Here is a 51,325-nt window from a genome sequence, read left to right on the forward strand (position 1 = left end):
GCTGGTCCGCAAGGCCCGCAAGCGCGAACTGGGCCTGCTCGACCCGGTCGACGCGCTGTCCGTCGCCCTCACCGGCACCGCCGAGGTGGACGGCGAGACCGTCGAGGCCGTCCCCGTCGGCGCGCTGGCCGCCCTCCGCGACCGGCTCACCGCCGGCCTGCGCCCCGCCACCGCACCCCGCGGCCTCGACGCCACCCTGCGCGACTACCAACTGCGCGGGCTGGCCTGGCTCGACCTGATGACCTCCCTCGGCCTCGGCGGCTGCCTCGCCGACGACATGGGCCTCGGCAAGACCGTCACCCTCATCGCCCTGCACCTGAAGCGGGCCCGCACCGAACCCACCCTCGTCGTCTGCCCGGCGTCCCTCCTCGGCAACTGGCAGCGGGAGATCACCCGCTTCGCGCCCGGCGTCCCGGTCCGCCGCTTCCACGGCCAGGACCGCACCCTGGACGGCGTCGAGGGCGGCTTCGTCCTCACCACGTACGGCACCATGCGGTCGGCGGCCCCGCACCTCGCCGGACGCACCTGGGGCATGGTCGTCGCCGACGAGGCACAGCACGTGAAGAACCCGTACTCGGCCACCGCCAAGGCACTGCGCACCATCCCCGCGCCCGCGCGCGTGGCGCTCACCGGCACCCCGGTGGAGAACAACCTCTCCGAACTGTGGGCCCTGCTCGACTGGACCACCCCCGGCCTCCTCGGCCCGCTGAAGTCCTTCCGCGCCCGGCACGCCCGCGCGGTGGAGAGCGGCGAGGACACGGAGGCGGCCGAGCGCCTGTCCCGGCTGGTCCGCCCCTTCCTGCTGCGCCGCAAGAAGTCCGACCCGGGCATCGTCCCGGAGCTGCCGCCCAAGACCGAGACGGACCACCCGGTGCCGCTCACCCGGGAGCAGGCCGCGCTGTACGAGGCGGTGGTGCGCGAATCGATGCTGGCCATCGAGACGGCCGAGGGCATCGCACGGCGGGGTCTGGTGCTGAAGCTGCTCGGCGCGCTGAAGCAGATCTGCGACCACCCGGCGCTGTACCTGAAGGAACAGCCCGACCCGGAGCGGCTGGCCGCCCGCTCCGGCAAGCTCGCCCTGCTCGACGAACTGCTGGACACCCTGCTCGCCGAGGACGGCTCGGCCCTCGTCTTCACCCAGTACGTCGGCATGGCCCGGCTGCTCACCGCCCATCTGTCCGCCCGCGCGATCCCGGTCGACCTGCTGCACGGCGGCACGCCGGTACCGGAGCGCGAGCGCATGGTCGACCGCTTCCAGAACGGCGAGACCCCGGTCCTCGTGCTGTCGCTGAAGGCCGCCGGAACCGGCCTGAACCTCACCCGCGCGGGCCATGTCGTCCACTTCGACCGCTGGTGGAACCCGGCGGTCGAGGAGCAGGCCACCGACCGCGCCTACCGCATCGGCCAGACCCAGCCCGTCCAGGTCCACCGCCTGGTCACCGAGGGCACGGTGGAGGACCGCATCGCCGAGATGCTCGCCGCCAAGCGCGCCCTGGCCGACGCCATCCTCGGCTCCGGCGAGGCGGCCCTCACCGAACTGACGGACCGCGAGCTGTCCGACCTCGTCTCCCTCCGGAGGACGCCATGACGCCCCCCGACCACACCCACCCCGCCGACGAGGCCCGCCGGGCCCTGAGGGAGGCACGCCGACGGACACCCGCGGAACACGAACACACGGCGACGGGTGCGGCAGCGGGGGAGCGTACGGTGCCGGGTCCGGCCGAGGGGGAGTGCGTGGCGCCGGGCACGGCCGACGGGGAGCGTGCGGTGGCGGGCCCCGCCGAGGGGGAGTGCCCGGAGCCGGGTGCGGGAGCGAGGCCCGCCGATGTGGCGAGGGCGGCCCTCAGGGCGGCGGCGGCCCGCCGCACCGCCGACGCGCACCCGGGGGCCGTCGAGCGGCACGCCCGGGAGGCGACCGAGGGCGCGGCGGACCCCGTACACGAGGGGCTGGAGGGCGCCGGTCCCGCGTCGGGTGACGGTGCGGGGGGTGCCGGTCCCGCGCCCGGAAGCGGTGGGGCGGGCGTCGGTCCTGCGGGGGGAGCCGACCCCGATGGCGCCGGTGCCGCGGCGGATGCTGGTCCGGGAGGTGCCGGTCCCCGGCGGGGAGCGGCTGGGCCGGATCCGGGCGGTGCCGCGGCGGAAGCCCGTTCGCACGGTGCCGGTTCCCGGCGGGGAGCCGAGGCGGAGGGTACCGGGCCCCTGCCCGAAGCCGTTCCGGACGGTCCCCGCTCCGTGCGGACGGACGAGCCGGACGGCGCCGGTCCCGGGGGCGGAGCCGGACCGGATGACACCACCCCCGCGCGGGGGGACGAGCCGGATGGCGCCACCCCTGGGCCGGGGGGCGAGCCGGGCGGTGGCCGTGTGCGTGGGCGTACCGGTGGCGCTGCCGGCCGGCGTCCCGGCGATGTCGCCCGGCAGGCGCTGCGGGCGGCGCGTGCGGAGGCGGCGCGCGCGGAGACCGAGGCGGCCGCCGGGGCGGGACACGGGCGGCGCGGGGCCGGACCGGATCGCTCCGCCGGGCCGCGCACCCCGCCCCCGCCCGGAGGGGAGACCCCGCCCGCCCGGGCCAGGACCGTGCGGGACATGCGGCACTACCTGGCGACCGCGTTCCGCATGCCCTCGTGGACGGAGACCGCCGACGGCGAGCCGGAGGACCCCGCCCACGCCACCACGACCCCGCCCGCCGAACCGGCGGCGAGCGACCCCGAGCCGGGCGCGGCGGCGCAGCCGCACTTCGGGGCCGGGTCCATGGGCACCCCCCACCGCGACGGTGAACTCCGCCGCACGTTCCCGGCGTTCCCCGCCCGGGCGGGCGGTGGCACCGGCGAGGCGTTCGCCGGGACCTGGTGGGGCAACGCCTGGGTCGGTGCGCTGGAGCGGGGCGCGCTGGACCCCGAGCGGCTGGCGCGCGGCCGGGGTTACGCCGACCAGGGACAGGTGGACGCCATCACCGTCACACCGGGGCTGGTGCTGGCGTACGTCCGGGGAAGCCGGCCCCGGCCGTACCGGGTGCAGATGCGGGTACGCACCCTGGACGACGCGGACTGGGAACGGTTCCTGGACGCCGCGGCCGACCGGCCGGGCCACATCGCGGCGCTGCTCGACAAGGAGCTGCCGCAGTCGCTCGCCGACTGCGGTGTCCCCCTGCTGCCCGGGCCCGGCGACCTCTCCCCGCGGTGCAGCTGCCCCGACTCCGGCCACCCCTGCAAGCACGCCGCCGCCCTGTGCTACCAGACGGCCCGACTGCTCGACGCCGACCCCTTCGTCCTCCTCCTGCTCCGCGGCCGGGGCGAGAGGGAACTGCTGGACGCGCTGTCCCGGCGCAGTGCCGCCCGCGCGGCCCGCGACGCGCGCGAACGGGAACCGCGGACCCTGCCCGGCGTCCGGGCCGCCGACGCCCTGGCGGACCGTCGGCTTCCGCCGCTGCCCCCGCCGTTGCCGGTGCCCCCCCATGCCGGACAGCCCCCCGTCTACCCCTCGGCGCCCGGCGGCCCGGACCCCTTCGCGCTGGACCAGCTCGCGACGGACGCCGCCGCCCGCGCCCACGCGCTGCTCACCACCGGACGCGACCCGGTCGGCGGCCTCACCCTGTGGCAGGACGCGGTGCGCCTCGCCGCGGCCCGCCCGGGTTCCGGACTGACCGCGGCCACGCGCACGCTGTACGCGGGGCTCGCCGAAGCGACCGGCCGCGGTCCGGCCGACCTCGCGCGCGCCGTGGCGGCCTGGCGGCAGGGCGGGGAGGCCGGGCTGGCCGTCCTGGAGGAGCCGTGGGATCCGCCGGCCGGCCGCTTCGACCGGGCCCGCCCGCTGCTGCTCGCCGCCGACCTGCCGGCTTTCCGCCCCTGGCGCAACCGCCTCACCCACCCGCGCGGCCACGTCCAGCTCCGGCTGGGCCGCGACGGGCTGTGGTACGCCTACGAGTCGGAGCCCGGCCAGGACGACTGGTGGCCCCGCGGCACCCCGGACTCCGACCCGGTAGGCGCCCTGACAGGGCTCGGCATAACCGATCCTCTCTGACCCCTCTGACCCCCACCGCCCACCGACCACCGTCCGTCCGGAACCCCCCCCGCCGCTCCCGGCCCGGCTCACCGGTCGGCTCCGGCCCCGGCTCCATGGGCGCCGCCGCGACGGAGTTCCGCCGGAGGCGGGCGGTGTCAGACCGTGGCCGTCGGGTGTGTGGTCACCGTGCACGCGAAGACGGGCGCGTCCCGCTGCTCGACGGTCACGCGGACGCGGCCGTCGGCGAGGGATTCGGCCGCGACCCAGGCCGGGGCGTCCAGCTCCGCGTACCGGTGGAACGCCGCGTCCAGCCCCGTGACGAGGACCGGCGCCGGACCCAGATGGTGCTGGGCCGCCTGGCGGGCCGCCTCCAGGAGCAGCATGCCGGGCACGTGGTCGTTCGGGTGGTCGAAGATGATCGGGTGCAGGGTGTGCACCCGCAGCTGCCAGCGGCCGTCGCCCGCGCGGGGCGAGAGCACCACGTCGTGCGGGCGGTCCCGCCCGACGAGTTCGGGCTGGAGCGGCAGCGGCATCTCGACGGCCGCCGCCATCGCCCGCTCGGCGTCGGCGTAGGCCCCGCGCAGCCGTGGGTACAGCGCCGCGCTGTGCGAACTGAACGAGGTCGACGCCGTCCCCAGGTACTGCCCGTCGCGGGTGGCGGTCACCTCCATCCGCATCGCGCGCAGCACGCCGGCCCGCCGTTCGACGTCCGCGCAGTGGATGCGCAGCTCCACGTCGGCCGGGGTGAGTCCGGCGCGCAGCGCCGCCGGATCCAGGGCGACGTGCAGGTCACGCCATATCTGCTTGTGGTTCATGGGTGCGCCGTAGACCGTGTGGGACAGCAGCGGCACCGACTGCCGCAGCGTCTCGCTGAACAGCAGCGGGTCGTGGAAGCCGTTCGAGGGTCCGTAGAAGGTGTGGGCCCGCGGCCACTGTGCCGTGACCGTGCAGGTGTCCACGTCCGTCTGTCGCCAGCCGGTGAGGAACACCTCGGTGACCGCCGCGCGGTGGACGTACTCCTTGGGAACGGTCGTCGTGAAGGCGCGCGGTCCGGCGGGTGTGGTGGTGGGCAGAGCCGCCCGGAAGTCAGTGATCATGCTGTCGATGGACGCAGACGTGGTCATGTGCCTCTCCCCCAGGGCAGTCGTGGACGAAGTGCTGCCGTAACACAGGCCAAGCCGAACGGGCTTGGGTGGAGCGCGGATGAAGCGGTGTGCGACGGGCGTCACTTTACGGACTGACCGGTTTTTTTTCCAGCGTCTCCCGTCCCTCTCGGTCAAGGACCGCCGGGCGGGCGCGGCGGCGGGCGTGAAGGGTGGACCGGTGCCCCGCGGACGGGGGCGAGCGCGCTGCCGCGCACGTGCCGCCCCGACGCCGACATCACAGGTCCCCTTCGGAATTGAGCCTGATTCCGGGCGTCCTAGCACGGTCGTCCGGCCCGCTCCGCACGCCCGCGCCGGCGCGTGGAGGCAGGTCCCGCCAGCCTACTCGGGGGCCGGTCGCGACGACCCCCCGGTGTGACGCGCGGGACACCGTTCGTGGACATCGCGTTCCGGCGAGCGAGACGCCCGAACATGATCCATGGACTATCGGCCACGCCCGTGTGAGGATCTGAACCGATCGTCAGGTTTAGCCGGCCCGCCGCCCGCTCGAAGCACAGGCGGGTCACGGGGGGAGGGGAGAGGGATCCATGACCGGGCAACTCGGCAGACTCCGCATGGCCGCGCTCAACATCGACGGAGTGCTGCTGAACGACACGTTCAGTCCCGTGATCCACCACTTCGTCACCAGCCGGGGCGGTACCTACTCCGCGGACCTGGAGCGCCGCATCTTCTCCCAGCCGCGGGAGGTCGCGGGCAGGATCCTCGCGGACGCGTGCGCCATGCCGACCACCCCGGAAGAGACGATCGCCGTCTACTTCGAGGAGCGGGAGCGCTACCTCGCGGACCACCCGGTCCGCGTCCTCGACGGCGCGGTGGACCTGCTGCGCGGGCTCCGTGCCCTGGGCCTCAGGACCGTCTGCTACGGCGGGCTCGACGCCGCCCACTTCGAGCGCCACCTGGGGCACCTGGCCGACCTGTTCGACCCTCCCCGGTACGTGTGCACCGACGGCATCCGCCCCGGCCTGTACGAGATCGCCGTCGACGTCGCCGGCCTCGCCTGCGACGAGGTGGTGTTCATCGACGACGTGGCCCGGGTCGCCGAGGCGGCCCGCGAGCTGGGCGCCCCGTTCATCGGGCACCCCAGCGACTTCGCGCACGGCTTCCAGCGGCAGCTGATGAGCGAGGCCGGGGCGCGTCACGTCGTCGGTTCGCTGGCCGAGATCGACGACCGGCTGCTGCGCACGGTCGACGCCGAGGCGCGGGCCGGTACGCTCTGGGACGGCGTGCCCGGAAGGGCGGTCGCGTGATCGAGGAGGGCGAACTGCTGGCGGGCAAGGTCCTGTTGGTCACGGGGGCGAGCAGCGGCATCGGCGCGGCGGCGGCCCGGGTGGGCGCCCGCAACGGCGCCAGACTGGTGCTGATGGCCCGCCGGCTGTCCCGGCTGGAGGAGCTGGCGGCCGAGTTGCGGGGCGAGGGCGCCGAAGTCGCCTGCGCCGGGGGCGATGTCACCAGCGCACAGGACGTGGAGCGGGCGGTGGGGCTCGCCGTCGACCGGTACGGCGGGCTCGACGCCGCGTTCAACAACGCCGGTACGACGACCGGGCCGGCCCTGCTGCACGAGACCGACGACGCCGACTACGACACGGTGCTCGACGTGAACCTCCGGGGCGTCTGGCTCTGCATGAAGCACCAGATCAAGGCCATGCTCGCCGGGGGTGCGGGCGGCGCGATCGTCAACAACAGCAGCATCGCGGGGGTCCGCGCCACCTCGCAGGGCGCGCCCTATGTGGCCGCCAAGCACGCCGTGCTCGGTCTGACCAAGTCGGCCGCGGCACAGTACGCGGGGCACGGCATCCGGGTGAACGCGCTGGCCACCGGTCTGACCAGGACGGAGATGTCGGAGGGCGTCTTCGCCCGGGACCCGGCGGCCGAGGAGCGCATGCGCCGCCGCAATCCGCAGGGGAGGGTGGCCGATCCGGAAGAGGTGGCCCGGGTCGCGGTGTGGCTCTGCAGCGACCAGGCCGGCTTCGTCACCGGTGCCACCATGGCGGTGGACGGCGGTGCCGGGGCCTGGTGAGCCGGGGCGTTCTCGCCACCGACGGCCTTGAGGGGCACATTGGTAAAGTACCAGTCATCTGGTTTCTTTTGTCACCCGGGCCGCGGTCGCGGCCCGGGATCAGGCATTCGCGTCAGCTCGGAGGGGTGGCGGGGCGCGGACGAGAGGACGAACACATGGCACAGCAGTTGCGCGCGATCCGAACCCGTTGCACGATCCTGAACGCGGCGGCGGAAGTCTTCGCGCAGCACGGATACCACGGTGCCAGCATCGCGCAGATCCTTGAGAAGGCCCAGGTCACGCGAGGGGCCCTGTACTTCCACTTCGCTTCGAAGGAGCAGTTGGTCCAGGGCATCTTCGCCGAGCAGGTGACGGAGCAGGGATATCCGCCCCCGCGCACCTACAAGCTCCAGGAACTGGTCGACGAGGCCATGACGCTGGCGTGCCGGCTGCCGCGGGAGATCATGCTCCAGGCGGGCGCCAAGCTGGCCATGGAGCGGCACCTCCAGGAACTGGCGGACGGCGGCCCCTGGGAGGCGTGGGCGGCGCGGTTCGCCTCCGTGGTGGCCACCGCCAAGGAGCGCGGCGAGGTCTACCCGCACGTGGTGCCCGAGGAACTCGGCCGCTTCCTGGTCAGCTCCTGGATCGGCGCCCAGGTCGTGTCGGAGGTGAGGTCCCAGTGGACGGATCTGGAGCAGCGGATCTCGTCCCTCTTCGCCTACATGCTGCCCAGCGTCACGATGCCCGCCGTCTTCCCGCAGCTGGACTTCGCACCGGACCGCGGGACCCGGGTGCTGGCCGAGATGCGGGCGGAGGGCCGGGCCCTGGTGGCGGAACCGGCGGGCTGACGCGGTGACCGCACAGCAGCGGCCGCGCGCCCAGGGCCGGCGCCGGCGAGGCCGGTTACGGGCTCCGGCGAGCCGGGCGAGGAGCGGCTCGCGGGCCCCGGAGCGGGCCGGGCGGGCAGCGGCGCGCGTGCGCCGCGGCGGGCGCGCCGGCTCCGGGCGGCTCGCCCGTCCGGGGCGGACCGACGCCCGGGCCGGCTTCGGGCCGGACGCCGTCGGCGCGGGGGCCCGCCCGATGGCGACCGGCCGTCCTTTCACCCTCCGGGCCGAGGGGAGCGTGTCCCCCGGTTCAGGAACGCGCGGACGTGAGCGTGCCGGAGAAGGCGGGCGAGACGAGCGCGGGGAGCAGCAACTCCCAGGCGTCGGTCAGCCATGTGCTCTGGTCACGATCCGCGGGGACCGCCTCCTGGTGGAGCGCGAGGGCCAGCGCGAGGTCCACGACGGACTCCACCCCGGCGTCGGACCGCAGGCTCTGCTCCTCCTGCGCGCGCAGCACCGCCTGCCGGAACACCGCGCGCCAGACGAGTCGGCAGTCCAGGCCCGGCCCCCGGGAGGGACCGCGTTCCCGGGCCAGCCGGAGGCCGGCCCGGGTCGGCGGGTCGCCCGCCAGCCGGTCCGCCAGCCCGCGCACCATGTCGCCGAGCGCCCGCAGGGCCGGCACCCCGGGATCGTCCAGGGCCTTCAGTTCGGTGCGCGAGCGCTCGCAGGACAGGTACTGCACGGCGTCCGCGAGCGCCGACTTACTGCTGAAGTGGAACGAGAGCGCCCCCTTGCTCACCGCGGCGCGGTCGCTGATCATCGCCAGCGTGGTGCCCTCGTAGCCGTCGCGGTCGAAAATCTGGGCGGCGGCCAGAAGGAGGGCGTTCCGGGTCTCTTCGGCCCTCACTTGCCTCATGCGGCGGACTCTTTTCGCAGCATATCCACCATGACTCCGTTCGGTGATCTCCTGGTGACGACAGTTGTAAAGGGATGCGTGTCCTGTTTGGCGACCATCCTGGCATGCCCATGTTGTTGTGCGACGGTGGCGTGCCGGCCATCGTCTGATCTGTCCTTTCTTGAGAAAAGTCCAGGTCAGACGGGTATCTATGATGCGCGCGGCGCCCCGGAGCCCTGATTGTCCAACGATGCGTCCCGTGTTGTAAACCGAACCCCCGGTTTGTATTGTGGCCAAAGTTTGCGCTTCTGGCGCGCTCATTTGGCTGGGTCCATCTGATGCGGGGGGTTGTCATGCGGTTCCGGATGCTGGGTCCCTTGGAGGTCGTCTCGGACGGCCGGGTCGTCGACCTGGGGGGCAGCAAACAGCGCGCGACCCTCGGGTTCCTGCTGTTGCAACCGGGCCAGGTCGTCCCGATCAGCAGGCTGTTGACGGCGCTGTGGAGCGAGGGAGAGGCCCCGGTCACGGCCCGCAAGATCGTGCAGAACGCCGTCTGGGGGCTGCGCCGCAGGCTGTCGCAGGACGGTACCGATGCCGTCCTGCGCACCCAGTCACCCGGCTACGCGCTGGAGGTCGACCCCGAACACGTCGACCTGCACCGGTTCCGCCGGATGGTGGAGGAGGGGCGGGCCCTGCACGCGGCGGGCCGGCCCGACGAGGCGGCCCGCCGACTGCGCGAGGCGCTGCGCCTGTGGCGCGGCGACGCCCTGTCCGACCTGGTCGAACTCGGGGTGGGCTGGCCCGAGTTGACCGCGCTGCAGCACGTGCGGCTGGACGTGCTGGAGGACTGCTTCGAGGCCGAACTCGCGTGCGGCCGGCACCACGCGGTGCTCTCCGAGATCGAGACGGTCGTCGAGAGCGAGCCGCTGCGCGAGCGCTCCTGTGCCCAGCTGATGCGCGCGATGTACCGCTGCGGCCGGCAGGCCGACGCGCTCGGCGTCTACAGCCGGCTGCGCGCGGCCCTCGTGGCGGAACTGGGCCTGGAGCCCGGCCGCGAGCTGCGACTGCTCCAGCAGGCCATCCTCACCCACGACCCGGCGCTCGAATGCGTCCCGTCCGCCCCGGCCACCGTCCTGACCGCACCGGTGGCCGGTGCCGGCCGGGTCCCCCCGGAGACCCCGCCCGGACGGGAACCGGAGACCAGAGCGCCGACGCGGGCGACGGCGGCCCCGCCGCACCCCTTCGCGACCACCGGCGGCCACCGCCACGGGCCCCCCGCCGACGACGGCACCGCCCCCTGGTCCGTCCCGCCCCCCGGCACCGCTCCCGCCTCCGCGCCCGCCCCGGCCCCCGGCCGGCGGGAGGTCAGCGCCCTGCTGCTGCGGGTCGGCGTCACCCTCCGGGCGGGCCGGCCGGACGACACCGACACCGTGTTCGACCGGGTGTACGGCGGCGTCCGGGAGGAGATCGAGAGCCGGGGCGGAACCGTCGTCGCCACACTGGGCACCGACATCCTCGGCGTGTTCCCCACCCGGCCGGACGCCGCCGGCCACGCGCGGGGCGCGGTGTGCGCGGCCACCGCCGTACGGTCCGCCTGGGCCCGGGCGGACGGCCGGGCGGACGTGGTGATCAAGGCCGCCGTGGTGACCGGCGAGGCCCTGCTGCGCCGGCACCCCCAGGACGGCGCGGCCCCGTCGGCCGGCCGCGCGCTGCTCCAGGCGGGCCAGGCGATGCTGCCGCTCGTACCGGACGGCGAGATCCACGTCTGCCCGGTGACCCGGCGGGCCACCGAGCCCGCCTGCTCCTACGGACCGGCCCGCGGCGAGCCGGCCCGCTGGCAGTTGCTGGACGACCCCGGCGCCCGCGTCGGCGGGGGCGGCGTCCTCGCCGTCGGCACCGTGTGAGCCCACGGCCGGGTGCGCCCCGCGCACCCGGCCCGGGCGCCCTACGCGTAGCGCTCCACCAGGCGGCGCTTGAGCACCTTGCCGCTGTGTCCGGTGGGCAGCGCCTCCACGAACTCCACCCGGCGCGGACACTTGTAGCCCGCCAGCCGGTCCCGGGCCAAGGCGACCAGGTCGGCGGCCAGCGCGGCACCGGGTGCGAACCCGGGGCGGGGCACCACCACCGCGCACACCTCCTCGCCCAGCCGCTCGTCCGGAAGGCCGATCACCGCGGCCTGCTCGACGGCGGGATGGCGCAGCAGCACCTCCTCGACCTCCCGGGGATAGACGTTGTAGCCGCCGCGCAGCACGACGTCCTTCTTCCGGTCGACCAGCCGCAGCAGGCCGTCCTCCTCCAGCACGCCCAGGTCCCCCGAGCGGAACCAGCCGTCCACGAGCACGGCCGCCGTCTCCTCGGGCCGCCCCAGGTATCCGGCCATCACGTTGTGCCCGCGGATCACGACCTCGCCCACGGTGCCCGCGGGCAGCAGCTCGATGCGGCCCTCCAGCCCGGCGCGGGCGATGCCGACCTCCACCCCGGCGATCGGCGTGCCGACCGTGCCCGGCCGGGTGGCCGAGCCCGGCTGGTTGTAGGCGACGCACGGGGAGGTCTCGGTCAGCCCGTACCCCTCGTACACCCGGCAGCCGAAGACCTCCTCGACGCGCTCCAGCACCGGCACCGCCAGCGCCGAGCCCCCGCTGTAGACCCGGCGCAGCCGCGGGGCCGGGGCACCGTCGGCCACCGCCTCCAGCAGGGCGTGGTACATCGTCGGCACCCCCATGAACACCGTGCAGCCGTGCCGGGCCATCAGCTCCAGCGCGGCGCCCGCGTCGAACCGGGGCATCAGCACGACCGTCGCCCCGGTGTGGAACGCCACACCCATCACACAGGTCTGGCCGAAGGTGTGGGACAGCGGAAGGGCGCACAGCAGGACGTCGTCGGACCGGGCGGCGAACGGGGAGACGGCCGTCACCTCGATGTTGGTCACGACGTTGCGGTGCGTGAGCATGGCCCCCTTGGGCCGGCCGGTGGTCCCCGAGGTGTACAGGATCGCCGCGATGCCGTCCGGCGCCACCGGCACATGGCCCGCGAGGGGCGGAGCGGGGTCGGGCGGGTCCAGCCGCACCCCGTCGGCGAAGCCGGCGCCGAACGTGAACAGCGTGGCACCGGTGACCGCCGCCGCCTTCGCGCCCTCCTCCACCGTCGTCTCCGCGCAGATCAGCCCCCGCGCGCCACTGTCGGCGAGCACGAACTCGATCTCCCCGGCCCGGAAGCGGGCGTTCAGCGGGACCACGGTGGCACCCAGCGCGAGCACGCCGTAGTAGGCCACCGGGAACCGCGGGCCGTCGGGCAGCAGCAGCGCGACCCGGTCGCCCGGGCCGATCCCGTGCCGGCGCAGCTCGGCCGCACAGCCGCGGGCCCGTTCCCACAGCGTCCCGTAGCCGACGGTGGTGGACCCGAAGACCAGCGCCGGCGCGTCCGGCCGCCGTGCCGCGGTGTCGGCGAGCACGGCGGCCAGCGGTCGGGTCACACCGGTTCCTTCACGTCCGCGGACTCCTTCGTCCGCACCGAGGCGGACGGGATGGACAGTTCCAGCCAGATGCCCGCGAGTGCCTCCGCGAACTTCTTCACGTCGGTCGTCGTGTGCGTCGCCGACGGCGCGATCCGCAGCAGCTCGTCACCCTCGCGCACACTGGGGGCGTTGATCGCCTGCACATAGATGCGGTGCCGGTCGAGCAGCAGCGCGGACGCCTGCTTGCACAGCGCGTCGTCGCCGACGAGCGCCGAGACGATGTGCGAGTCGGAGGACTTGTACGGGATGTCGGCCTCGTCCAGCAGCCGGTGCAGCAGACGGGCGTTCTCCGCGAGCCGCCGCCGCTCCTCCTCGGACCCGCGCAGGTGCCGCACCGCGGCGAGCGCGCCCGCCGCCGTGGCCGGCGGCAGCGAGGTGGTGAAGACGAACGCCCGGGAGACGGCCCGGACGTAGTCGATCAGCGCGTTCGGGCCGGCGATGTAACCGCCCACCGTGCCGATGCCCTTGGCCAGTGTCCCCATGATGACGTCGAACCGGTCGGCGATGCCCTCGCGCGCCGCGACCCCGGCGCCCTCGGGACCGTACATGCCGATCGCGTGCACCTCGTCCAGGAACGTCGTGGCCCCGTACCGCTCGGCCAGGTCCGCCACCTCGGCCAGCGGGGCGACGTCACCCGACATCGAGTAGATCGACTCCAGCACGATCAGCTTCGGCAGCGCGGGGTCGGTCTCGGCGAGCAGCCGTTCGAGATGACCGACGTCGTTGTGCCGGAAGATCCGCTTCGTGGCGCCGCTGTGCCGCAGCCCGTCGATGATCGAGGCGTGGTTCAACTCGTCGGAGAACACCACCGTGTCCGACGGCGTGCCGGCGAGTACGGTCAGCGCGCCGTCGTTGGCGGTATACCCGGAGGTGAACAGCAGCGCCGCGTCCTTGCCGTGCCAGTCGGCGAGTTCCCGCTCCAGCTCGACGTGGCAGTGGTTGGTCCCGCCGATGTTGCGCGAACCGCCCGACCCCGCGCCGAACCTGTCCACGGCGTCGTGCACGGCGGCCAGCACCAGCGGATGCTGCCCCATGCCGAGGTAGTCGTTGCTGCACCACACGCTCACCTCGGTGTCCCCGTCGGGGACCCGTGCCACGGCGCTCGGGAAGTGCCCGGCGCGCCTGCCGATCTCGAGGAACGTGCGCGTCCGCGTCTGCTCCGGAGGGACCTCGGTGCTGAAATATTCCAGATGGCTGGGCATGATGCTCCGAATCGTCGGTGAGGATCGGTGTCCTGCCTGCTGTCAGGCGTGCGACGCGTGTTCCAGTCGCAGGCGTGGTTTGTCGGGCTTGCCGGCCGCGTTCAGGGGGATCTCGTCCAGGACGAGCACCCGTTCGGGGACGTGTGCCGGCGAGAGGATGTTGCCGAGGTGGTCGCGCACCGCGTCGACACCCACACAGGCGCCCGGGCGCAGGGTGATCGCCGCGTGCAGGTGCTCGAAGCCGTCCTCGCCGAGGAAGCCGTACACGACCGACTGCGCGATCCCCGGGATCGTCAGCATCGCGCGCTCGACCACCGTGGGGTACACCTTGACCCCGTCGATCTTGACCATGTCGGCGACCCGGTCCAGCAGCCGCAGATAGCCGCGCCCGTCGCGGTAGCCGATGTCGCCGGTGTGGTACCAGCCGTCCCGGAGCACCTGCTTGGTCAGCGCCTCGTCCAGGTAGCCGTCCATGACGTGCGGGGAGCGCACCCGCACCTCACCGACCTGCCCGTCGTCGAGCGCGGCGCCCGTCTCCAGGTCGCTGAAGCCGATCTCCACCCCGGGGAACGGACGCCCCACCGTCGCCAGCAGCTCCGGATCGGTGTGGTCCTCCCCGGAAAGACAGGTGATCCGGGCGCTCTCGGAGGTGCCGTACTGCTGGAACAGCCCGGCGCCGAACAGCTTCACGGCCTCGGCGAGCCGGGCCGGAGCCGCCGGGCTGCCCGCGTAGTCGATGCGGCGCAGGCTCGCCAGTCCGGCGGCCTCCGTGTCCCGCAGCCCCAGCTCCTCCAGGCGGTCCAGCAGCCGGTACAGGTGGCTGGTGGCCATGAAGGTCCGCGTCCCCGCGTGCTCCCGCACCGCGCCGAGGAAGGCGTCCGGGGTGAACTCCTCCAGCAGCACCAGCCGGCCCCGGTCGATCAGCGCGGCATCGGCGAGCTGCCCGACCGTCTGGCCCAGCGGGGTCACCACCACCGCCGTGATCTCCTCGGCCTCCCGGCCCAGGGCGATCGTGCCGTACGCCACGCTGTCCCAGGACCGCCGCGACTTCCTGATGCCCTTCGGCCGCCCGGTGCTGCCGCTGGTGAACGCGATGGCCGCCAGGTCCTCCGGCGACCACGGCACGACCTTCGCCGGTCCCGGATCGTCCCCCGGTACGACGTGCCGGGCACCGGGCACCCGGGGTCCGATCAGCGGTACGCCGGCCAGCTCTGCCAGCTCGGCCGCGCGCCCGGCGCTGTCCGCGTCGGCGTACAGCACGGCCGCGCCGGTCGAGCGCAGGATCTCCAGCTGGTCGTCGACCGACAGCATCGCCGTGCTCGACCCCGGGTTGGTCGACCTGAGGTGCGCGACCGCGGCCCGGTGCAGATGTGCCGCGTGCCGCACCCCGAGGATCTCCGGGCTGTTCGACGAGGTCAGCACCCCGACGACCGTGCCGTGGCCCACGCCGGCCTCGTGCAGCGCCCGGTAGATCCCGGTCACGGAGCTGATGTGCGCGCCCCCGGTCACCCAGGAACCGCGGTAGTGCAGGACCGGCCTGTCCGGTTCCATCGCGAGAACGGTGAGCAGTTCGGCCACGTAGCCGCCCGCCGCCGCCCACCATTCCCCGCTGTCGGTCGCCATAGCGATCTCTCCCTTCGACCCGGAATCCTTAGCTGACAGGGGGAGTCCTCGCGGGTGGACCCGAGGGGGTACGGACGGGGCCCCCGCGTCAGGTGTGGGCGCTCAGCCGCCCACGTACTCGGCGCGCACCAGCCAGCTGCGCGAGGGACCCTTGCGGTCCCGGGGCTGCACCTGGAACGGCCAGTCGTCGTGCGCGGTGCTCGGCTCGCCGGGCTCCTTCACGTCGCGCGCCTTCCAGCCGAGGCCGGCCAGGTACTCCTCGGGCTCGTCGGTGCCGAACAGCCACGGCGTGCCGTCCTCCTCCAGCTTGCGCCGGAAGTCCCGGGAGAACGGGCTGCGCAGCAGCGCCTCGCTGACGAAGTCCACGCCCAGCCAGCTGCCCGGCGCCGACGCCGAGCCCAGCGCCCGCAGCAGGCCGGTCGCCTGCTCCTCGGTGAGGAAGAACAGCAGCCCCTCGACGATCCACAGGGTGGCGCTGTCCCGGTCGAACCCGGCCCGTTCGAGGTCCGGCAGCCAGTCCTTGCGCAGGTCGACCGCCACCTCGCGGCGGGTCACCCGCGGCCGGGCGTCCAGCGCGGCCAGCCGGCGGCGCTTCTCCTCGAGCAGTGCCGGGAAGTCGACCTCGTACACGATCGCCTCGTCCGGCCAGTCGAGCCGGAAGGGGCGGGTGTCCATGCCGGCGGCGACGAACACGATCTGCCGGATGTCGTTGTCCGCCAGGATCTGCGCGATGCTCTCGTCCAGATAACGGGTGCGGATGGCGATGAACGTGGCCAGTCCACTGCCCTGGTTCTTCTCCAGCAGCTCGAATCCGCGGGGCGCGGCCAGCGCGCGGGCGAAGGGGTCGCGCAAGGTCGCCCGGTCGCCGCGTTCGGTCTCCAGCGCGCGCGCCGCGGCCGTCCATTGGGCGGTGTACGAGACGGCTTCCATCAGTTGCCTCTCTCCTGGTGCCGGTCAGGCCGCGACGAAGAACGCCTTCTCGATGGCGGCCAGGGTCTGGAAGTCCTGGATGTCGATGTTGTCGAAGTCGATCTCCACGCCGGTCGCGTTCTCGATGACGTAGACCAGCTCCACGAAGGTCAGTGAGTCGACCAGACGGGTCTGGATCAGGTTCTCCTCGGCGTCGATGGTCTGCCGCTCCGGATGGCGTTTGAGGATCCAGTTGCGGACCTCGTCAATGCCTGTCGCTGCCATCTCCACTCCTGTTCTCTGGGTTGCAGGCCGTGAACGCCACGGCCACGGCACAGGGTTCGTCGTGGCTGATGCTCACCGAGATGTCCTCGATGCCCGCCTCGCGGGCCAGTTCGGCGGCCCGGCCGGCCAGCCGCACCACCGGATGGCCGCCGTCGGCGGTGAGGATCTCGATGCCGCGCCACGGCAGGGTCTGGCCGGCCGCGTGGAAGAGCTTGAACACCGCCTCCTTGGCGGCCAGCCGGCCCGCGATGCCCGGGATGTCCGGCCCGGTGTCGCGGTGGGTCAGCCGGATCTCCTCGGGGGAGAGCATCCGGGTCAGCAGGGACGCGTCGCGCACCAGGTCCCGTACGCGGCCGAACGGAACCATGTCGATGCCGACCCGGCCGGTCACCGTCACCGGTCCCGCGCGGCGGCGTCCCGGACGGCCGCCAGGGCCTTCGGCGCGGAGCCGTGGGCGTCCAGCAGCACGGCCAGCCAGCGCTCCAGCCCGAACGCCACACAGCTGGTGTAGGCGTAGCCGGACTCACCGGCGAGGCGGATGCGACAGCGTTCGCCGAAGAAGTTGCGGTGGGTGTTGACCGACGCGATGGCCAGGTCACCGGCCTGGAACTCGTACTTCACCGGGCTGAGCCGGGACAGCAGCGCCCGCGCGCCGTCGTTCTCGAAGAACGGGTCGCTCGCGGCCACCCGGTCCAGCTCCACGCCCACCGCCGCGCCGAACGCGGTGATCCGGTCGGTGAACTCGGCGAGGACGCGCTGGGTGTGCTCGAAGGAGCCGAGCGCCACGATCTCCCGCATCTGGAAGCTGGCCAGCCGGCGCAGCGGGACGTAGTGGTCCTCGTTGCGGAAACACCGGTTCACCAGGGTCACCAGGGTGTCCCGGTCGAGTTCCCTCTCCTCGTAGAAGAGATAGGCGCCGAAGCAGGTCGCGTGCGGCAGGCCGAGCCGGGCCTCGTGGAGTGCCGCCGGGGCGAAGGCGCCGTCCTCGGGGGCGGCCGGGCCGTCCGCCAGGTCCAGCGGGGCGGCGACCAGGGCGAGGTGCGGGAAGTTGGTGTACACGTCGAACTTCTGCAGGTCCGCCACCGGATACAGCGGCGGGGGCAGGATCTCCCGGGCGCCGGCGGCCCGGCCCCAGCCGGTGAACACACCGTCCAGCTCGCGCAGCAGATCGGTCTGGTCGGGGTCGAGAATGGCCGGAGCGTCGGCGCGGGCGGCGACCGATGCGGCATCCGCGGTCATGAAATGATCCCGATCTTCTCGAGGAACCTTGAGGTCTTGCGGAAGATGCCCTGCTCGAAATCCGCCCGCCCGGGCGACTCGAGCAGTTGCCGGCGCACGTCCAGCGGGTCGGCGAGACCGGCGTCCCGGTAGACGTGCGGGTTGAACAGCGACTCGAAGCTGTACGTCAGGTACCGGCGCAGATAGCCGGAGATCTCGCCCAGTTCGTGCTCGGTGGAGGTGCGCTTCACCTGGGCGTACAGCGCGGTCACCAGCTCGCGGCCGAAGGCGATGTGCCGCGACTCGTCCTGGTGGTGGATCCGGTTGATGGCCCGGATGGTCTCGTGCAGCCGGTCGTCCACCGCCATCCGGGAGTTGAAGTGGTCCACCAGCTCCTCGAAGATCAGGATGCGGGCGAAGACCAGCAGGCTCTCCACGTCCGACTTCGGGATCTCCACGTTCGCCCCGGCCGGCTGGCGGTAGATCTTCCCGCCGTAGCGCAGGCAGAACTCGGCGAAGAACCACATGTGTTCGTTCTCCTCACCGATGAAATGGTGGAAGAACTCCGACGGCGTCTCGAATCCCCTGGTGTGGATCCGCCGGGTCACCTCGATGAGAAGTTCCCGGATACCGTGCACATTCAGGCTGTAGAAGTTGATGCTCTCGTACTTCGAGAGCGCGAACAACTGCTCCTCGGTCAGGGTCTTGCCGAGCGGGCTGCCGTGGGTGGTGGTCAGTTCGGGACTCATCCACCACATGGAATCCGGCAGGCTGTCCGGCCATGCGAAGAGCCGATAGGGATTGTAGTAGTCCTCGATGGATTTGTTGGTCAGCCGGTCGAGGATCTGCAGGAAACGGTCGTCGGAATTGATCAGCTCACTGACCATGGTGCGCCTCTCCCTTTGCGTCTGGCTGTGGTCGGACCCGGAGGGGAGCCCCATGCCTCACGGCGCCACGGGGTCACTCGGCCTCGACCGGCTGCCCGATCCGCCGGATCCGCAGCTTCGGCTCCAGTTCGAGGTACAGCCCGCCCACGGCCTTCTCCGGCGAGGCCGGCATCGAGTTCATCGCCTCGTTGTGACCGGCCAGGATGCCGCCCTCGGTGTCCAGGTCGCCCTGGTCGCGGATGCGTTCGGCGACCTTGTCCAGCGCGCTGGTGCCGTCCTGGGTGTCGTCCAGGTCCTCCACGCCGGTCACGATGTGCAGGAACGATTCGTACAGGTTGAGCATGTGCCGTTCGCGCCGGGTCAGCTTGTCCGCCTCGAAGAACTGGGACTGGCGGTTGTAGCTCTTGTAGAAGAAGGACACCACCACCAGCAGCCGCTCGTACGCCTGCCGGTACGCCCGGCCGAAGAAGGAGGTCGCCTCCTCCTCCGACAGGTCGCCCTCCACCACGGCGGAGATGGCCGCGGCGGCCAGCAGCGCGCTGAAGGTGGCCAGGTGCACGCCGGTGGACAGCAGAGGGTCCAGGAAACAGGCCGCGTCGCCGATCAGCAGGTAGCCCGGCCCGGTGAACTGCTTGGAGCTGTAGGAGTAGTCCTGCTCGACCTTCAGCTCGGGCAGCCGTGTCGCGCCGTCCGTCATCCCGAGGATGCGCGGGGCCTGGGCGAGCGCGTCGAAGTACACCTGCTCGATGCCCCCGAGCCGCTCCCGTTCGGCGTCGAACACCGTCTTCTTGGCGACCAGGCCGATCGAGTGGGTGCCGTCGTGCAGCGGGATCGACCAGAACCACCCGTACGGCACCGAGCACACCGCGATCGCGCCGGCCGGACCGCGGTCCAGCGGCTTGACGTCGCGCCAGTACGACCACACCGCGATGTTCTTGAAGGCCTCCTGGTAGTGACGGTTCTTCAGGTACTTGGTCGCCATCACGCCGGCCCGCCCGGAGGCGTCCACCAGGAAGTCGAAGGAGATCTCACCGGTGACCGACCGGTCGCCGGTGGCGGCCCAGCGGGCCTTGACCGGGCGGCCCTCGCTGAACTCGATGTCGGTGACCTTCACCCCCTGCTGCACGTCCACGCCGAGGTCGGCGGCGTTGTCCAGCAGGATGTGGTCGAACTCCGAGCGCACCACCTGGTAGCTGTACCGGCCGGAGCCGGTGAGGTGGTCGAAGTTCAGGTCCCAGTTCTCCGGGCCCCATTCGAAGTAGGCGCCGTCCTTGCGCACGAAGCCGTGCTTGTCGACCTTCTCGCGGACCCCGAGCAGGTCGAGTATCGGAAGCACCGACGGCAGGATCGACTCGCCGATGTGGTACCGCGGGAAGGTCGCGCTCTCCAACAGGGTCACCCGGATGCCCTGCCGTGCCAGCAGTCCGGCGGCCGTACTCCCCGCCGGCCCGCCGCCGATCACCAGTACCTGGGTACTTTCCCCCATCAGCGATTCCTCGTCTCGGTAGGCACCGACATTCGGACGCACGAGACGCTAGATATCCGGAGTGGAAAACCGCAACAACCTAAAGAGGCTGGCCACATGCGGCCAGCACGGCCCGGCGACCGCCCCAGTGGCCGTGTCCGGCCAGCCACTTCCGGCAATTGCTATCGCCGATGCGCCGTCCTTAGGGTTTGCGCAGCGACGCCCCGGTGCCGGGAGACCGTTTCTGGAAAGGACCAGCTTTGACCGCACAGGAGAACGCGAAAAAACCGGCTCTGGCGACCACGACCTCGGGGATCGTCGCGGGCCGGGTCCACGAGGGCGTCATCTCCTTCAAGGGAATCCCGTACGCGGCCGAGCCCTACGGCGAAAACCGGTTCCAGCCGCCGAAACCGCCACGGCCGTGGGACGGGGTGCGGGAGGCGTTCGAGTTCGGCGTGTGCGCGCCGCAGCCCCACACCTACTCGCTCACGGACGCCACACCCCTGTATCCGTGGGGAACCGACTGCCTCACCCTCAACGTCTACACCCCCGAGCTGGGGGCGGCGGCCCGGCTGCCGGTCATGGTGTGGGTGCACGCCGGCGGCTACATCTCCGGCAGCGCCGCGACCCCCTGGGCGGACGGGTCGGTCTTCGCGCGCGAGGGCGTCGTCATGGTGGCGATGAACTACCGCCTGGGCGCCGACGGTTTCCTCAACGTGCCCGGCGGCACCACCAACGCGGGCATGCGCGACGTCGTCGCCGCCCTGCGCTGGGTGCGGGAGAACATCGAGGCGTTCGGCGGCGACCCGGACGCCGTCACCCTCTTCGGCAACTCCTCCGGCAGCGCCATCATCTCGGCCATCGCCAAGACCGTGGCGGGCGAGGGGCTCATGCACCGGGCCATCCTGCAGAGCCCGTGCCTGTCGGTGATCGCGGAGGCCGAGGAGGGGCACGCGCTCGCCAAACGCGTCCTCGCCGATCTCAAGGCCGACACCGGCCTCGCCGACATCCCGCTCCCGGAACTCCTCGGCCGCCGCCAGCGCCGCCTGGACGTGCGCTTCCGCGACGCGAGCGTCTGGCACCCGTACACCTACTGGTTCAGCCCCTACATGCCGGTCGTGGACGACACGCTGTTCACGGACTCGGCGCTGACCGAACGCATCCCACCCTCCGTCGACCTGCTGATCGGCACCAATCGCGACGAATCGCGCTACTTCCTGATGCGCAACGGGCAGTTCAACACCGCCACCGAACAGGACCTGCGCGACGCCCAGAACGCCTACGACCTGCCCGAGGCCTGCCGGGCCGCCGCACAGTCCCTGTACGGGCACCTCCCGCTCGGTGAACAGCTCGCCGAGGCGGTCACCAACTGGGTCTTCCGCGGCAGTGTCGTCGAGCTCACGCGGATCCACGCCGCCGCCGGCGGCAACACCTACGCCTACGAGTTCACCTGGCAGGACTCGCCCGCCTTCGACGGCCACTACGGCGCCGCGCACTTCCTCGAAGTGCCGTTCCTCTTCGACCAGCTCGACGATCCCGCCTTCGCGCCCCAGGTCGGACCCGACGCCCCCGCCGAACTCGGCGACACCATGCGCCGAGGCTGGATCCGGTTCGCCAAGACGGGCGACCCCGGCTGGCCGCGCTACGACGAGCGGCGATCGGTCATGATCTTCGACAACTCCTGCCGCGTCGAGTCCGACCCCCGCGAACACCACCGTGCCGCCTGGGACGCTCGAGCCGCCAGACCCACCACCGCCTAGGTGACCATGCCGACGCCGCATCCCGGCGTCCCGTCTGGGAGTATGCCGATGCGTAGCCTGATCATCGACAATTACGACTCGTACACCTTCAACCTCTTCCAGCTGATCGCGGAGGTGAACGGACGCGAGCCGGTCGTCGTGCGCAACGACGATCCGGCGCTGACCACGCTGGACCTCGCGGAGTTCGACAACATCGTGATCTCGCCGGGCCCCGGCAGCCCGACGATCCCGCGCGATCTGGGCCACGTCGGGGACGTGCTGGCCCGGGCGGACCTGCCGGTGCTCGGGGTCTGCCTCGGTCATCAGGCGATCGCCCACGCCGCCGGGGCGAGGGTCGGCCGCGCACCGCGGCCGCGGCACGGCCACCTCACCCGGGTGCGGCACACGGGCGAGGGCGTGTTCGCGGGCATCCCGCAGGACTTCACCGCCGTCCGCTACCACTCGCTGTGCGCCGACGAGCCGCTGCCCGCCGCCGTCGAGGCCACGGCCTGGTCGGAGGACGGCGTGGTCATGGGCATCCGGCACCGCACCCGCCCCCAGTGGGGCGTGCAGTTCCACCCGGAGTCCATCGCCTCCGAGTACGGCCGCGAGATCATCGCCAACTTCAAGGCGCTCACCGCCGCCGGCGCCCGGTACACCGCCCCCGCGGCCCCCGCCCGCCCGGCCGGCGAGCCGGCGCGCGCCACCACCGCCGAAGCGGCGGACGGCCCCTACCGATTGCTCGACCTCACGGTTCCCGGCGCGGTGGACACCGAGACGGCGTTCACCGAACTCTACGGCCAGTCACCGTACGCGTTCTGGCTCGACAGCAGCCGGGTCGAACCGGGACTGTCCCGGTTCTCCTTCCTCGGCGACGCCTCCGGCCCGCTCAGCGAGGTGCTCACCTACCGGCTCGCCGACCGCGCGGTCCTGGTGCGTGGCGCCGAGGAGGTGTCCACGCAGGACGGCACCATCTTCGACGTCCTGGAGCGCCGCCTCGCCGAACGCCGGATCGCCGACACGGGGCTCCCGTTCGACTTCACCGGCGGCTACGTCGGTTACTTCGGCTACGAGCTGAAGGGCGACCTCGGCTCCCGGAACCGGCACACCGCCGAGACCCCCGACGCCGCCTGGATCTTCGCCGACCGCCTGATCGCCGTCGACCACGAGCGCGGACTCACCCATGTCGTCGCGCTGCACCGCGGCGACGCGGAGACCCACGCGTCGGCCAAGCAGTGGATCGACGACACCGCCGACGCCCTGGTCGCGCTGCTCGGCCGGGCCGACGCCGACGAGAAGGCCGACGACGGGACGGAACCGGCCGACGACACCGCCGACCCGCGCCCGTGGCTGGTCCGGGACACCGACGGCTACGCCCGGGACATCGAGGAGTGCCAACGCCAGCTCGTCGCCGGCGAGAGCTACGAGATATGCCTGACGAACAAGGTGAGGGTCCCCTTCGACGGCGGCGACCTCGCCTACTACCGCAGACTGCGCGCCTCCAACCCGGCCCCCTACGCCGCACTGCTGCGCCTCGGCGACGTCACGGTCTTCAGCTCCTCGCCGGAACGATTCCTCAAGATCGACGCCGAGCGCGTGGTGGAGACCAAGCCCATCAAGGGGACGGCACCCCGCAGCGCCGACCCCGCCCGCGACGCGGCGCTGGCCGCCGAACTCGCCGACAGCGCCAAGACCCGGGCCGAGAACCTGATGATCGTCGACCTCCTCCGCAACGACCTGGGCCGCGTCTGCGAGATCGGCAGCGTCGGCGTGCCCCGCTTCATGGCCGTGGAGTCCTACGCCACCGTGCACCAACTGGTCTCCACCGTCAGGGGGGTGCTGCGGCCGGACGTCGGCGCGGTGGAGTGCGTACGGCACTGCTTCCCGGGCGGATCGATGACCGGGGCGCCGAAGCTGCGCACCATGGAGATCATCGACGGGCTGGAGACGGAGGCCCGGGGCATCTACTCGGGCGCCCTCGGCTATCTGGGGCTGACCGGCACGGCCGACCTCAACATCGTGATCCGCACCGCCGTCCGGCACCGCGACGAACTGAGCATCGGCGCCGGCGGGGCCATCGTCCTCGACTCCAGCCCCGCCGGTGAGGTGGACGAGATGCTGCTCAAGGCCAGCGCCGCCCTCCGGGCCCTGCCACCCCTGCCGTCCCGGCCCGCGGGACACGCACGGTGACCGGCGGGGAAGCGGGGGAGGCGGACGACGGGGCTGGTGCCGGTGCGGTCGGGGTGCCCGGCGCAACCGATGCCGGCGATGCCCTGAATGCCGAGGGCGCCGGTGGCGCCCGTGCCGGTGGTGGTGCCCCCGGCGCCGGGCCACGTGCCGATGGCGCCGGAACAGGCAGTGCCGGTGGGGCCGACGGGGCCGGCGGTGCCACCGGGGCGGCTTCCGCCGGCGAGGCCGGCGACCGGCGCTGGCGGTGGTGTGAGCCCCAAGGCCGGTTCGTCCCCGTGGCGCGGGGCGGCCCGGTCGGTGTCGTCGACTCCTTCCTGGTCTCCGACGGGACGGTGATCGCCCTCGACGCGCACCTCGAGCGGTTCACCGCCGCCTGCGCCGCGCTGTTCTCCCTGCCGCGCGAGCGCACCGCCGCCTTCGCCCGCGCCGCCGTCGGCCGCCTCCCGGACACCGGCCGCTGGTTCCCCCGCCTGGAACTGGGCGTCCTCGACGGGGAACCGGTCTTCCACCTGTGGCTCCGGCCGGCGCCGCCCCGGACCGGGTCCGTCCGGCTCCGGGTGCACGACGGCCCCGACCTGCGCCGGCATCCGACGGTGAAGGGACCCGACCTGCCCTGGCTCGCCGAGGCGCGGACGGCGGCCGTGCGGCAGGGCGCCGACGAGGCGGCCCTGCTGACCGGGGACGGCCTCCTCGTCGAGGGGGTGACGACCAGCCTGCTCTGGTGGCGCGGCGACACCCTCTGCGCACCCGACGCCGAACGGCTGCCCCTGCTGCCGAGCGTCACCCGGCGGACCCTGCTGCGCCTCGCCGCCGCCTCCGGGACCCCCGTGGCCTACGTCCGCGCCCGGCCCGAGGACCTGGCCGGACTGGAGACCTGGGCGGTGAACGCGCTGCACGGCATCCGGCCGGTGCGGGAGTGGACCGGCCGCCGTGTCGAGGCCGGCCCGGCGCCGCGCGCGGACGCCTGGCAGGCGCGGCTGGCGTCCCTGGCGTCCGCCCTCCGGCGGGAACCGGCCACCCGCTGAGCCCCGGAGACGCACGGACGTTTCATTGTTCGGCAATCCCGTACAGTCGAACTATGTGTTATGGTCATGGACATGCGACCGCTGCCCGAGCCCGCACCAGAGTCGCTGACGCTCGCTTCCGTGCTGTACGCGCTCGGCGATCCGGTCCGTCTCGAACTGGTGCGGCGTACCTTCGCCAATCCCGGACGGACCTGTGCCGTCGAGGATCTCGGTGTGCCGAAATCGACGCTGACCAGTCACTGGCGCATCCTGCGGGAGGCCGGCGTGGTCAGGATGGCCGTGGACGGCCGGTACCGGCGCATCTGGCTGCGGGCCGATGAACTGCGGGACCGTTTCCCGGAGCTGATGGACGTGATTCTGCGGCTGTGTGCCGAGGAATCGCCGTACAGCACGCTGCCGTAGAGCAAGACCGCGCTCGTTTCCGTTTTTCCGGTAGGTCTCCGACGGGGGATTGCTGATGGACCGTGTCGAAGTGTCCGCCGCCCGCCAGCGCAGCCACCAGCCGGACTGGCCGGCGCCGGCCGAGCTGCTCAGGGCCCGCGCCGCACTCACCCGGGCCGCGCCGCTGGTGCCGGCCGCGGAGATCCGCCGGCTGCGCGCCCGGCTGGCCGAGCCGGCCTTCCTGCTGCACGCGGGGGACTGCGCCGAGACCTTCCGTGACAACACCCGGCCCTCGGTGGCGAACAGGGTGTCGCTGTTGCGCGGCATCTCCGGTGCCATCGAGGCGCAGTGCGGCCGTCCGGTGCTGACCGTCGGGCGGATCGCGGGGCAGTACGCCAAGCCCCGCTCGGCACCGGTGGAGCGCCGGGCCGGAATCACCCTGCCGTCCTATTTCGGCGACGCGGTGAACGACGCCGAGTTCACGGCCGCCCGGCGGACCCCCGATCCCTGGAACATGGTCCGGGCCTACGAACACTCCGGCAGAACGCTCTCCTACCTGGAGAACTCGGGCCTGTACACCTCGCACGAGGCGCTGCTGCTCGACTACGAACAGCCCCTGACCCGCCGCAGCGCGGACGACGGCATGCTCTACGGCCATTCCGCGCACCTGCTCTGGATCGGCGAGCGCACCCGCTCCCCGGCCGGACCGCACCTGGCCTTCGCCGCCCGCATCGCCAATCCCGTCGCGGTGAAGGTAGGGCCCGGTGCCACGGCGGCCGACCTCGTGGCCCTGCACAACACGCTGAATCCGGCCAATGTCCCGGGCCGGCTGGCCTTCATCTTCCGCCTGGGCCGGCACCGGGCCTACGACCTCGCCTACGCCATGCTGAGCCGCATCGTCGCCGAGGGCTGGACGGACCGCGTCCTGTGCGACCCGATGCACGGCAACACGGTCACCAGTCCGGCCGGGGTCAAGACACGCGTGGTCACCCAGATCGAAGAGGAAGTGCGCGCCTTCTTCGGCGCCTGCAACGACACGGGAGTGACTCCAGGCGGAATTCACCTGGAAGTGAGCGGTGACTACGTCAGCGAATGTGTCGTCACCCGTGTCGACGACACGTATCTCGCCACAAACTACCGCAGTGCCTGCGATCCCCGGCTGAATCCGGAACAGACCCTGTATCTGGCCCAGGTGGTGGGGGATCTGCTGGCGCGGCATCGCGACTTCAGCCCGTGGCTGGAAGTGGCGATGTCGTCCCGCTAGCGCCCGGCCGTCGTCTCCCGGCGTCGTGCGCATTCATCGAGATCAGCAGTGGTAAAAGGGGTCGTCCTGTGTCCGTAGAAGTCCGATCGAATCGAGCAGTGGTGCTCGCCATGAGCTGCGTGGGACAGTTCATGGTGCTGCTCGACAGCACCATCGTCGGGGTGGCGCTCCCCGACATGCAGAAGCGCCTGCACACCGAATTATCCGGTCTGCAGTGGATTGTGGACGCGTACGTCCTGCTGGTCGCCATGCTGTTGCTGACCGGTGGCGTCTTCGCCGACCGCTTCGGCCGCAAGCGGGTGTACCTGTCCGGCACCGTCGTGTTCACCCTCGCCTCCCTGGCGTGCGCCGTCGCGCCCTCGCTCGGCTGGCTGATCTTCGGCCGGGTGCTCCAGGGCATCGGCGCCGCGGCGATGAGCCCCGGCTCGCTGGCCCTGCTGGCCGCCGCCTACCCCGTTCCGCAGGAGCGGGTGAAGGCGATCGGCCTGTGGGCCGGCATCAGCGGCATCGGCCTGGCCGCGGGCCCGCTGGCCGGCGGCATCCTGGTGGAGGCCTTCGACTGGCGCGCCATCTTCCTGGTCAACCTGCCCATCGGGGCGGCCCTGCTGCTGGCCGCGCTGCCCACGCTGGCCGAGTCCCGCAACCCCAACGCGCCGGCCATCGACGTCCCGGGCACGATCCTGTCCATCCTGGGCGTCGGCGCGCTGACCTACGGGCTGATCGAGGGCGGCGCCAAGGGCTGGACCTCGCCCGCCATCCTCGGCAGCTTCGCCGCCGCGGCGGTGATCATCGCCGCGTTCATCGTCGTGGAGGCCCGCAGGCGCGCGCCCATGATGCCGCTGCGGCTGTTCGGGAACCGCCTGTTCACGACGGCCAACACGGCCATGCTCATGGTCGGTTTCTCGCTCATGGGCTCGGTGTTCTTCTTCTCCCAGTTCTTCGTCGCCGTACAGGGCGACTCGATCCTCAGCTCCGGTCTGAAGACGCTGCCCATCTCGCTCGGCATGGCCCTGGTCAGCCCGTTCGCGGGCCGGCTGGCCGCCAGGTACGGCTTCCGGATCGTGGTCACCACCGGCCTGGTGGTGGCCGGGGCCGGGCTGCTGGCGCTCGGCTTCGTCCACGCGGACACGCCGTACTGGAACCTGTGGTGGCGCCTGGCGGTCAGCGGTATCGGCTTCGCCCTGGCCATGTCGCCGCTGACCGGCGCCGCCATCCAGGGCGTCAGCCCGCAGGAGGGCGGTCTCGCCTCGGGCATCAGCAGCACGGCCCGGCAGATCGGCGCGGTGCTCGGTGTGGCCGTGCTCGGCGCCATCGTGCTCAGCCGGCAGTCCGGGGGCGCGTCCTTCGAGGCCGGCCTCGACAGCGCCTTCATCACCGCCGGCATCGCCACCTGGGTCACCGCGATCATCACCGGCCTGTGGCTGGTGAAGTCCACGCCCGCGGCGGCCGCCGTCCCGGAGCCCCGCCCGCAGGCGCAGACGACCGAGTGAGGCGCGCCGCGTCGCCGGCCTGACCGGCACGGCCGCGCCACCCGGACCCGGACACAGGGCGGCGGCCCTTCCCCGTGAAGGCCGCCGCCCCGTGTCCTGCTGGCCGAAACCGAGCGGGTCGTGGCCCGATGATGTCATGTAGTTTTCAAAGTAGAGCCGTGGCGTCTTCACCGACGCTCCTGTCAGACTGTCTATCGATCGGTTTTTCACGTCTCTGTCAGCCTGGCCGGGCAGGGGAACACCGGCCCGGGAGTCGCCTCGACCGTCAGGAAAGGCACAGGCGCCGCGACGCCGTGCCGGTGGCCGGAGCCGCAAGTCGGCCACCCGCTTCCTGGCCATTTCTGAGAAGGCGTCCGCGCATTCGCCTCGGTGCGTGCACTGAGACCAGGCTGAGCAAGAAGGGAATGCGCACGTACTAGTTCTCGGAAGGTGCGGGTTTTGAAAAACGATTACGTTCTCGGCAGCATATCGGACACGGTCGGGCAGCTTGTGTTCCAGAGCGTGGGTGCGGAGCTGGACGAAGAACTGGCCGTCCGTGTCTACGAATACACCCTGGCGAACCAGCCGGTCACCGCGCACCAGGTGGCGGCCGGACTGCGCCTTTCGGCACCGGAAGCCACGCAGATCATGGATCTGCTGCACGGCCTGGGGCTTTTGCGGTACTGCGAGGCCCTGGAGAGTTTCAGCGCCATGTGCCCCGACTCGGCGCAGAACGACCTGGTCCTCCCGCTCCAGCGGGCGGTGAACGAGAAGAGACGCGAACTCGCCGAAATCCACGAGCGGTTGCAGACACTTTCGGGCATCTTCAACGGCTTGCGCCGATCGAGACCACAGGAGAAGGTGGTCCGCCTGCTCGACCCGCAGCAGGCGTGGGCGCACCTGGCCGACTCCCTGCGCCAGTGCACCACCGAGGTCCTGGTGATGCAGCTGTTCGACCGCGCGCCGAACCGGAGTTTCCCCCCGCTGGAACTGCCCCTGCCGTCGAACGGGGTGCCGGTGAGGCTGGTCGGCCCGCATTCGGCCCGGGCCAGGACGACCACCCGGGCCCGGCTGCGCCAGCTGGCCGACTCCGGTGCCCAGGTCCGCACGGCCAACCACATCTTCGACAACATGGTCCTGGTCGGCGACGACGTGGCGTTCGTGACCGACCAGCCGACGGACGAGGACATCCCCGCCGTCATCGCCGTCTACGAACCGGTCGTCATCTCCCTGCTGCGCCGGGTGTACGAGTTCGCCTGGCAGGCCGGTACGGACTTCGACGCCGACGCGGTCTCCTACGGCGAGACACTGACCGACCTCAACGCCGGCATCCTCAGCCTGATGGCCCGGGGGCTCAAGGACGAGGTCGTCGCCCGCCGCATCGGCGTGGGGTCGAGGACGTTCCGCCGGCACATCTCCAACATCATGGACGGCCTGGGCGCCACCACCCGGTTCCAGGCGGGCGTCGTCGCGGCCCGCGCCGGACTCATCGACGGCCAGCCGGTCGTGGAACTGCCCCAGCCCTGACACCCCCCGCCCGCCCCGGCCACCCTCCCGCGAGCCGCGAACAGCCCCGTCGGCCCCACCCCGGCGGGGCTGCCCGGGGACCGGTCCCCTCCGTTCGGCCGCCCGGCGGATGTGCCCGTTCGGGTGACCGGGACCCGCCGCCGGAGCGACAATCGGCACGAGACGGCCGGAGCACCCGGCATCGCTTCGGGGCCCCGTCACCGGGTTCCCCCGGCCGTGTGCGACGTCGTGATACGTGAGAGGGTCTGACGGGTGAGCGAGACACCACCGAACACCCTGCAATACCGCTTCGACGGGCCGGAAGAGGCTCCCGTCCTGATCCTGGGTCCCTCACTGGGTACCACCTGGCACATGTGGGACCGCCAGGTGCCGGAGCTGGCCAAGCAGTGGCGGGTCTTCCGGTTCGACCTGCCGGGGCACGGCGGCGCCCCCGCGCACCCGGCCGGTTCCGTCGCCGACCTCGTCGGCCGGCTGCTGGCCACGCTGGACGCGCTAGGCGTGCAGCGCTTCGGCTACGCGGGCTGCGCGCTCGGCGGCGCCGTCGGCATCGAACTGGCCCTGCGCCACCCCGAGCGGCTCGCCTCGCTCGCGCTGGTCGCGGCCTCCCCCCGGTTCGGCACCCCGGACGAGTTCCGCCAGCGCGGGGTCGTGGTCCGCACCAACGGCCTCGACCCGATCGCCCGGACCGCCCCCGACCGCTGGTTCACCGGCGGGTTCGCCGCCGCCCAGCCCGCGATCACCGAGTGGGCCGTGCAGATGGTCCGCACCACCGACCCGGGCTGCTACATCGCCGCCTGCGAGGCCCTCGCCTCCTTCGACGTACGGCCCGAGCTGGGCCGGGTCGGCGTACCCACGCTGGTCCTGGTCGGCTCCGACGACCAGGTCACCGGCCCCGCCGAGGCCCGTACCCTGGTCGCCGGCATCCCCGACGCCCGGCTCGCGGTCGTCCCCGGCGCCTCCCACCTGGTGCCGGTCGAGCAGCCCGCCGCCGTCACCGACCTGCTCGTCCACCACTTCTCCACCGCCTGGCAGCAGCCCTTCGACACCGGGCAGACCGCCCTGCCGGCCACCCCCGCCGCCACCGCCGTCCCGGCGCCCGCCCCGGCCGTGCCGGCGCAGGCCGCGCCGGTCGCCGAGATCGCCCCGGCGGCCGCACCGGACCGGGCCGACGGCCCGCCCGACCGGTACGAGGCCGGGCTGAAGATCCGCCGCGAGGTGCTCGGCGACGCGCACGTGGACCGCACACTGGCGGAGTCCGACGCGTTCGCCGGTGACTTCCAGGAGTTCGTCACCCGCTACTCCTGGGGCGAGATCTGGGACCGCCCGGGCCTGGACCGCCGCACCCGCAGCTGCGTCACGCTCGGCGCGCTGGTCGCGGGCGGTCACCTGGAGGAGCTGGCCGCCCACACCCGCGCGGCCCTGCGCAACGGGCTGACCCCGGCCGAGATCGGCGAGGTGCTGCTGCAGACCGCCGTCTACTGCGGGGTGCCGGCCGCGAACAGCGCGTTCCGGGTCGCCCAGCGGGTCATCCGCGAGGAGACCACACCCGCCGGGTAGCGGCGCGCACGGCGGACGCGGGCGTGAAGATGGGTGACATGAAGCTCACGAAGAAGTCCCACGCCTGCGTCCGCCTCGACAAGGAGGGCCGGACGCTCGTCATCGACCCGGGCGGTTTCTCCGAACAGGACGCGGCGCTCGGCGCGGACGCCATCCTGGTCACGCACGAGCACCCGGACCACTTCGACGAGTCCCGGCTGCGGGCCGCCATGGAGGACAACCCGGCCGCCGAGATCTGGACGCTCGGGTCGGTCGCCGAGCGGATCACCGCGGCCTTCCCCGGCCGGGTGCACACCGTCGGCCACGGCGACACCTTCACCGCCGCCGGCTTCGACGTGCAGGTGCACGGCGAGCTGCACGCGGTGATCCACCCCGACCTGCCGCGCGTCACCAACGTCGGCTACCTGATCGACGACGGCGCGGTCTTCCACCCCGGCGACGCCCTCACCGTCCCCGGCCGGCCGGTGGAGACGCTGCTGCTCCCGGTGATGGCCCCCTGGAACAAGATCTCCGAGGTGATCGACTACGTCCGGGAGGTCCGCCCGCGGCGCGCCTTCGACGTCCACGACGCCCTGCTCACCGACCTGGCCCGCCCCCTGTACGACGGCCATCTCGGCCGGCTCGGCGGCACCGACCACCGGCGGCTGGTACCCGGGGCGGCGGCGCAGCTCTGAGCCCGCTGTCACAGGCTCCGGGTAGGTTGTGGGACATGCGCATCGCTACCTGGAACGTGAACTCGATCACCGCCCGCCTGCCACGGCTGCTGGCCTGGCTGGAGAGCAGCGGCACCGACGTGCTCTGCCTCCAGGAGGCCAAGGTCGCCGAGGAGCAGTTCCCGTTCGACCAGCTGCGCGAGCTGGGCTACGAGTCGGCGGTGAACGCGACCGGCCGGTGGAACGGCGTGGCGGTGCTCTCCCGCGTCGGCATCGAGGACGTGGTCAAGGGCCTGCCCGGCGACCCCGGCTACGACGGCGTGACCGAGCCGCGCGCCCTCTCGGCGACCTGCGGCCCGGTCCGCGTCTGGTCGGTGTACGTGCCCAACGGCCGCGAGGTCGGGCACCCGCACTACGCCTACAAGCTCCAGTGGTTCGAGGCCCTGAAGGCGGCGGTGTACGGCGACGCGCAGGGCGGCCGACCGTTCGCCGTCATGGGGGACTACAACGTGGCGCCCACCGACGACGACGTCCACGACGTGGCGGCCTTCGAGGGCTCCACCCACGTCACCCCCGCCGAGCGCGCCGCGCTCGCCTCCCTGCGCGAGACGGGCCTCGACGACATCGTGCCGCGCCCGCTCAAGTACGACCGGCCGTTCACGTACTGGGACTACCGCCAGCTGTGCTTCCCGAAGAACCGCGGCATGCGCATCGACCTGGTGTACGGCAACGAACCGTTCGCCCGGGCCGTCAAGGACGCCTACGTCGACCGCGAGGAGCGCAAGGGCAAGGGCGCCTCCGATCACGCGCCCGTGGTGGTCGACCTGGACGTGTGATGCCACGCTGGGGGCATGCGTCTTCCGTTCCTCGGCCCCCGGCACAAGAAGACCGGCGCGGCGGCGCCGCCCGCCGATCCCGAGGCGGTCGCCGCGCTGCTGTCCGAGTGCGATCTGCTGCGCGCGCAGGCGGCCCGGGGCGGCGTCCGCCTCGACGACACCCCGGCCTCCCTGGAGGCCCTGGACCAGATGGACCCGCGCTGGCGCGACGACCCCGAGATCCTGCCCTGGCTGGGCCACGACGCCGGGCTGTACCTGGGCACGGTCGTGGTGCGCACGGTGCCCGGCGCCGCCTGGCTCATCCGCTCCGACGGCGAACCCGTCGTACGGCTCGCCTCCGGCCGGACGGTGGAGGTGGTGACGGCGGGGCAGGAGTGGGCCGCGAGCGGCGTCCCCGAGCTGTCCCAGTGGTACGCCGGGATCGCCGGGGACTGAGCCCGCCCCGGCCAGCCGGCCGCTCGCCGGCGTAAATACGGCTAATGCCCCGGGGACGCGTGTCGCCCCTCCAGCGCTCCGCCCGCTGGATAGGTTGCGGCAACCACGACACAGCCGAGAGCGAGTGGGGCTGCGGATGGCCGTCGATCCGTTGATCGAACTGCGGAACGTCAACAAGTACTACGGGGAGCTGCATGTCCTGAGGGACATCGACCTCACGGTCGGCAAGGGCGAGGTGGTCGTGGTCATCGGCCCGTCGGGATCGGGCAAGTCGACGCTGTGCCGGACGATCAACCGGCTGGAGGCCGTCGAGTCCGGCACCATCACCCTCGACGGGCAGCCGCTGCCCGCGGAGGGCAAGGCCCTCGCCCGGCTGCGCGCCGAGGTCGGCATGGTCTTCCAGTCCTTCAACCTCTTCGCCCACAAGACCGTCCTGCAGAACGTCTCCCTCGCCCAGGTGAAGGTGCGCCGGCGGGCGCAGGCGGAGGCCGACCGGCGCTCGCGCGAACTCCTCGACCGGGTCGGCCTGCTGAACCAGGCCGACAAGTACCCCGCCCAGCTCTCCGGCGGCCAGCAGCAGCGCGTCGCCATCGCCCGGGCGCTCGCCATGGAACCCAAGGCGATGCTCTTCGACGAGCCCACCTCCGCCCTGGACCCCGAGATGATCAACGAGGTGCTGGAGGTGATGCGGCAGCTCGCCCGGGACGGCATGACCATGGTCGTCGTCACCCACGAGATGGGCTTCGCCCGTGCCTCCGCCAACCGGGTCGTCTTCATGGCCGACGGCCGGATCGTGGAGGACCGCGCCCCGGACGAGTTCTTCACCGCCCCGCGCAGCGACCGCGCCAAAGACTTCCTCTCCAAGATCCTCAAGCACTGACCGGGGGACCGCGACCCATGTGCCGTACCGCCCGTGTGCCCCGCGCCCTGTGCGTGCTCCTCGTGCTGCTGGCCGCCGCCTGCGGCAAGGAGGGCAGCCCGCCCGGCAAGGGACCGGCCGCCGGGAAGCTCCCGCACTACCGGGTGGCCCGGGACGTCCGCCTGCCCGCCTCCCGGACCTGGACGCGGGCCGAGCGGCGCGGCCACTTCGTCGTCGGCGTCAAGGAGGACCAGCCCTACCTGGGCGAGAAGGACCCCGCCACCGGCGCCTACTCGGGCTTCGACATCGAGATCGCCAAGATGATGTCCGCCTCCCTGGGCCTGGCGCCGAGGACCATCCGGTTCCGCACCATCGCCTCCGCCAACCGCGAGACCGCCCTGCAGAACGGCCAGATCGACTACTACGTGGGCACCTACACCATCAACCCCAACCGCAAGAAGCTCGTCGGCTTCGCCGGCCCCTACTACATGGCCGGCCAGTCGCTCCTGGTCCGCGAGGACGAGGACACCATCCACGGCCCGCGGGACCTCGCCGGCAAACGCGTCTGCTCGGCGGCGGGCTCCACGCCGTACCAGCGCGTCAAGGCCGACTACCCGAAGGCGGTCCTGGTCGCCTACGACACCTACTCCGTCTGCGTCGACAACCTCCTCACCTACCAGGTCGACGCGGTCACCACCGACGACGCCATCCTGATCGGCTACGCGGCCAAGGTCCCGAGCGAACTGAAGCTCGCCGGCAAGCCGTTCTCGAAGGAGCCCTACGGCATCGGCGTCCCGCACGGCGACAACGCCCTGCGCCTCGCCCTCGACGACGCCCTCGCGGCCCGCGAGAGGAACGGCGACTGGAAGAAGGCGTACGACGCCACGCTCGGCCTGTCCGGCGTGCCCGCCCCCCACCCGCCCGCCATCGACCGCTACCGGGCGGGCTGAGCGAGGACGCGATGAACGTACTGACAGACAACTTCTCGGCCTACGGCGCCGGTTTCCTCGGCACCCTCGAACTGACCGTCTACGCCTCCCTGCTGGCCCTCGTCCTGGGCTTCCTGACGGCGTCCTTCCGGGTCGCGCCCGTCGGCTCCCTGCGGACCTTCGGCACCGTGTGGGTCGCCGTGCTCCGCAACACCCCGCTCACCCTGCTGTTCTTCGCGGTGCTGCTCGGACTGCCCCGGTTCGGGCTCGTGCTCCCCTTCGAGGTGTTCGCGGTCCTCGCCCTCGGCTGCTACACCTCCGCCTTCGTCTGCGAGGCGCTGCGCTCCGGCATCAACACCGTGCCCACCGGCCAGGGGGAGGCGGCCCGCAGCCTCGGCATGACCTTCGGGCAGACCCTGTCGCTGGTCGTGCTGCCCCAGGCGTTCCGGTCCGTGATCCCGCCCATCGGCTCCACCCTCATCGCGCTCGCCAAGAACTCCGCGATCGCGGGCGCCTTCAGCGTGACCGAACTCCTCGGCACGTACAAGACGCTCAACGAACTCGGCTACAACATCGTGTGGACGTTCGTCTGGATCGCCGTCGGCTACCTGATCATCACGCTCGCCATCAGCGCCCTGTTCCACGCGCTGGAGCGGAAGTGGGGGGTCGCCCGGTGACCGGGGCCTCGGCGCTCTACGACATCCCGGGCCCGCGCACCCGGCGACGGCACGCGGTCTACGGACTGCTGTCCGCCGCAGTCCTCCTCGCGCTGCTCGCCTGGATCCTGTACCTGCTGTTCCACACCGGCCAGTTCACCGCCACCAAGTGGACGCCCTTCGAGTACCAGGGCATCCAGCGGCTGCTGCTGCGCGGCCTCGGCAACACCCTGAAGGCGTTCGCGATCGCGGCCGTCCTCTCCCTCGTCCTCGGCGGGGTGCTGGCCTCGGGCCGGCTGTCGGACCACCGGCCGGTGCGCGCGCTCGCCACGCTCCTCGTGGAGTTCTTCCGGGCCATGCCCGTCCTGGTGATGATCTTCTTCATCTTCGTCGCGCTGAAGGTGCAGCCGCTGCCCGCGCTGGTCGCCGGGCTCACCCTCTACAACGGCTCGGTGCTCGCCGAGGTCTTCCGCTCCGGTGTGCACGCCGTCGAACGCGGTCAGCGGGAGGCCGCGTCCGCGCTCGGCATGCGCAAGACGCAGGTCATGGCGCACGTCCTCGTGCCGCAGGCGGTGCGCGCCATGCTGCCCGCCATCATCAGCCAGTTGGTGGTCGCCCTGAAGGACACCTCCCTCGGCTTCCTCATCACCTACGAGGAGTTTCTCCATGCCGGGAAACTCATCGCCTCCAACCTCGACTACGATTTGCCGTTCATCCCCGTGGTGATGGTGATCTCGCCGATCTACATCGGGATGTGCATGCTGCTCTCGTGGTTCGCCGGCTGGGTGTCCCGCCGTGAGCAGCGCAGCCCCAAGACCGAGGCGGTGGCTCACGCCCCGGCCGGCCCTGGGGCGCTGCTGCCCGGTGGGGAGCCCCCCATGGCCCCGAAACCCTGAGGGGGGCGGCAGTTCAACGGGCCAGGCTCGTCCGGCGGCAGCCGGAGATCACTGCTCGCGAGCGGGACGGATACCTGTGACGGGCCGTCCCCGGGCGGGCAGAAGGTCAGCTGCGCGCCGGACGGGTTGTGCTCGCCGGTGTGACATCCGCCACCGGCCCGACCACCCCGCGCCGTACGCGTGTTCGAGTCCCGGCATGGTGGGCCGGGATCCCGTCGCGTACTGTCGGTACAGCATCGTTCTGGTTACGCTGCGCGGACTGTCCCGACGGGAGGTACGCATGGGTCGCCCAGACAAGCGGAAACTTGCGGTCCTGGTGGTCTCGGCCGCCGTGGTGTCGGTGGGGGTGGCGGCGCCGCCCGCCGCGCCGGCGAGCGGGAAGGCCGCCAAGACGCCCGTCGCCGTCGGTTACGGCGGCGCCGTGGCCAGCGTCGACGCCGACGCCTCCGCCGCGGGGATCGAGGTCCTTGAGCGCGGCGGCAACGCGGTGGACGCGGCCGTCGCCACGGCCGCCGCGCTCGGCGTCACCGAGCCCTACTCCGCCGGCATCGGCGGAGGCGGCTACTTCGTCTACTACGACGCGCGGACGCGCACGGTGCACACCATCGACGGCCGGGAGACCGCGCCGCTCGCCGCGGACTCCGGCCTGTTCACCGAGCACGGCAAGCCGCTGCCCTTCGCCGACGCCGTCAGCAGCGGCCTGAGCGTCGGCACCCCGGGCACGCCCGCCACCTGGCAGAAGGCCCTGGAGGAATGGGGCAGCGAGAACCTGCGCACCGTGCTGAAACCGGCCGAGCGGATAGCCCGCGCCGGCTTCACGGTGGACGAGACCTTCCGGGCGCAGACCGCGGCCAACGAGACCCGGTTCCGCTACTTCCCCGACACGGTGAAGCTGTTCCTGCCGAACGGCGAGCTGCCCGTCGTCGGCTCCACCCTGAAGAACCCCGAACTGGCCCGCACCTACGAGCAGCTGGGCCGCGAGGGCACCGCCGCCGTCTACCGCGGGGACATCGGCGACGACATCGTCAAGACCGTCGAGCACCCGCCCGTGGACCCCGCCTCGGGCTGGAACGCCCGCCCCGGCAAGCTCGCGGAGAAGGACTTCGCGGTCTACCGCGCCAAGCTCCAGGCCCCGACCAGGACGTCGTACCGCGGCCTGGACGTCTACTCCATCGCCCCGTCCTCCTCCGGCGGCACCACGGTCGGCGAGGCCCTGAACATCCTGGAGCGGACGAACCTGTCGAAGGCGAGCCGGGTCCGCTATCTGCACCGCCTCATCGAAGCCAGCCGCGTCGCCTTCGCCGACCGCGGCCGCTGGGTCGGCGACCCCGCCTTCGAGGACGTACCGGCCAGGCAGCTGCTGTCGCAGCGGTACGCCGACTCGCGCGCCTGCCTCATCAGGGACGACGCGGTCCTCACCAGCCCGCTCGCCCCGGGCGACCCGCGCCACCCCGCGCCCTGCGGCAAGGGCGGCACCGCGGCCCCGACGACGTACGAGGGCGAGAACACCACCCATCTGACCGTGGCCGACAAGTGGGGCAACGTCGTCGCCTACACGCTCACCATCGAGCAGACCGGCGGCAGCGGCATCACCGTCCCCGGGCGGGGCTTCCTGCTCAACAACGAGCTGACCGACTTCTCCTTCGCCCCCGCCAACCCGGCCGTCCACGACCCCAACCTGCCCGGTCCGGGCAAGCGCCCGCGCTCCTCGGTCTCCCCGACCATCGTGCTGGACCGGCACGGCAAGCCCGTCGTGGCGCTCGGTTCGCCCGGCGGCGCGACCATCGTCACCACCGTGCTGCAGACCCTGACCGGCTTCCTCGACCGGCACCTGCCGCTGGTCGACGCCATCGCCGCGCCGCGCGCCAGCCAGCGCAACACGGCGAAGACCGAGCTGGAACCGGGGCTCTACGACAGCGAGCTGAGGAGCCGCCTGGAGGCCATCGGGCACGTCTTCAGCCCGAATCCCGAGATCGGCGCCGCCACCGGCGTGCAGCGCCTGCCGGACGGCAGGTGGCTGGCCGCCGCCGAGAAGGTGCGGCGCGGCGGCGGCTCGGCGATGGTGGTGCGCCCGGCGCGGTAGCCCTTGGGCCGCCGGGCGGCGTGTGACGTCCCCGGCGGCCCCCTTCACCGCCTCACCGCTCCGGTGCGGGCGGCTCGACCCCGGTCTCCGGCGTGGTCTCCGGCGCGGGCGGGGCCGCCGCCCGGCCGGCCTGCCGGTCGGCGCGGAAGTCCAGCCGCCCGTCCCGGACGTCCACCGTGACCCGGCCGCCCTCGGAGACCGTGCCGTTCAGCAGCAGCCGGGAGAGCTGGTTGTCCACCTCGCGCTGGATGGTGCGGCGCAGCGGCCGGGCGCCGTACTCCGGCTGGTAGCCGCGCTCGGCCAGCCAGTCCACGGCCGCGCGCGTGAACTCCACCGAGACGCCCTGTCCCTCCGCCAGCCGGCGGGTGTTCTCCAGCAGCAGCTCGGTGATCCGCCGCAACTGGTCGCCGGTCAGCTGCCGGAAGACCACGATCTCGTCGATCCGGTTGAGGAACTCCGGCCGGAAGTGCTCGCGCAGCGGCCTGAGGATCCGCTCGCGCCGCGCCTCCTCGTCGGCGTCCGCGCCGCCCGGCCCGAACCCGATCCCGGCACCGCGCCGGGTGATCGCCTCCGAGCCCAGGTTGCTGGTCATCACGATGACCGTGTGGGTGAAGTCCACCGTGCGGCCCTGCGAGTCGGTGAGCCGGCCGTCGTCCAGCACCTGGAGCAGGATGTTGAAGACGTCCGGGTGCGCCTTCTCCACCTCGTCCAGCAGGAGCAGCGAGTACGGGTGCCGGCGCACCACCTCGGTGAGCTGTCCGGCCTCCTCGTGGCCGACGTACCCGGGCGGGGCGCCCACCAGCCGGGAGACGGTGTGCCGCTCCTGGTACTCGCTCATGTCCAGCCGGACCATCCGTTCCTCGCTGCCGAACAGCGCCTCCGCGAGCGCCCGGGCCAGCTCGGTCTTGCCGACTCCGGTCGGGCCGAGGAAGAGGAAGCTGCCGATGGGCCGGTGGGGGCTCGCGAGCCCGGCGCGGGAGCGCAGCACCGCCTCGGAGACCACGGCGACCGCCTCCTCCTGGCCGACCACCCGCTGGTGCAGGTGTTCCTCCAGGCCGAGCAGCCGCTCCTTCTCCTCCTCGGTCAGCCGGCTGACCGGGATGCCGGTCTGCCGGGACACCACCTCGGCGACGGCCTCCGCCGTCACCTCCAGCTGCCCCTCGTCGGCCTTCCCCTCCTCGCTGGCCGCCGCGATCCGCTGCTTCAGCCCGGTGATCCGGTCGCGCAACTGCTTGGCCTGCTCGTAGTCCTCGTCCGCGACCGCCTGGTCCTTGTCCCGGACCAGCTGTTCCACCTCGCGCTCCATGGCGCGCACGTCCGTGCCCTTCGTCCGGGCGCCCAGCCGCACCCGGGCGCCGGCCTGGTCGATCAGGTCGATCGCCTTGTCCGGCAGCCGCCGGTCGGTGAGGTACCGGTCCGACAGCTCCACGGCGGCGACCAGCGCCTCGTCGGTGTAGCGGACCTGGTGGTGGGCCTCGTAGCGGTCGCGCAGCCCGCGCAGGATCTCGATCGTGTCCCCGGCCGTCGGCTCGGGCACCAGGATCGGCTGGAAGCGGCGGGCCAGCGCCGCGTCCTTCTCGATCCGGCGGAACTCCTCCAGCGTGGTCGCGCCCACGATGTGCAGCTCGCCCCGGGCCAGGGCGGGCTTGAGGATGTTCCCGGCGTCCATGCCGCCGCCCTCGCCGCCGGAACCGGCGCCGACGACGGTGTGCAGCTCGTCGATGAAGACGACCAGCCGGTCGGAGTGGGCGCGGATCTCCTCCACGATGGTGTTCAGGCGCTCCTCGAAGTCGCCCCGGTAGCGGGTGCCGGCCACCACCCCGGTCAGGTCCAGGGCGACCACCCGCCGTCCGGCCAGCACGTCGGGCACGTCGCCGTCGGCGACGCGCTGCGCGAGCCCCTCGACGACGGCCGTCTTGCCGACGCCCGCGTCACCGATCAGCACCGGGTTGTTCTTGCCGCGCCGGGACAGCACCTCGATGGTCTGCTCGATCTCGGTGTCCCGGCCGATCACCGGGTCGACCCGGCCCTGCCGGGCCAGCTCGGTCAGATCACGGCCGTACTTGTCCAGGGTGGGCGTGCCGGTGGGCCGCTGCCGCTCCGGGCGCGGCTGCGCGCTCTCCGGGGCCTCCGGCGGCAGGGAGCGCGGCTGGAACCGGGCCGCGTGCAGGATGTGCCCGGCCGCCGAGTCCGGGTTCGAGGCGAGCGCGCTGAGCACGTGCTCGGGGCCGATGTACCCGGCACCGCTGGCCCGTGCCATGTCGTGCGCGTCCAGCAGGGCCCGCTTGACGGCGGGCGTCAGGGACAGCGAGGTCGGCGGCGGGGCCTCGCCCGGCGGGTGCTGCACCGGGCCCGCCCGGTCGTCGATCTCCGAGGCGAGCGAGTCCGGGTCGGCGCCCGCCCGGCTCAGCAGGCTCCGGGTGGGCTCCGTCGACACGGCCGCGCGCAGCAGGTGCTGGGTGTCCAGGTCCCGGCTGCCGTGGTCGGCGGCGTACTGGGCGGCTCCTCTGACCATCTCCCGGGCCGGCTGGCTGAGCAGGCGGCCGATGTCGATGTGGCGTGGCGCCCCGCCGCCGCCGGCGGCTCCGCCGAAGAAGCGGGCCAGGAAGTCGCCGAAGGGGTCAGGAGGGTAGCCGTTGGTCATGGCGTGGGGTTCCTTCACTGACGGCATGCGGAGCGGCCGGGTAACCCGGGGGCGGGTTGCTCATGCCCACGATGGCACGATCCGTGGGGGCGGGCATGTCCGCCCACGGGCGGTGCGGGCGCCCGTCCGGGGGGCGGCGGCCGCGGGTCCGGCGGGCCGCGCCGCCACCGCTCCGCGGCCCGTCAGGGCGTCTGCCGTGCCGTGAGGATCCGGGGGCCCGCCTCCGTGACGGCCACCGTGTGCTCGACGTGGGCCGCGCGGGAGCCGTCGTCGGTGCGCAGGGTCCAGCCGTCCGGGGCCTCGTGGTAGCCGTCCTTGCCGCTCGCGATCAGCATGGGCTCGATGGCGAGGACCATGCCGGGGCGCAGCGGGAGGCCGCGGCCGGGGCGGCCCTCGTTCGGGACCTCGGGGTCCTCGTGCATGCGGCGGCCCACGCCGTGGCCGCCGAAGCCCTGCGGGATGCCGTAGCCGGCCGTGCGGCAGACCCGGCCGACGGCGTGCGCGATGTCCCCGATGCGGCCTCCCGCCACGGCCGCCCCGATGCCCGCGGCCAGCGCCCGCTCGGCGGTCTCCACCAGCCGCAGGTCCGCCGGGCGGGGGCGGCCCACCACGAAGCTGATCGCGGAGTCGCTCGCCCAGCCGTCCAGCACGGCGCCGCAGTCGACGGAGAGCAGGTCGCCGTCGCGGAGCCGGTAGCCGGTGGGGATGCCGTGCACGATCGCGTCGTTCACCGAGGCGCAGATCACCGCGGGGAAGGGGGTCGGGGCGAAGGAGGGGCGGTAGCCGAGGAACGGCGAGGACGCGCCCGCCTCGCGCAGCACCTCCCGGGCCACCTCGTCCAGCTCCAGCAGCGAGACGCCGACGCGCGCGGCCCTCCGCACGGCCGTCAGGGCACGCCCGACGACCTGGCCCGCCGCGTGCATCGCGTCGATCGATGTTTCGGTCTTCAGTTCCACCATGCCAATTACTATACCGGTATTTTAATTGGGTGGCGGAGGGGCCGGTGCGGGAGAGGGGCAGAATGGGGGCATGGTGCGCACCCCTCTCACTCCCGAAGAGCGCGAACGCGGTGAGCGGCTCGGGCTGCTGCTGCGCGAGGCGCGCGGCGACCGGAGCATGGCGGACGTCGCCGCGGCGGCGGGCGTCTCGGCCGAGACGCTCCGCAAGATCGAGACGGGGCGGGCGCCGACGCCGGCGTTCTTCACCGTCGCCGCGCTGGCGGGCGCGCTCGACCTGTCCATGGACGAGCTGGTGGCCCGGTGCGCCCTGGTGCCCCTCTGAGCCGCCCGCACGGCGCGCCCCGCCGGGCCCGCTCCTCCACAGGGGTGTGAAACGCGATCGGCCCCGCGGGTTGCCGACGGGTGGTCTTGGCAAGGGCCGCCCGGGGGCTTACGTTCGTCCCTCTACCGCCTGCTCTACGGGCGTAGAGGCTCTGACGTCGCGTCGAAGGAGCAGCTCATGGCCAACGTCGTCCGCGCCGCTCTGGTCCAGGCCACCTGGACCGGAGACACCGGGTCCATGATCGCGAAGCACGAGGAGCACGCCCGCGAGGCGGCCCGCCGCGGCGCGCGGATCATCGGATTCCAGGAAGTCTTCAACGCCCCCTACTTCTGCCAGGTCCAGGAGCCCGAGCACTACCGCTGGGCGGAACCCGTGCCCGACGGCCCGACCGTGCGCCGGATGCGGGACCTCGCCCGGGAGACCGGCATGGTGCTCGTCGTCCCGGTCTTCGAGGTCGAGCAGTCCGGCTTCTACTACAACACCGCCGCCGTGATCGACGCCGACGGCGGCTACCTCGGCAAGTACCGCAAGCACCACATCCCGCAGGTGAAGGGCTTCTGGGAGAAGTACTACTTCAAACCCGGCAACCTGGGCTGGCCCGTCTTCGACACCGCCGTCGGCAAGGTCGGCGTCTACATCTGCTACGACCGCCACTTCCCGGAGGGCTGGCGGCAACTCGGCCTGAACGGCGCCCAGATCGTCTACAACCCCTCCGCCACCCACCGGGGCCTGTCCGCCCACCTGTGGCGGCTGGAACAGCCCGCCGCGGCCGTCGCCAACGAGTACTTCGTCGCCGCCATCAACCGCGTCGGACAGGAGGAGTACGGCGACAACGACTTCTACGGCACGTCGTACTTCGTCGACCCGCGCGGACAGTTCGTCGGCCCGGTCGCGAGCGACACGAGCGAGGAACTCCTCGTGCGGGACCTGGACCTCGGCCTCCTCGACGACGTGCGGCGGCAGTGGGCCTTCTACCGCGACCGCCGCCCCGACGCCTACGAGGGGCTGGTGCGGCCGTGAGCGACCTCCATTCCCGCCACCGCGGGATCATGCCCGACTGGCTCGCCCTCTACTACGACGACCCGATCGAGATCACCCACGGCGAGGGCCGCCACGTCTGGGACTCCTCGGGCCGCAGATACCTGGACTTCTTCGGCGGCATCCTCACCACGATGACCGCGCACGCCCTGCCCGAGGTCACCAAGGCGGTCGCCGAACAGGCCGGCCGGCTGCTGCACTCCTCGACCCTCTACCTCAACCGGCCGATGGTCGAACTCGCCGAGCGCATCGCCCAGGTGAGCGGCATCCCGGACCCCCGGGTGTTCTTCACCGCCTCCGGCACCGAGGCCAACGACACCGCCCTGCTGCTCGCCACCGCCTACCGGCGCAGCAACACCGTCCTGGCCATGCGCAACAGCTACCACGGGCGCTCCTTCGGCGCGGTCGGCATCACCGGCAACCGCGGCTGGTCCCCGACCTCCCTGTCCCCGGTGCAGACCCTGTACGTGCACGGCGCCGTGCGCACCCGCGGCCCCTTCGCCCACCTGGACGACCGCGCGTTCATCGACGCCTGCGTCGCCGACCTGTCGGACGTCCTCGGCCACACCCGGCCCCCGGCCGCGCTGATCGCCGAACCCGTCCAGGGCGTCGGCGGGTTCACCTCGCCGCCCGACGGACTGTTCGCGGCCTTCCGCGAGGTGCTGGGCGCCCAGGGGATCCTGTGGATCTCCGACGAGGTGCAGACCGGCTGGGGCCGCACCGGCGACCACTTCTGGGGCTGGCAGGCACACGCCCGCGGCGGCCCGCCGGACATCGTCACCTTCGCCAAGGGCATCGGCAACGGCATGTCCATCGGCGGGGTCGTCGCCCGCGCCGAGATCATGAACTGCCTGGACGCGAACAGCATCTCCACCTTCGGCGGCACCCAGGTCACCATGGCCGCGGGCCTCGCCAACCTCACCTACCTCCTCGAACACGACCTCCAGGGCAACGCCCGGCGCGTCGGCGGACTGCTCATCGAACGGCTGCGGGCGGCCACCGCCGGGCTGCCCGGAGTGCGCGAGGTGCGCGGGCGCGGACTGATGATCGGCATCGAGCTGGTGAAGCCGGGCACGGACGAGGCCGACCCGCGGGCCGCCGCCGCCGTGCTGGAGGCGGCCCGCCGGGACGGCCTGCTCATCGGCAAGGGCGGCGGGCACGACAGCAGCGCCCTGCGGATCGCCCCGCCGCTCTCCCTGACCGTCGCCGAGGCCGAGGAGGGCGCGGCGATCCTGGAGAGCGCGCTCAGGAGCCTCCACTAGGGACGGGAGCGCACGAGCCGCCGACGGCACCCCGACCCGCCCCGAGTGACCGAGGAGCAGCATGAGCAGCCGTACCGTCATCCGCCACGGCCTCGTCATCACCGCGTCGGACGAAATCCACGCCGACGTCCTCGTCGAGGACGGCCGCGTCGCCGCCCTGGCCACACCCCGCTCGCAGAACTGGACCGCGGACCGCGAGATCGACGCCACCGGCCGGTACGTCATCCCGGGCGGCGTCGACGTGCACACCCACATGGAGCTGCCGTTCGGCGGCACCCACGCCTCCGACACCTTCGAGACCGGCACCCGGGCCGCCGCCTGGGGCGGTACGACCACCATCGTGGACTTCGCGGTGCAGAGCGTCGGCCGCACCCTGCGCGAGGGCCTGGACGCCTGGCACGCCAAGGCCGAGGGCAACTGCGCGATCGACTACGCCTTCCACATGATCGTCTCCGATGTGAACGACGACACGCTCAAGGAGATGGACCTGCTGATCGAGGAGGGCGTGACCTCGTTCAAGCAGTTCATGGCCTATCCGGGCGTCTTCTACTCGGACGACGGCCAGATCCTGCGCGCCATGCAGCGCTCCGCCGGGAACGGCGGGCTGATCATGATGCACGCCGAGAACGGCATCGCCATCGACGTGCTGGTCCGGCAGGCGCTGGCCCGGGGCGAGACCGACCCGCGCCACCACGGCGAGGTCCGCAAGGCACTGCTGGAGGCCGAGGCCACTCACCGCGCGATCCGGCTCGCCCAGGTCGCCGGGGCCCCGCTGTACGTCGTCCACGTCTCGGCGGCGGAGGCGGTCGCGGAGCTGGTCAGGGCCCGTGACGAGGGGCTGGACGTCTTCGGCGAGACCTGCCCGCAGTATCTGTTCCTGTCCGCCGACAACCTCGCGGAGCCGGACTTCGAGGGCGCCAAGTACGTGTGCAGCACCCCGCTCAGGCCCCGCGAACACCAGGCCAGGCTGTGGCGGGGCCTGCGGACGAACGACCTCCAGGTCGTCTCCACCGACCACTGCCCCTTCTGCTTCACCGGCCAGAAGGAACTGGGCCGGGGCGACTTCTCCAAGATCCCCAACGGCCTTCCGGGCGTCGAGAACCGCATGGACCTGCTCCACCAGGCCGTCGTGGACGGCCACCTCTCGCGCCGCCGCTGGATCGAGATCGCCTGCGCCACCCCGGCCCGCATGTTCGGCCTGTACCCGAAGAAGGGCACCATCGCCCCGGGCGCCGACGCCGACATCGTCCTGTACGACCCGCACGCCGAGCAGGTCGTGTCCGCCGCGACCCACCACATGAACGTCGACTACTCGGCGTACGAGGGCAAGCGGGTCACCGGCCGCGTCGAGACGGTCCTCTCGCGCGGTGAGGTCGTCATCGACCGGCGGGAGTTCACCGGCCGGGCCGGGCACGGCGTCTTCACCCCGCGCTCCACCTGTCAGTACCTGAACTAGGAGTGGCGACCATGGACTTCGGACTCGTCCTGCAGACCGACCCGCCCGCCTCCCGCGTCGTCGGCCTGATGCGACGGGCCGAGCGCAACGGCTTCCGCTACGGCTGGACCTTCGACTCCGCGGTGCTCTGGCAGGAGCCGTTCGTGATCTACAGCCAGATCCTCGCGCACACCGAGCGGCTGACGGTCGGGCCGATGGTCACCAACCCCGGCACCCGCACCTGGGAGGTCACCGCCTCCACCTTCGCCACCCTGAACGACATGTTCGGCAACCGCACCGTCTGCGGCATCGGCCGCGGCGACTCCGCGATGCGCGTCGCCGGCCGCAGGCCCCAGACCCTGGCCCACATCAGCGAGGCCATGAAGGTCATCCGCGCCCTCGGCCGCGGCGAGGAGGCCGACCTCGGCGGCACCAGGATCCGCATCCCGTGGATCAAGGAGGGCGCCGAACTCCCCGTCTGGATGGCGGCGTACGGCCCGAAGGCCCTGAGGACGGCGGGCGCGGAGGCCGACGGGTTCATCCTCCAGCTCGCCGACCTCTACCTGACCGAGTACATGGTGAAGGCCGTCAAGGACGCGGCGGCCGCCGCCGGCCGCGACCCGTCCGAGGTGACGATCTGCGTCGCCGCCCCCGCCTATGTCACCGCCGACGACTCGCCCGAGGCCCTCGCCCACGCCCGCGACCAGTGCCGCTGGTTCGGCGGCATGGTCGGCAACCACGTCGCCGACCTCGTCGCCCGTTACGGCGAGCACTCCGCCGGCGTCCCCGCGGAACTCACCGACTACATCAGGACCCGTCAGGGCTACGACTACGCCCACCACGGCCGCAGCGGCAACCCGGACACCGCGTTCGTGCCCGACGAGATCGTGGACCGGTTCTGCGTCATCGGCCCCGCCGAGCGGCACATCGGGAAACTGACCGCGCTGCGCGACCTCGGCGTCGACCAGTTCGCGCTGTACGACATGCACGACGCCCAGGAGGCGACGATCGACGTCTACGGCAGCCGGATCATTCCCGCCGTCAATTCCTGACCCCCGGCCCCGGTTCTCCCCTCCCCGCCGTCCCGGGGAGGGGCCCGTCCTCCCGGCGGGTGGTGCCCCCGCCCCCGCGCCGAGCGCGCGAGGGCGGGGCGGACCGGGCGGAAACCGGCCGGTAGCCGGGCGTTGTCCGGCAGGATGCCGGTGGGGCACGCCCGGACCCGGCCGCCGGACCACGGCGGCGGGCACCATGGCGGCGGAGGGGATGACACATGAGTGATGCCGCAGCCGTGTCCGCGGCCGACCGCGCCGCCGCCGCGCTCGCCCGCACCGACCAGCTGTCCGTACCGGTCGAGACGGACACCTACACCGGCGTACGGGGCCCCGAACTCGATGCTCTGACCGAGGAGTTGGAGGAGCTGCTCGCCGACCTGGCGAAGGCGGGGGAGAGCGGCGCGACGGCGGCCGTGGCGGCGGCTCGGCTCGGCCGGTGCCGGGCCGTACGGTTCGTCCTCCAGGGCGCCCCGGCCGACCGGGAGCGCGCGCTGCCCCTGCTGGACGCGGCCCGTACGTCCCCCCTGCTCGGCGCGGAGGAGCGGGAGGCGGCCTACCGCGGGCTGGTGGCGCTGGCCGGATCCCGGCTGGTGGCCCTGAGCCGGGACACCTCCCTCATCTCCGCCCCGCACTGGAACGTCGACCGGCTCGTGTCCCTCTCCGAGCTGGGCAGGCCCCTCGCCGAGGGCGGATCCGGCATCGTGGAGGACACCGGGTTGCTCGCGCGGCTGCTGCTGGAGCACGAGCAGCAGCGGATGACCCCCGAGTTCCGCGACCGGCTGCGAGGGCTCGCCGCGATGACCGACGCGCTCCGGGACGGCGACACCGGCGCGCTCGTCCGCGCGGCCCGGCCCCTGGTCGAGGCCATGACGGGCGGGCCGGTGGCGGCGTCGACGAGCACCCTGATGCACCTGATACTCGGCGAGCTGGAGCGCTCCCTCGCCACGTCCCCGAAGCGGCTCGGGCAGACCGGGGACGGGCCGGCGGGGGAGGCGACGGCGGGGGACGGGCCGGCCGGGGACGCCGACGCGGACGTGGAGACCCGGAACGTCCTGACCGAGTTCCTGGCCCTGGCCGAGGTGATGTCCCCCGGCATCGTCGGACCGGGGAACGTCTCCGGGCTCCTCGCCGAACTGATGGGGGAACACCCCGCCACCGCCCCGGCGGACGGCCGCGCACCCCTGTCCTCCAGGATGCTCGGCGCCTTCCTCCACTTCGCCCGCGCCATGTACTCCGGTGAAATGGGAGGCTTCCGGGAGGCGCTCCGCCTGATGCACGAGGCGTGGGCCGACGGGGAACTGGCCGGCAACCCCAACGGCGAGTGGCTCACCAACGTCGTACCCGTCCTGCTCTTCGGGGCCGCCATGAACGGCGGCAGCCTGGAGGACGAGGACCTGGCCCTGGAGCTGTTCGAGAGCCAGCGGTGGGACGGCGACCCCGGCAGCACGGCCGCCGCCAACCTGCGCCTGTGCGGGGAGACCATGCGGCTCATGGCCCGGCTGACCGCCGCGCTGGACCGGGGCGAGGCCGAGACCGTCGAGGACGTCATCGACGCGCTGTGCGAACTGGAGCTGGACGAGACCCACGCCGCCGCCGAGGAGTGGACCGGCGTCCACATCGGCCTGGCGCTCGGCGTCGCCTACCTCGGCCTCGTCGTGCTCGACGCCTCGGGCCCGGACCGGACCGCCCGCCTGCGGGCTGCCGTGCACCACATGCAGCGGGCCGTGGAGACAGCGGTGGACATGCCCGTCCTGCGCAGCTTCCTCGACATGACCTGGGCCCCGCTGCTCACCCTCACGGCGATCGTCGAGTCCGACCCGAGCCGCATCGCCGAGGGCGTACGGCGCGCCCGGGCCGCGCTGGCGAGCACCGAGTTCACCGGGGCGCTGCGGCCCAGGTCGCACGGCGCCATCGCGCTCGCCCTGGACACCCTGTACGCGTTCACCGGGGACGCCGGGGCGCTGGACGAGGCGATCGGCGAGCTGACCGAGGGACTCGGGGCCCTGCCCGAAGGGCTGCCGGGCGGCGCCGGCGTCACCTGGGACCTGGCCGCGCTGCACGCCAAGCGCGCCGGGCTGCGGGCGGGCGCCCCGGGCACCGACGAGGACCTGACGGCCGCCGTCGGACTCGCCCGCACCTCGCTGCGGCACTCCGCCGACGAGGTCCTGCTCCAGCAGGGGGTCGGCCGCGGCCTGCGGATCGCCCGCGCGGCGGCCGACCGGGGCCGCGCGGCGGCCTTCTGGGCGCTGCGGGCCGGGCGCACCGAGGAGGCGATCGCCTGCCTGGAGGCCGGGCGGTCCCTGGTGCTCGGGGCGGCGGCGGTCTCCGCGGGCGTCGCCGACCGGCTGGCCGCCCTCGGCGAGAGCGAACTGGCCGAGCGCTGGCGGGCCGCCGCCGACCAGGACCGCGGTGACGACCGCTCCCTGTGGGAGCTGTCCGCCGACGTGGCCTCCGGCAGCCCCGGCGGCCCGTCGGACGGCTCCCCGATGGAGGTGCTGGCCGCGGTCGGCGCGGGCACCCCCGGGCTGCCCGGTGACCTGCGGCGCCGCTCGCTGGAGCTGCTGCGCGGGCAGGACGGGGCCGAGCCGGAGCAGGTGCTGCCCTCCGTGGACGACCTGCGGGCCGGGCTGCGGGCGACGGAGGCGGACGCGCTGCTGTACCTGGTCCCCGGCGTCGACGACCCGGACGGCGCGGTGCTGGTCGTCCCCCGCGACGGTCCCGTCGAGACGCTGGCGCTGCCCGGCCTGGCCCCCCGGGGCCGCGGGCCCGTCGCCGCGTACCTGGCGGCCGGCGCGGACCGGCAGCGGCTGGAGACCACCGCCGACCGTGGGGAGGGGCGCAAGGAGGAGAAGGACCACGCCGAACGGCGCTGGCTGCGCGCCCTGGACGAGCTGTGTGCCTGGGCCGGCGAGGTGCTGGGCCCCGCCTTGGACCACATCGGCCCGGGGCACCCCACCCGCACCGGGACCGACGCCCGCCCGGCGCCGGCCGGGGGCGCAGGGAAACGCGCCGCACCGACCGCCGAGGACGGCCCGCACCCCGCCTCGGCCGGGGGTGCCGACGCGCCTCCTGCCACGGTCGCCGCCGACGGCGCGGATCCCGCCCCGGTCGCCGGAACCGCCGCGGGCCGGACCGTGCGGCTCGTCCTGGTGCCCTGCGGGGAACTCGGAGTGGTGCCCTGGCAGGCGGCCCTGGTCCGGCCGGCCGCCGGGCTCGGCGGAGCGCGTCCGGTCCGGGCCTGTGAGGTGGCCGTGCTCACCCACGCGGCCTCCGGCCGCGAGTTCCTGCGGGCCGCGGCCCGGCGGCGCATGCCGCTCGCCGGCCGCCCCGCCCTGGTGTTCCACGGCGGGGACGACCTGGAATGGGCCGAGGAGGAGATCGACACCCTGGCCGCCGTCCACTACCCGGACGCCGTGGTGCACCGCCCGCACGAGGACCCCGCCACCCCGGAGACCGTCCTGGCGCTGCTCGGCGGCCGGGCCGCCGCCCCCGCCTCCCTGGTGCACCTCGCCTGTCACGGGCTCGCCGGCCCGGACCCCACCCGCTCGGCCCTGCTCCTGGCCGATCCCGGCCGGGCCGGCGAGCCGTCCCGGAGCGCCGGCCTCACCCTGAGTACCCTGCTGGGGACGCCCGCCGAGGGCGACGCCTTCCGGTCGGCCGGCCCCCTGGTGGTGTGCGGCGGCTGCGAGACCGACCTCACCACCCGCGACCACGACGAGGCCCTGACCGTCACCTCGGTCATGGTGCACCGGCTGGCCGCCGACGCCATCGGCTCCCGGTGGAAGGTCGACGACAAGCGGTCGGAGCTGGTCATGCTCGTCCTGCACGACGCCCTCAACCGGGGCCTCGCGCCACCGGACGCGCTGCGCGCCGCCCAGCGCTGGATGCTCACGCCGCCGGGCGAGCGCCCGCCCGTCCCGGCGCTGGCGGACATCTCGGACGCGCGGCTCGCGGAGGACTTCCGGGACCGGCCCGACACCTGGGCCGCCTTCGTCCACCACGGCAACCCGGCACCGGGGGGGGGGGGGGGGGGGGGGGGGGGAGGAGGGAGGGGGGGGGGGGAGAGGAACTGCGGAGGGTGGCTAGGGAACACTGGGGTAAAGCGACATGAGGACGTGCAGAGAAAGGCAAGCG

At 72.9% G+C, this 51,325-nt stretch carries 41 protein-coding genes (1 of these 41 running past the window's edge); 28 read left to right on the forward strand and 13 right to left on the reverse strand.

Annotated elements, in window-relative coordinates:
- Both ACZ63H_RS15185 and ACZ63H_RS15190 read left to right on the forward strand, forming a co-directional pair.
- A protein-coding gene (locus ACZ63H_RS15185; RefSeq protein WP_469865043.1) for a DEAD/DEAH box helicase crosses the window boundary here: on the forward strand, positions 1–1,588 show its 3' portion. 1,271 nt of this gene lie to the left of the window's left edge; 1,588 of the gene's 2,859 nt are visible here — the last part of the coding sequence; its start codon lies off the left edge, out of view; its stop codon occupies positions 1,586–1,588.
- Between the two features lie 644 nt (positions 1,589–2,232).
- Complete coding sequence (locus ACZ63H_RS15190) at positions 2,233–4,017, forward strand: SWIM zinc finger family protein (RefSeq protein WP_469865045.1); 1,785 nt, start codon at positions 2,233–2,235, stop codon at positions 4,015–4,017.
- 137 nt (positions 4,018–4,154) lie between these two features.
- Here the strand turns inward: ACZ63H_RS15190 and ACZ63H_RS15195 are convergent, their stop codons facing one another.
- Positions 4,155–5,123, reverse strand: a complete 969-nt coding sequence (locus ACZ63H_RS15195) for a ScbA/BarX family gamma-butyrolactone biosynthesis protein (RefSeq protein WP_469865047.1) — start codon at positions 5,121–5,123, stop codon at positions 4,155–4,157.
- Between the two features lie 566 nt (positions 5,124–5,689).
- On the opposite strand from ACZ63H_RS15195, the gene ACZ63H_RS15200 reads away from it, so the two are divergent.
- The 3 genes from ACZ63H_RS15200 to ACZ63H_RS15210 all read left to right on the forward strand — a co-directional run bounded on the left by ACZ63H_RS15200 (position 5,690) and on the right by ACZ63H_RS15210 (position 8,006).
- A complete protein-coding gene (locus tag ACZ63H_RS15200; RefSeq protein ID WP_469865049.1) occupies positions 5,690–6,409 on the forward strand; it encodes an HAD family hydrolase in 720 nt (239 codons plus the stop codon).
- Entirely contained in the window at positions 6,409–7,179 is a 771-nt protein-coding gene (locus ACZ63H_RS15205) for an SDR family NAD(P)-dependent oxidoreductase (RefSeq protein ID WP_469865123.1), read from the forward strand. Before ACZ63H_RS15200 ends, ACZ63H_RS15205 begins: the two co-directional genes overlap by 1 nt.
- A 155-nt stretch (positions 7,180–7,334) precedes the next feature.
- A complete protein-coding gene (locus ACZ63H_RS15210) occupies positions 7,335–8,006 on the forward strand; it encodes a ScbR family autoregulator-binding transcription factor (RefSeq protein WP_469865051.1) in 672 nt (223 codons plus the stop codon).
- A gap of 286 nt (positions 8,007–8,292) precedes the next feature.
- On the opposite strand, the gene ACZ63H_RS15215 is transcribed toward ACZ63H_RS15210, so the two are convergent.
- Positions 8,293–8,898: a TetR family transcriptional regulator gene (locus ACZ63H_RS15215; RefSeq protein WP_469865053.1), complete on the reverse strand. Its 606-nt coding sequence runs from the start codon at positions 8,896–8,898 to the stop codon at positions 8,293–8,295.
- A 356-nt stretch (positions 8,899–9,254) separates the two neighbouring features.
- Here ACZ63H_RS15215 and ACZ63H_RS15220 point away from each other — a divergent pair, with 356 nt between their 5' ends.
- A complete protein-coding gene (locus ACZ63H_RS15220; RefSeq protein WP_469865055.1) occupies positions 9,255–10,781 on the forward strand; it encodes a BTAD domain-containing putative transcriptional regulator in 1,527 nt (508 codons plus the stop codon).
- Between the two features lie 41 nt (positions 10,782–10,822).
- Here the strand turns inward: ACZ63H_RS15220 and ACZ63H_RS15225 are convergent, their stop codons facing one another.
- The 9 genes from ACZ63H_RS15225 to ACZ63H_RS15265 all read right to left on the reverse strand — a co-directional run bounded on the left by ACZ63H_RS15225 (position 10,823) and on the right by ACZ63H_RS15265 (position 20,001).
- A complete protein-coding gene (locus tag ACZ63H_RS15225) occupies positions 10,823–12,349 on the reverse strand; it encodes a long-chain-fatty-acid--CoA ligase (protein ID WP_469865057.1) in 1,527 nt (508 codons plus the stop codon).
- Entirely contained in the window at positions 12,346–13,593 is a 1,248-nt protein-coding gene (gene hemA / locus ACZ63H_RS15230; protein WP_469865059.1) for a 5-aminolevulinate synthase, read from the reverse strand. Before hemA ends, ACZ63H_RS15225 begins: the two co-directional genes overlap by 4 nt.
- Before the next feature lie 42 nt (positions 13,594–13,635).
- Positions 13,636–15,216, reverse strand: coding sequence for a class I adenylate-forming enzyme family protein (locus ACZ63H_RS15235; RefSeq protein ID WP_469865061.1), 1,581 nt, complete (start codon positions 15,214–15,216; stop codon positions 13,636–13,638).
- A 102-nt stretch (positions 15,217–15,318) separates the two neighbouring features.
- A complete protein-coding gene (locus ACZ63H_RS15240; protein ID WP_469865063.1) occupies positions 15,319–16,146 on the reverse strand; it encodes a class I SAM-dependent methyltransferase in 828 nt (275 codons plus the stop codon).
- A 24-nt stretch (positions 16,147–16,170) separates the two neighbouring features.
- Complete coding sequence (locus ACZ63H_RS15245) at positions 16,171–16,410, reverse strand: phosphopantetheine-binding protein (RefSeq protein WP_392202426.1); 240 nt, start codon at positions 16,408–16,410, stop codon at positions 16,171–16,173.
- Positions 16,391–16,801, reverse strand: coding sequence for a holo-ACP synthase (locus tag ACZ63H_RS15250; RefSeq protein WP_469865065.1), 411 nt, complete (start codon positions 16,799–16,801; stop codon positions 16,391–16,393). The genes ACZ63H_RS15245 and ACZ63H_RS15250 overlap by 20 nt, the downstream gene beginning before the upstream one ends.
- Positions 16,802–16,803: 2 nt before the next feature.
- Entirely contained in the window at positions 16,804–17,649 is an 846-nt protein-coding gene (locus tag ACZ63H_RS15255; RefSeq protein WP_469865067.1) for a class-II aminoacyl-tRNA synthetase family protein, read from the reverse strand.
- Positions 17,646–18,515 carry a diiron oxygenase gene (locus ACZ63H_RS15260; RefSeq protein WP_469865068.1) on the reverse strand — a complete coding sequence of 290 codons (870 nt, stop codon included), beginning with the start codon at positions 18,513–18,515 and terminating at the stop codon, positions 17,646–17,648. The genes ACZ63H_RS15255 and ACZ63H_RS15260 overlap by 4 nt, the downstream gene beginning before the upstream one ends.
- A 73-nt stretch (positions 18,516–18,588) precedes the next feature.
- Complete coding sequence (locus tag ACZ63H_RS15265) at positions 18,589–20,001, reverse strand: NAD(P)/FAD-dependent oxidoreductase (RefSeq protein ID WP_469865069.1); 1,413 nt, start codon at positions 19,999–20,001, stop codon at positions 18,589–18,591.
- Positions 20,002–20,240: 239 nt separating this feature from the next.
- Here ACZ63H_RS15265 and ACZ63H_RS15270 point away from each other — a divergent pair, with 239 nt between their 5' ends.
- The 16 genes from ACZ63H_RS15270 (at position 20,241) to ggt (ending at position 38,479) form a co-directional block, all read left to right on the forward strand.
- Positions 20,241–21,740: a carboxylesterase/lipase family protein gene (locus ACZ63H_RS15270; RefSeq protein ID WP_469865070.1), complete on the forward strand. Its 1,500-nt coding sequence runs from the start codon at positions 20,241–20,243 to the stop codon at positions 21,738–21,740.
- A gap of 48 nt (positions 21,741–21,788) precedes the next feature.
- Positions 21,789–23,909, forward strand: a complete 2,121-nt coding sequence (pabB, locus tag ACZ63H_RS15275; protein WP_469865071.1) for an aminodeoxychorismate synthase component I — start codon at positions 21,789–21,791, stop codon at positions 23,907–23,909.
- Between the two features lie 275 nt (positions 23,910–24,184).
- Positions 24,185–24,934 carry an aminotransferase class IV gene (locus ACZ63H_RS15280; RefSeq protein WP_469865072.1) on the forward strand — a complete coding sequence of 250 codons (750 nt, stop codon included), beginning with the start codon at positions 24,185–24,187 and terminating at the stop codon, positions 24,932–24,934.
- A 72-nt stretch (positions 24,935–25,006) separates the two neighbouring features.
- A complete protein-coding gene (locus tag ACZ63H_RS15285; protein WP_469865073.1) occupies positions 25,007–25,336 on the forward strand; it encodes an ArsR/SmtB family transcription factor in 330 nt (109 codons plus the stop codon).
- A 55-nt stretch (positions 25,337–25,391) separates the two neighbouring features.
- Positions 25,392–26,579, forward strand: a complete 1,188-nt coding sequence (locus tag ACZ63H_RS15290; protein ID WP_469865075.1) for a 3-deoxy-7-phosphoheptulonate synthase — start codon at positions 25,392–25,394, stop codon at positions 26,577–26,579.
- Between the two features lie 110 nt (positions 26,580–26,689).
- A complete protein-coding gene (locus ACZ63H_RS15295; protein WP_469865077.1) occupies positions 26,690–28,069 on the forward strand; it encodes an MFS transporter in 1,380 nt (459 codons plus the stop codon).
- Between the two features lie 501 nt (positions 28,070–28,570).
- Positions 28,571–29,575: a helix-turn-helix transcriptional regulator gene (locus tag ACZ63H_RS15300; protein WP_469865079.1), complete on the forward strand. Its 1,005-nt coding sequence runs from the start codon at positions 28,571–28,573 to the stop codon at positions 29,573–29,575.
- A 252-nt stretch (positions 29,576–29,827) separates the two neighbouring features.
- Positions 29,828–31,132, forward strand: coding sequence for a bifunctional 3-oxoadipate enol-lactonase/4-carboxymuconolactone decarboxylase PcaDC (pcaDC, locus tag ACZ63H_RS15305; protein WP_469865081.1), 1,305 nt, complete (start codon positions 29,828–29,830; stop codon positions 31,130–31,132).
- A gap of 38 nt (positions 31,133–31,170) precedes the next feature.
- Positions 31,171–31,806, forward strand: coding sequence for an MBL fold metallo-hydrolase (locus ACZ63H_RS15310; RefSeq protein ID WP_469865083.1), 636 nt, complete (start codon positions 31,171–31,173; stop codon positions 31,804–31,806).
- 35 nt (positions 31,807–31,841) lie between these two features.
- Complete coding sequence (locus tag ACZ63H_RS15315; RefSeq protein WP_469865085.1) at positions 31,842–32,621, forward strand: exodeoxyribonuclease III; 780 nt, start codon at positions 31,842–31,844, stop codon at positions 32,619–32,621.
- A 15-nt stretch (positions 32,622–32,636) separates the two neighbouring features.
- The gene (locus ACZ63H_RS15320; protein ID WP_469865087.1) at positions 32,637–33,056 is read left to right on the forward strand and encodes a DUF6278 family protein; all 420 of its coding nucleotides are present in this window, start codon (positions 32,637–32,639) and stop codon (positions 33,054–33,056) included.
- 136 nt (positions 33,057–33,192) lie between these two features.
- Positions 33,193–33,936 carry an amino acid ABC transporter ATP-binding protein gene (locus ACZ63H_RS15325; protein WP_469865089.1) on the forward strand — a complete coding sequence of 248 codons (744 nt, stop codon included), beginning with the start codon at positions 33,193–33,195 and terminating at the stop codon, positions 33,934–33,936.
- Positions 33,937–33,953: 17 nt separating this feature from the next.
- Positions 33,954–34,865 carry a glutamate ABC transporter substrate-binding protein gene (locus ACZ63H_RS15330; RefSeq protein WP_469865091.1) on the forward strand — a complete coding sequence of 304 codons (912 nt, stop codon included), beginning with the start codon at positions 33,954–33,956 and terminating at the stop codon, positions 34,863–34,865.
- 11 nt (positions 34,866–34,876) lie between these two features.
- Complete coding sequence (locus ACZ63H_RS15335; RefSeq protein ID WP_469865093.1) at positions 34,877–35,521, forward strand: amino acid ABC transporter permease; 645 nt, start codon at positions 34,877–34,879, stop codon at positions 35,519–35,521.
- On the forward strand, positions 35,518–36,396 hold the full coding sequence (locus ACZ63H_RS15340) for an amino acid ABC transporter permease (RefSeq protein ID WP_469865095.1): 879 nt from the start codon (positions 35,518–35,520) through the stop codon (positions 36,394–36,396). Before ACZ63H_RS15335 ends, ACZ63H_RS15340 begins: the two co-directional genes overlap by 4 nt.
- A 280-nt stretch (positions 36,397–36,676) precedes the next feature.
- Complete coding sequence (gene ggt / locus ACZ63H_RS15345) at positions 36,677–38,479, forward strand: gamma-glutamyltransferase (protein ID WP_469865097.1); 1,803 nt, start codon at positions 36,677–36,679, stop codon at positions 38,477–38,479.
- A 52-nt stretch (positions 38,480–38,531) separates the two neighbouring features.
- Here the strand turns inward: ggt and ACZ63H_RS15350 are convergent, their stop codons facing one another.
- Entirely contained in the window at positions 38,532–41,123 is a 2,592-nt protein-coding gene (locus ACZ63H_RS15350; protein ID WP_469865099.1) for an ATP-dependent Clp protease ATP-binding subunit, read from the reverse strand.
- Positions 41,124–41,305: 182 nt separating this feature from the next.
- Positions 41,306–42,082, reverse strand: a complete 777-nt coding sequence (gene map, locus ACZ63H_RS15355) for a type I methionyl aminopeptidase (RefSeq protein WP_469865101.1) — start codon at positions 42,080–42,082, stop codon at positions 41,306–41,308.
- 70 nt (positions 42,083–42,152) lie between these two features.
- On the opposite strand from map, the gene ACZ63H_RS15360 reads away from it, so the two are divergent.
- The 6 genes from ACZ63H_RS15360 to ACZ63H_RS15385 all read left to right on the forward strand — a co-directional run.
- Positions 42,153–42,404, forward strand: a complete 252-nt coding sequence (locus tag ACZ63H_RS15360; RefSeq protein WP_469865103.1) for a helix-turn-helix domain-containing protein — start codon at positions 42,153–42,155, stop codon at positions 42,402–42,404.
- 177 nt (positions 42,405–42,581) lie between these two features.
- The gene (locus ACZ63H_RS15365) at positions 42,582–43,424 is read left to right on the forward strand and encodes a nitrilase-related carbon-nitrogen hydrolase (protein WP_469865105.1); all 843 of its coding nucleotides are present in this window, start codon (positions 42,582–42,584) and stop codon (positions 43,422–43,424) included.
- Positions 43,425–43,453: 29 nt separating this feature from the next.
- Entirely contained in the window at positions 43,454–44,704 is a 1,251-nt protein-coding gene (locus ACZ63H_RS15370; RefSeq protein WP_469865125.1) for an aspartate aminotransferase family protein, read from the forward strand.
- Positions 44,705–44,765: 61 nt separating this feature from the next.
- Positions 44,766–46,160, forward strand: a complete 1,395-nt coding sequence (gene hydA / locus ACZ63H_RS15375; protein WP_469865107.1) for a dihydropyrimidinase — start codon at positions 44,766–44,768, stop codon at positions 46,158–46,160.
- Between the two features lie 11 nt (positions 46,161–46,171).
- Entirely contained in the window at positions 46,172–47,191 is a 1,020-nt protein-coding gene (locus tag ACZ63H_RS15380) for a TIGR03842 family LLM class F420-dependent oxidoreductase (protein WP_469865109.1), read from the forward strand.
- A gap of 218 nt (positions 47,192–47,409) precedes the next feature.
- On the forward strand, positions 47,410–51,325 hold a 3,916-nt coding region (locus ACZ63H_RS15385), incomplete at its 3' end, for a CHAT domain-containing protein (protein ID WP_469865111.1).

It is taken from the genome of Streptomyces sp. NPDC104831, assembly GCF_055583025.1.

Bases quoted from the DNA above. Each gene is read 5' to 3' on its own strand.
- map (WP_469865101.1), bottom strand. From the start codon at position 42,082: ATGGTGGAACTGAAGACCGAAACATCGATCGACGCGATGCACGCGGCG.
- ACZ63H_RS15310 (WP_469865083.1), top strand. From the start codon at position 31,171: ATGAAGCTCACGAAGAAGTCCCACGCCTGCGTCCGCCTCGACAAGGAG.
- ACZ63H_RS15315 (WP_469865085.1), top strand. From the start codon at position 31,842: ATGCGCATCGCTACCTGGAACGTGAACTCGATCACCGCCCGCCTGCCA.
- ACZ63H_RS15240 (WP_469865063.1), bottom strand. From the start codon at position 16,146: ATGGAAGCCGTCTCGTACACCGCCCAATGGACGGCCGCGGCGCGCGCG.
- hydA (WP_469865107.1), top strand. From the start codon at position 44,766: ATGAGCAGCCGTACCGTCATCCGCCACGGCCTCGTCATCACCGCGTCG.
- ACZ63H_RS15290 (WP_469865075.1), top strand. From the start codon at position 25,392: ATGGACCGTGTCGAAGTGTCCGCCGCCCGCCAGCGCAGCCACCAGCCG.
- ACZ63H_RS15370 (WP_469865125.1), top strand. From the start codon at position 43,454: ATGCCCGACTGGCTCGCCCTCTACTACGACGACCCGATCGAGATCACC.
- ACZ63H_RS15330 (WP_469865091.1), top strand. From the start codon at position 33,954: ATGTGCCGTACCGCCCGTGTGCCCCGCGCCCTGTGCGTGCTCCTCGTG.
- ACZ63H_RS15210 (WP_469865051.1), top strand. From the start codon at position 7,335: ATGGCACAGCAGTTGCGCGCGATCCGAACCCGTTGCACGATCCTGAAC.
- ACZ63H_RS15295 (WP_469865077.1), top strand. From the start codon at position 26,690: ATGAGCTGCGTGGGACAGTTCATGGTGCTGCTCGACAGCACCATCGTC.
- ACZ63H_RS15255 (WP_469865067.1), bottom strand. From the start codon at position 17,649: ATGACCGCGGATGCCGCATCGGTCGCCGCCCGCGCCGACGCTCCGGCC.
- ACZ63H_RS15380 (WP_469865109.1), top strand. From the start codon at position 46,172: ATGGACTTCGGACTCGTCCTGCAGACCGACCCGCCCGCCTCCCGCGTC.
- ACZ63H_RS15325 (WP_469865089.1), top strand. From the start codon at position 33,193: ATGGCCGTCGATCCGTTGATCGAACTGCGGAACGTCAACAAGTACTAC.
- ggt (WP_469865097.1), top strand. From the start codon at position 36,677: ATGGGTCGCCCAGACAAGCGGAAACTTGCGGTCCTGGTGGTCTCGGCC.
- ACZ63H_RS15350 (WP_469865099.1), bottom strand. From the start codon at position 41,123: ATGACCAACGGCTACCCTCCTGACCCCTTCGGCGACTTCCTGGCCCGC.
- ACZ63H_RS15285 (WP_469865073.1), top strand. From the start codon at position 25,007: ATGCGACCGCTGCCCGAGCCCGCACCAGAGTCGCTGACGCTCGCTTCC.
- ACZ63H_RS15235 (WP_469865061.1), bottom strand. From the start codon at position 15,216: ATGGCGACCGACAGCGGGGAATGGTGGGCGGCGGCGGGCGGCTACGTG.
- pabB (WP_469865071.1), top strand. From the start codon at position 21,789: ATGCGTAGCCTGATCATCGACAATTACGACTCGTACACCTTCAACCTC.
- ACZ63H_RS15215 (WP_469865053.1), bottom strand. From the start codon at position 8,898: ATGAGGCAAGTGAGGGCCGAAGAGACCCGGAACGCCCTCCTTCTGGCC.
- ACZ63H_RS15320 (WP_469865087.1), top strand. From the start codon at position 32,637: ATGCGTCTTCCGTTCCTCGGCCCCCGGCACAAGAAGACCGGCGCGGCG.
- ACZ63H_RS15360 (WP_469865103.1), top strand. From the start codon at position 42,153: ATGGTGCGCACCCCTCTCACTCCCGAAGAGCGCGAACGCGGTGAGCGG.
- ACZ63H_RS15365 (WP_469865105.1), top strand. From the start codon at position 42,582: ATGGCCAACGTCGTCCGCGCCGCTCTGGTCCAGGCCACCTGGACCGGA.
- ACZ63H_RS15265 (WP_469865069.1), bottom strand. From the start codon at position 20,001: ATGGGGGAAAGTACCCAGGTACTGGTGATCGGCGGCGGGCCGGCGGGG.
- ACZ63H_RS15200 (WP_469865049.1), top strand. From the start codon at position 5,690: ATGACCGGGCAACTCGGCAGACTCCGCATGGCCGCGCTCAACATCGAC.
- ACZ63H_RS15195 (WP_469865047.1), bottom strand. From the start codon at position 5,123: ATGACCACGTCTGCGTCCATCGACAGCATGATCACTGACTTCCGGGCG.
- ACZ63H_RS15260 (WP_469865068.1), bottom strand. From the start codon at position 18,515: ATGGTCAGTGAGCTGATCAATTCCGACGACCGTTTCCTGCAGATCCTC.
- ACZ63H_RS15245 (WP_392202426.1), bottom strand. From the start codon at position 16,410: ATGGCAGCGACAGGCATTGACGAGGTCCGCAACTGGATCCTCAAACGC.
- hemA (WP_469865059.1), bottom strand. From the start codon at position 13,593: ATGCCCAGCCATCTGGAATATTTCAGCACCGAGGTCCCTCCGGAGCAG.
- ACZ63H_RS15335 (WP_469865093.1), top strand. From the start codon at position 34,877: ATGAACGTACTGACAGACAACTTCTCGGCCTACGGCGCCGGTTTCCTC.